Consider the following 55,213-nt stretch of genomic DNA (forward strand, 5'->3'; position numbering starts at 1 on the left):
CGCCGCGAGGCCCGGGGCCCGGAAGACTGACGCCGAGCGGCCTGCTGGAGCGGGTATCGGTGGCCGCGAACCCCACTTTTCGACTGCGGGACCGGCCTCCTCGCGCCGCCCGCGCCACGCTGTTGGTTACCAACGGCCGGCGAATCGGTTACCAACCGGCCGCCCGACCGCTCGGCATGGAGCGCTGTCCCAATTGCGGCGAGGCGTTCGTGTTCCCGGTCGGGCTGAACGAGCACCGCGAGCGCTGCACGGGCTCGGCCGGCGACGTGGCCGACGGGCCGTATGACGACGACACCTGTCCGATGTGCGGAACCGACTACGGAGAGCGAGGCTATCCTCAGCATCTCGCCGCCTGCGACGGGCCGGGGACGAACAGGGCTTGACAACAGCGACGGAGGCCGCCCGGCACGACACCGACCGGCCGAACCTGGGACTGATTCGGTCGTCGTAACGGGGGCGGCGATTAATACTGTACTCAGAGTTGTACCACTCGTCTGGCGGGCCCCGCTGTGTAACCCTGTTCCGGGGTCTCCAGACCTCCCGGCATCCGTCCCCTTTCAGGTACAGTAGGATAGGAGCGCCATGCTCGCCGTCCACAGACTCAGCGACGCAACCGAGACGACTTAGAGCAGGGGCCGAACCCCAGCCTCCTCAGAAGTCATCGGCCCCATGCTGACTCAGATACACCTCTCTATCCTCGACGAGTGAGGGGACCGTCCGCCGAGGCACCCCAGTGTACCGAGCTGCCTTTCGGTGACTCCACCCCAGGTCTTCGACGGCGCGGATGGCCTCGACCGCGTCACCGAACTCCTCGGTTGGCTGCAGGTAGCCGTCGGCGTCCGTGGTGAACCCGCAGGGCGGCCGACCCACCCACTTCCCGGCGGCCTCGGCGGCCCGAAGTCCCTCCTTGGTGTTCTCCCGGATTTTCTTCGCCTCGATTTCGGCCGCCCAGGCGAGCACGTTGAGAATCATCTCGTCGTTCATCGAGAGCTCCCCGCCGGGTTCCACCTCCAGACCATCGTTCTGGACGTTCAGTCCGGTGTCGTGGTCTTCGACGATTTCATGAACGTTCTCGGACATGGCCCGCATGGTCCGGCCGAGGCGTGTCACCTTGCGAACGACGACGCGGTCGACCTCGCCGTCGCGAACGCGCTTCAGCATCTGGCGGTAGCCGGAGCGGTCGGTGTTGGTGCCGGTCGCTTCGTCGGCGAGAATCTCTATCTCGGACTCGGCGATGCCGAGGTCGCACTCAGGTTGATGGGCGACTGCAGGCTCCGGGTCGCGGAGGTCCCGGACGTGACCGCTGAGGACATCTCCCAGGGGTGACGCCCGTCTGCGAGTGGTGCGGCGCCGAGATCGAGGACATCGACCGGGGTCCCCCGGGACGGGACGGCGGGAGGCATTCGCCACGAGCGCCGAACGGCAGCGGCGCTCCGACGTCGACGACGGCATAGCGCCCGGCTGCCACGCTATCGGTGGCAACCGGACGCGCGAATCCGCCACCGGCGGTCTGCCCGCCCTCCGCGGCCCGCGTGGCTACGCCGACTGCTGGCCGGACGGCGAGCTGGCGGAGGGTGACACCGTCGTCCGGGACCGAAGCATCACCGGGAGCGGCTCCACCAGCCGTCTCCGAGGCCGACCAGACGAGGTCTCGCGACCTCGTCGAGTGACTCGGCGCCGACGTGGTCCGTCCCACACAGTACCCGCAGGTCCCGACTGAGGCCATCGAGCAGCTCCGTAGGCTACGTTGGATAGTCGGTTGACTGTGCTGAGTACGGGCGCACGTCGTGCACGGTACTCACTGCAGGTGACGGGGGTCGGTCGATGGAGGTTCAGCCTCGCTCGTTCGGTCCGACGGCGGCGACCACGTCGAGGTTGTGTGCGATATAGGTCAGTTCCGCGGCGTCGAGTTGCGCCCGGCGCGTCCTCAACCACCCTCGGACCCGGTCGGTCGAGAGCGCCGGGTCGTCGACCAGCGACCCCTCGACGAGCCCCAACACGTGTCGGAGGAAGTACGCCTCCTCGGCCGGGTACCCGGACTCCGTGGGCCGCACGACCCAGTCGGACCCACCGACTGCGGCGACGGACCCCCCGGCGGCCCGGACCCACTCGGGGGCCCGTGACCCGGCCCGCGGCTCGTTCGGGTCGTCACCCTCTCGCATCCCGGCGTGCCACCGCCGCTCCAGTCGCCGTTCGAACGCCCGGTCATCCGTCGGGAGGAACCGCGTTGCACCGTCGAAGGTGATCGGGAAGTAGGCCGTGCCGCCGGGCACGAGCCGGAACAGCGATTCGACTGCGTCCGGTCCGGGTGCGACGTCGAGGAACGCCCCGGCTACGAGGGTGTCCCATGTCCGTCCGCCCGACACCCTGGAGACGAACTCGAAGACATCGGCGGTTCCGGCTTGGACCCGGACCGTCCTGCCGTCCTTCCGGAGCGTCAGTGTGAACGCTGCTGTCGCGTCCGGGAACAGTGCCGCCGAGGTCTCCCGGCTCGACACGGTATACCCCAGCGAGCGGGCGACCGACGGCAGGTACTCGGCGGCAGCTGCCACGTTCGCCGGGTCGATGTCGACCATCGTGTAGTCGGCCTCAGCGGGGAGTGCCTCCCACCGCAAGAGGCGCTCCAGCATCGTCCCGACACCAGCAGCGACGTCGATCAGGCGCGTCGGCCCGTCCAGCGCCGCCGCGAACGTATCGAACACCTCCCGGCTCAGCGCCCGGTCGTCGACAGTTCGCTTTGCCCGCAGGTACCGCTGTGTCGACGCGACCCCGTCCGGTTCGTCCATCGCTCCGCCCCTGCCGTCGCCCGTGTCGCCGCCGTCTGGACGGAATCGGTCGGTCACGGCTACCGTTGGGGGCGTTGCCTCTTACCGGTGACGACCGTCGACCCCGCGAGCGCGAGCCACACCCGTCTCTATCTCGCACACCGCCCCGCTGCACACGGCGGAGAACGGGGAGGTGCCCGGGGTCGGCTGGATGGAGCGGATCCCGACGAGTTCCGGGAGAGGAGCGACGCACGAGAGATGACGCTACGTGTTTAGACGTTTCGTATAAATACCCGGGCGGTTTTGCTTCAGATGCGCCGTGTTCATGGCGCACCCCCCACCCCCCCACTGCGGTTCTCACGACTGGTAGCCGCGCGGCCGTGCGGCACCGAACGCGAGCCGTGGTGAGTGATGCGGGTCGTCATCCCGGAGTGGGCCGTCCGGGCCGTCGCCGATGGTGAGGGTACCGGCGCGACGTTCCGGAACGGCGCACAGTCGCGCGGCTCCCACGCGGTGTCTCGAGTCGTCGGCCGGTCGGGAGGAGCTCCACGACGGCCGTCGACGTGACCACCCGACGGCATCGACCGTCAGATGGTGAGGAAGTTTATGTACCATGCGCACAATACCGTTCCTAGGCCCGGGGGTTCCGGGCCATCTCTCCCCCACCCCCTCTTTCCGCTCCGGCCCGTGAGCGACAGCGCCACACCGCGGTGCTCGCCGCCCACCGGGAGGCCCGAACTGACCGTCACGGCGGTCCGGGAGGCCACGGCATCGTGTACCGACCGACGTGGAACGGGAGACACCGATGTCGAACCCGGCTGTTTATACGCTGGGGGCCGAATCAGAGGTCGATTCCAGTGTCAGAGAGCGACCGAGACCACGATATCGTCGTGTGGGGCGCGACCGGCGTCGCCGGACGACTCCTCGCGGAGTATCTGGCCGGACAGTACACGCCGGACGAACTGGCGCTGGCGCTGGGGGGCCGGGACGAGGAGCGCCTCGGCTCCGTCGGGGCCGATATCCGCGAGACGACGGACGCGTGGGCCGAGGTCCCAATCGTCCTCGGCGACGCGACCGATCCGGAGAGCCTCCGTGCGCTGGCCGCGGAGACGGACGTGGTCGCCACGACGGTCGGGCCGTACACGAACTACGGCTCGCCGCTGGTCGAGGCGTGCATCGAAACCGGGACGGACTACTGCGACCTGACCGGGGAGATCAACTGGATCCGGGAGGTCGTCGACGAGTACCACAACGACGCGGTCGCGGCGGAGGCGCGTATCATCAACAGCTGCGGTTTCGACTCCGTGCCGGCGGACATGGGAACCCTGCTCGTCCAGTCGTACGCGGCGGCAGAGCACGGTGCCCCCTGCGAGGAGGTCCGCATCTACGTCGACGACGCGAGCGGCGGCGTCAGCGGCGGGACGCTGGCGAGCTTCGCCGAGCTGTTCGAGGCCGCGTCGGAGGACCCCGTCGCCCGCGAGACGCTCCGGAACCCGTACTCGCTGGCGCCGCCCGGCGAGCGCGAGGGCGTCGACCGGGGTGCGCGCCGCCTCGCGAGGAAGGACCGCTGGCGGTCCGAGTGGACCGCCCCGTCGCCGATGGCGGCGGTGAACGAGCGGGTGGTCCGACGGAGCAACGCGCTGCTTGACTACCGCTACGGCCGCGAGTTCCGCTGTTCGGAGGTCATTCCGACCGGCCGGTCGCTCGGCGGGGCGGCCAGCGCGAGTCTCGTCGCCGGCGGTATCGGCCTGTTCACCGGCGCGATGTCCGTCTCCCCGCTCCGGTCGCTGCTCAGTGACGTCGTGTTCCCGGACCCCGGCGAGGGCCCCTCCGAGCAGCAGATGGAGAACGGCTACTTCCTCGTCAGCGTCCTCGGGCGGGGGACGGGTGACGACGGCGAGTTCACGGTGCAGGCCGAGTTCGGCGTCGACCTGGACCCGGGCTACGGCGCGACCGCGCGGATGCTCGGTGAATCCGCGATGTGCCTCCTCCGCGACGAGATCGACTCCCCGCTGGAGGGGGGCGTCCTGACCCCGGCGTCGGGTATCGGGATGCCCCTCGCCGAGCGCCTGCGGGACATCGGCTTCACCGCGACCGTCGGCGAGGCAGACGGGTAGCGGAGACGGAGATGTCGTAGGCGGGTGTCCGCCCGGCGAGCCCCCGGCCGCCGGGACCCCACATTGAATATCCGGTCACCCGACGCTGGGCGCATGGCCGACGAGCCACACCCACAGGCACAGGAGGTCCTGGCGATGCTCGACGCGCAGAACTCGCCGCCGACGTACGGCGTGACCCCTACCGTCGCCCGGGAGCAGTTCAGGCGACTGACGGCGGAGATGCCGGCGACAGCGGTCGGTGACGTCGCCGACTTCGCCATCGAGGGGCCGGACGGCGATCTGCCGATCCGGGCGTACGTCCCCGAGGGCGAGGGCCCGTTCCCGGTGCTGGTCTACTACCACGGCGGCGGCTGGGTCATCGGCGGGCTGGACGAGTACGAGAACGTCACCTCCGCCATCTGCGACCGCGCGGAGGTGGTGGTGCTGTCGGTGGACTACCGGCTCGCCCCGGAGCACCCGTTCCCGGCGCAGCTGGAGGACGCCTACGCGGCGGCGGACTGGGCCAGCGAGTTCGCCGAGCACGTCTCGGGCGACCCCGACAGGGTCGCGGTCGGCGGGGACAGCGCGGGCGGGAACCTCGCGGCCGCGGTGTCGCTGCTGGCCCGGGACCGCGACGGGCCGGAGCTCGCCCACCAGTCCCTGGTCTACCCGGCGGTCGCGTCGCCGGTTCTCCACGACTTCGACTCCTACGAGGAGAACGCGGAGGGCTACTTCCTCGAGCGAGCGAGCATCGACTGGTTCTACGAGCGGTGGCTCCCGAGCGAGCTCCACGCGCGCAACGAGTACGCGGCGCCGCTCTTGGCGCGTGACCTCTCCGGGCTCCCCTCGGCGACCGTGGTGACGGCCGGCTTCGACCCGCTCCGGGACGAGGGCATCGCCTACGCCGAACGGCTGGCCGAGGCCGACGTCGCCGTCGGGCACGAGCACTACGCGGACATGATCCACGGCTTCGTCAGCATGACCGAACTCGTGGACACCGCCCACGCCGCCGTGGACGTCGTCTCCGAGGAGCTCGCGGCCACGCTCCACGCCTGACCCCGGCTCGAACCGCCCGGCCACGACCACCGTCACTCCGCCGTCAGGTCGAAAACGAGCGGGTCCGCGTAGCGCCGGTCGTGGTCGACACCCTCGCTCGGTCGTTCACCCCCCGTCCACGCCGCCGACGTGTGCGTCCGCCGGGTCGAACCCGACGGTGACCCCGCCGGTGGGCTCACGAACCCGGACGAGGAGTTCCCGGCCCGCCCGGTCGAGATGGACGCGGGTCGTCCGGCTCGCGGTCGACCCGGACGAGGTCATCGGTGTTCAGGCCCGGATGGCAGTCGGCCTCGACGTCCACGCCGGCCTGCTGGTGTGGACGTAGTGGTTCAGCTCGTTGCTCGGCGTCTGCCGGACCAGTCCGTGTCGAACGCCGACTCGAGCCACCCCCCCGGCGAGGGGGACGGGGAGTCGATGGAACCACTGCACGTTCCGATGACCAGTCGGTCACTGCCGGACCCGCCGCCACCGCTGCCGGGGAGACAGCCGCTCAGACCCGTCGCCGTCGCACCCGCCGTCGAGAGGAACCTCCGTCGGTCCACTACCGCGTGGTATCCGGTCGGCCGGTTCTCCCGCGCCGGCTCGTGCGGCCGCTCCAGGCCGCGTGAGCGGCCCTCATGGCCGATTACGGCAGCGCCGTCGCCAGCACCAGCCCGGTCGCGACAACCGCCGAGAGCGTCAGGCCCAGCACGGTTACGAGCTGGACGTCGACCTCCTCCAGCACCCGCTCCACGAGGCGGACGTTCGTCCGGTGGACGGCCCAGAGCAGGGAGAGCGAGAGGAAGTGGGCCTGCAGGAGGGCCCCCGCGACGCCGTCGCCGCGCGGCGGAGTCGGGGTCCAGGCGATGGTGCTCGCACTGTGCTCGTCCGCGCCCGGGGCGACCGACGTGCGCCCGCCCTCCCGGTCCGTCTCGGCGGGCGGTTCCGGAGGACGGCCGGCGTCAGGGTTCGGGGTCGCCGCGACGTCCACCCCATCGAACAGTGAATCGGCACAGAACGCACAGACGGTCACCCGTCCGGCCTCACCCACCTCGACCGCGAGGGCCTCGCGCGACGGGACGCGCTGCTCACAGAACGCACACTCGATGGCCGCTGCCTCGTCGGCGACCGACGACGCCTCCGGCGCTGTTCCCCCGGTCTCGGCGCCCGGGTCCGCGGGGTCGGCCCCGTTCGCCCCCACCTCGGCTTCCGTCGCCGCTCCGTCGCTACTCATCAGGTGGATAGTGGTCCCGTTCGGACATAGGTCCACACCCGCAGAGTTGGGGCGCGAGGGACGCGGTATCGTCGTCCCCCGGGCCGATTCATGAACGCGCGTCGGCGACGAGCAGCGGGCGGATGAGGCCGCTACGACATCGTTCCCTGTTTCGATGCCGGATTCACCCGGTTCTCGGGCGGCGGCTGTGGTGCCGTGGATGGTGGCCGCACTCGTCGACGGCCCGCCAGGCGGCCACTACCGGACGACGGAGCCGGAGCGGTCGGAGCGACGGCGCCCCGCGTGACACGCCGTCCGGGACGGGCCCGCCACGCTTGCTGCCAGCAGTCGTGCCGACCCCGCCGAGCACTGTCGTCGGTTCGTTCGGACGCAGGAGGGTGTCCGGGGAGGCGCCACGGTGACCATCAGTTCGACGTCGACGCGATACCCGTCGCGGTTCGACAGGGGCCGAATCCCGGCTCTGTCGGTGCCATCGACCAGGCGCACGCAGTCGTCTTCGGGTGTTTCCATAACACCTTTTTATTCAACTTCCTTCAGCTAAACCACTCAATGGTCACCTCGTATGTACGTCGGATGGATCGGCTATCACGTGTGCAGTACCTCCTGATGCTCATATTCGGCACAGCGACGGTACTGCTCGCGGTTGGGCTCCCGCCGTCAAAACTTCGGGCTGCAGGAGTGGCACTGTGTTTCGGACTGACGGCTGGCCTCTGGGGTTCGCACCTCCTCCAAGTGGTCATCGATGCGGTTGCAGCCAGCGGTGCGGTACCTACCAATGGCGACTGATTCAGACTCGGAAACGATTCGGCCACCGGAGAACCTCGCGTCGTTCTTCCTGACTGTTGGCGCGGTGAGCATCGCGTTCTGGGCCGTGTTCGTGTTCGCGTTCTCCGGAGTCGTCCGGTTCCTGCTCGTCAGCGCCGTGCTCGTGATTGCCGTGTTCAGTATGGTCGTTGGGTGGATACTGAACATGGCCGGCGAGTTCGATGATACCACGACCACGGAGGCAACCGACAGCGACTCGACGGGGACAGAGCAGCTACCGGAGCAGGCCGAGTTAGCACCGCCCGGAGACAGGGTCCCACTGCCGAAGTTGCTGAACTTCGACCAGGAGTTGAACGAGTTGGCGGAGTATATCGACGCGGACTCACAGCAGTTTCGAACGATATGGCGTGAGTACGCGAAACTGAAGACGGAAAGCCGGAACCGGCAGACGATCGCGAGTAGCATGCGGTCCGGGGTAAACGGGCTCCGAGCACTGGCGAGTCAGGCCCAGGAACCGGAAGCCGAGGCGATCGTCGAGGACATCGGGGACCGGCTGTTCGAGTATATCAACGCGGAGCCGGCGGAGAAGTCGAGTGTGACGTCGTGCGCGTTCTTCGATGAGAGTGGGACCGAGCGGCCGGTGACGGAGCTACAGGAGACCAAAGCACGAGTCCGGGCGTCAGTGCGGAATCGGTCCGACGAGGTGAAGTTGGACGTCGTGTTCCGGTTTACCGACGGGAACGGTGTCCAGGTCCGGAAGTCCGAGTGCCCGCTCGGGGTCGTGCCACCGGACGCGGAGAAGACACTCGACACGAAGGTGTACGTGCCCTCGGTGACCGGCGATGTGGAGGCGTTCGCGGCTGAGGCACAGGACAGTCGGGACGTGCTGGACATGTAACCGGTGGCGTTCCACACCGGACGCCGGTCGCGTGACGGTCGCGCCGGCGGGATGGCGGTTCGGAGCGTTCCCACGTTGAGGCTTCTGTTGTCGTCTCCTCGCAGAGGTCAGGCCGACTGTCGTTTCCCCGCGCCAATCTATACAGGGGTCCCCTCAAACGGCCGTACACGCCGTTTCTGGACCCGCATCTTCCCGCTCGCGGGTAGCAGAAAGTGGGTCGGGGCGGATTCGAACCGCCGGCCTGCTCCGTGTGAAGGAGCCGTCATAACCGGACTAGACCACCGACCCGCACAGGGAGGATGCGCTGGCGCGGAACTTAAGAGTTGCCGATCGGGGCTCGGGACCGGCGGTTCGGATGGGGCCGGTTCGACCCCGTTGGCGGGAGGTTAGCCGCCGGAGGGTCGTTTTCCAGTTACGGGCGCCTGACAGCGATAATCGTCTATTCCCCCGACTTGTTATGGCGCTAGTAGTAGAAACCGAAGGCGAGTGGGGATACGGGTGGCGTTCAGCTGTCGGACCCACGCCGGCGGGTCGGGGTCAGTCGTCAGTGGACGGGCGGCCGTATCCCGAGTCGGACGGTCGGACGCGGCGACCTCGCGGCCGCACGCTCCGCCCGTAACCGGGCGGCTGAACGCCCGTTCCGCGCACGAACGGCCCCGTAGAGTTAAGTTCGGTGAGCGGTACCGACCCGCATGGATTGGCGACAGGCCGAACTGGAGTACACGGACGAGGTGATCGGGGAGACGACCATCCCCCGTGCGTTCTTCGACGCCGTCGAGCGGCACGGCGACATCGACTGTCAGCTCTACAAGGGCGGTATCTACGACCGGTCGCTGGTCTCGGCGGGCATCGTCCCGGCGGCTCCGGACGGAGAGTACGCCCCGCTGTCGTACGAACGGGTCGGGGAGATCGTCGCGCGGCTGGCCGCCGGCTTCCGCGACCTGGGCGTGGAGGCCGACGACCGCGTCAGTATCTACGCCGACACCCGGATGGAATGGGCTCACGCCGACATGGCCATCCAGACGGCCGAGGCGGTGGCGACCACCGTCTACACGGAGTCGAGCCCGGAGCAGGTGCAGTACCTCCTCGAGGACCCCGGCTCGATGGGTGTGGTGGTCGAGAACGCCGACCTGCTGGGCACCCTCGCGGAGGTCGAGGACCGGCTCGGGCTCGGCTTCGTGGTCACGCTCGACGACGTCCCGGACGAGGTGGCCGAGTCGATCACCGCAGACGTCTGCACGCTCGCGGAGGTGTACCAGCGCGGCGCCGAGGAGTTCGACCGCGAGCAGGTCGAGCGGTGGCTCGACCGTCGGGACTGGACCGACCTCTCCTCGCTCGTCTACACCTCCGGGACGACGGGCGACCCGAAGGGGGTGATGCTCCAACATAAGCACTGGCGAACGCTACTGAACGCCGTCCGCAAGCGCCTCGGTCCCCGGCCGGACAAGCCCGACGACATGCCCACCTTCGAGGCCGGCAAGACCTCGCTGGCGTTCCTGCCGCTCGCCCACGCCTTCGAGCGGTCGGGCCACTTCCAGTCGCTCGCTTCGGGCATCACCATCGGCTACGCCGAGTCGCCGGACACCGTCGGGGACGACATCGCGAAGGTCAAGCCACAGATCGCCAACTCCGTCCCCCGGGTGTACGAGCGCATCTACAACGGGATGCGCGAGGAGGCCAGCGACTCGGCGGTCTCCAAGCGCATCTTCGAGTGGGCGGTCGAGACCGGCCAGGCGTACGACGACGCCGAGTCGCCGGGCGTCGGCCTGCGGGCGAAGATGCAGCTCGCCGACAAGCTGGTCTTCTCGAAGGTGCGCGAGGCGCTCGGGGGGAACATCGAGCTGTTCGTCAGCGGCGGCGGCTCCCTCTCAACGGACCTCGCCAAACTCTACCGCGCGATGGGGATCACCATCATCGAGGGGTACGGCCTCACCGAAACCGCCCCGGGGCTCGTCTTCAACCCGCCCGAGGAGATCAAGATCGGGACGATGGGGCCGCCGCTGCACGGCGTCCAGCTCAAGCTCGACCGGGGCGTCGTCTCCCCCGAGCAGGAGGAGGCCGCCGACGGCGAGGTCGGCGAGCTGCTGGCGAAGGGCCCCAACGTGTTCGAGGGCTACTGGAACAAGCCGGAGAAGACGGAGGCGGCGTTCACCGCGACGGGCTGGTTCCGGACGGGCGACATCGTCGCCCGCGACGAGGACGACTACTACTCCTTCGTCGACCGCCGGAAGAACCTCATCGTCCTCGACACGGGCAAGAACGTCGCCCCCGAGCCCATCGAGGACGAGTTCGCCACCTCCGCGCGCATCGACCAGATCATGCTCGTCGGCGACGACGAGAAGTTCATCGCCGCGGTCATCGTCCCGAACTTCGAGCAGCTGCGCGACTGGGCGGACGAGGCGGGCATCGACCTGCCCGACGACCCCGCGGCGGTCGCGAACGACGAGCGGGTCCGCGAGTGGGTGAGCGAGGAGGTCGAGGCCGTCAACGAGCGGCTCGGCCGCCACGAGAGGATCAAGGAGTTCCGGCTCGCGCCGGAGGAGTGGACGGCGGACAACGACGCGCTCACGCCGTCGCTGAAGAAGAAGCGCCGCGTCATCCGCAGCCGCCACCAGGGGCTCATCGACGAGATCTACGGTCGGGCCGAGCCGGCGGCAGAGACCGGGCCCGGGGCCGCCGCGGACGACGACTGAGGAGGTGTGGGCCCTCGTCGCCGCCGGGCGCCGCGTGCGCCGCCGAGCCGTTCGGGCTCAGTACGTCGGCGACTCCTCGGGGACGCCGTCGCGCTGGTTGACCACGCGAGCGAAGACGAACAGCGCGTCCGAGAGCCGGTTGAGGTAGGCGACGGCGGTCCCGTTGACGGGTTCGTCCGTCGCCAGCTCCACGGAGCGGCGCTCCGCCCGTCGGACGACCGATCGGGCGTGGTGCAGGTGCGCGCCGGGCTCGCTGCCGCCGGGCAGGATGAAACTCTCCAGAGGCTCCAGCTCCTCGTCGAACTCGTCCATCCACGCCTCTAGCTCGTCGACGTGCTCGGCCTCCAGGTGGGGGGCGTCCTCGTCGTCCGTGTCCGGGTTGGCGAAGTCCGCCTGGATGATGTGGAGGTGGTTCTGGATCGTCGAGAGCTTCTCGTCGATGTCGTCGTGGCCGGAGGGCCGGACCATCCCGACGACGGTGTTGGCCTCGTCGACGGTCCCGTACGCCTCGATGCGGGCGCTGGTCTTGGAGACCCGACTCATATCGCGCAGGTCGGTCATCCCCTCGTCGCCGCGGCCGGTATAGATCTTCATCGCTGCCCGAGGATAGGGGCGGCGGCTTCTTATAGACGGGTGACCGGAGCGCGGCGACACACCCGACCGGGGGGCGGTTGCGGGAGGACGGGGAGCGGACGCCGGGTCCGGCGGCGCTCACCCGGCGAACAGCACCAGCCCGGTCGCGACGCCCGCGCCAAGCGCCGTGGCGGTCGACCAGCCGGCCACGCGGAGGGTGAACCCGCGGTCGGGGGCGGGGGCCGTGAGCGCGATCTTCACCGCGAGGCTGGCCGCGGTCGCGACCAGGATGCCGACGGCGGCCTTCTCGGGCGGCATCGCGCCGCTGCGGTAGAGCACGACCGCGGAGGTCGTCACGCCGGCCGAGGAGACGAGGCCCGCCAGCGCGGCCGTGACGTAGAACCCGGCCGTGCCGAACAGCGAGTCCGCGAGGCTCCCGGCGATGACGACCAGCAGGAAGAGGAGCCCGAAGCCGAGGGCGTACCGGAGCGTGAACGGCCGGTCGAGCGACACCTCCAGCGAGCCCCCCCGGTCCGCGACCACCGCCGCGGCGCCGACGCTCCCGGCCGCGAGGACGGCCAGCGGCACTGCCACGTCGGTCAGAGGTGGCACCGTCGCGCCGAGCGTGAACACGAGCGCGATGCCGAGGTTGCGCAGCGCCATCGCCGCGTTCCCGAGGAGGACGGCCGCCACCGCGTACGGGGTCGCGGCGGCGTCCGACCGGACGTGGTCGACCGCGGAGCCGACGACCGCCGTCGAGGAGGCCAGTCCGCCGAGGAAGCCCGTGACGGCGACGCCTCGGCCGCCGTACAGCCGGACTGCCGCGTAGTTGACGATGCCGATGCCGGCCACCGTGACGACCATCGCCCAGACGACGCGTGGCTCGACCGTCACGGTCGCCTCGAGGAGCGTGACCGACCGCTCGCCGGCGGGCAACAGCGGGTAGACCACGAACCCGATGATGGCGAACTGGGCCGCCGCACGGACCTCCTCGCGGGAGAGCGTCTCGGCCAGCCCGTGGAGTTCGCGCTTGGAGACCAGCAGCAGGGCGGTGACGACGCCCACGGCGACCGCAATCACCAGTTCACCCGAGCCCGCCAGGGCCCCGACCCCGTAGGCCACGAGCATCGAACTGGAGGTCGTAAGTGCGAGCCCGTCGCGCTCGCCGAAGACGGCGCGCGCACCGAGGAGGCCCCCCAGTACCACGACCAGCAGCCCTCCCAGCGCCAGTAGCAGCGGCCGCTCCAACACAACGAAGACGGCGGCCGCGAGGCTGAGCAGGGCGAAGGTCCGCACCCCGGCGGCCTTCTCCGACCGCTCGCGCTCGAAGCCGACGAACATCCCGAGCGCCGCCGCCACCGCCAGACGCAACACCGCCCGGGAGAGTTCGTGGTACATGCCGTCCGGGCTTGACCGTCGGCGTATTTGTCCCTTCGGGCGCCAGGCCCCCCCGGCGACCGGGGGACCCGCAAACGGTTTCCCCGAGGTGAACGAGGAGCCGATATGCGACGCCCGCGCGGGCCGTACGGCCCACCGCTCGTCCTCGGGGCGATCGGGATCGGACTCCTGGGGCTGGGGGTGTGGAACCTCTGGCGGGAGCTGAGCGCGCTCGTCCTCAGGTGGGGGCCGCTGGTCGCGTTCGGACAGATCACCCTCCCAGCGCTGGTGGTGGTCTACGCGTCGTACCGCCTGCTCGACTCGTCGTTCAACGGCAGCGAGCGGTGGCGCGTCGTCCTGTTCGGGGTCGCCGGGCTGCTGCTCGTCGGCGGCGGGCTGTACACGACCATCATCGTGCGGTTGGCCGAGGCCCGCGCGGTCGGTGAGCCACAGTACGTCCTCGGCGTCATGAGTGGTCTCGGGGCGGCGGGCGGGGCGGCGCTGGGGTCGCTCAGCGTCAGGAGCGAGCGGGACGCGCGCCAGGCCGAGCGCGCCCGCGACAACTTCGAGCTACTGAACAGCATCATCCGGCACGACGTCCTCAACAGCATGATGATCGTCCAGTCCCGGGCGGAGTTCATCGAGGAGCAGGCCGAGGACGACCGGGTCCGGGAGTTCGCGGCCACCGTCCTCACCCAGACCTCCGGCGTGGTCGACCAGGTCGAGCGGACCCGGGCCATCCTGCAGGCGCTGCGGACGAACAGACCGCGGCTGGAGGCGACGGACCTGCGAGCGACGCTCGAACGCGAGGTGGAGGCGGCCCGGGAGACCTACGACAGGGTGGTCGTCGACCTGGACCTGCCCGAGGGCCCGCTCCACGTCCGCGCGGACGACCTGCTCGGCGACGTGGTCGGGAACGTCGTCTCGAACGCCGTCGAGCACAACGACGATGCCGAGCCCCACGTCGAGGTGTCCGCGACCGTCGAGGGACCCGGGGGCGACGAGGTGGTCGAACTGCGTATCGCCGACGACGGCCCCGGTATCGACGACGAACTGAAAGACGCCGTCTTCCGCCGGGACGGGACCGGCCTCCACGAGGACAGCACCGGCTCGGGCTTCGGGCTGTTCTTCGTCGACACGATGATGGGGAAGTACGGCGGCACCGTGCGCGTCGAGGACGACGAGCCGCGCGGGTCGGTGTTCGTGCTCCGGTTCGCGGCGGCGGACCCGGCGGCGGAGTCGGGGCAGAGCGTCGCCGACGCCGTCGAGGTTCCGGCCTGACGGTGGCGGCATGAGAGTTTATTCGAGTGGACCCTCATGACCCGGTCATGAGCCAACACGAGGGCGCATCCGACGGGGCCACCATCCTGGTCGTGGAGGACGAGGCGGAGCTCCGCCGGACGTACGAGCTGTGGCTGGCGGCGGACTACGAGGTCCGCACGGCCGCGGAGGGTGAGGAGGCCCTCGGGATGGCCGACGAGAGCGTCGACGTGGTACTGCTCGACCGGATGATGCCGGGGCTGTCGGGCAAGGAGACGCTGACGGAGCTGAAAGAGCGCGGGCTGGAGGCGAAGTTCGCCATGGTGACCGCCGTCGAACCGGACTTCGACATCATCGAGATGGGGTTCGACGCCTACCTCACCAAGCCGGTCGACGAGGAACGGCTCCGTGACACCATCCAGAGCCTCCGCTCGCAGGGGGCCTACTCCGACGCGCTCGACGAGTACACCTCGCTGCTCGCGAAGAGGGAGACGCTGAAGGCCCGCAAGCGCAACGAGGAGCTGGCCGAGAGCGACGCCTTCGCCGAGCTGGAGGCCCGGCTCGCGGAGCTCGAGGCGCGGCTCGAGGACACGGATTCGGGCGCCGGCGACGACGCCGGGTTCGTCGCGGCGCTCCGGGACATCGACGAGGAAGCAGAGCACACGGGGACCGAGGAGCCGTGATGTCCGGCGGCGTGGGTGAGCCATACGGGTCATGAGCAGGATCAGCGACGGGGCCGGTGCCCCGTACGACCTGGGTGCGTCGTTTCCCGTCGGCGAGGCGCGGCATCAGCGGCCGGGCCGGACGCTCCTGGTGACCGGACCCGCCGCGGTGGCCGAGCGCGCCGCCCTCCGCCTCCTGCTTGCGGGGCACGAGGACGACGAGGGTATCGTCCCCGTCAGCACGGACCGGCCGGCGGAGGAGTTACGAGCGGAGTACACCGGCCTGACGGGTGGGACCCCCGACGACCGGCTCGCCGTCATCGACGTCACCGGCCGGTCGGCCGACGCCACGAACCCGGTCGACCTGGCGGCGCTGGGCCGGGAGCTGAACGAGGCCATCGCCGGAGTGCGGGCCGACCGCGTCCGTGTCGGCCTGCTCTCGCTGAGCGGGATGCTGAGCCATCTCGACCGGACCGACGTGTTCAAGTTCTGTCACTTCGTCCGGGACCGCATCGGCGACGCCAGCTATCTCGGCATTGCGACGCTGGCGACCGACGAGGCCGACGCCGGGACGGTCTCGATGCTGCAGGAGGCGTTCGCCGGCACAATCGAGGTCCGCGAGGACGAGAAAGGGGGGCTGGTCCGCGTCGTCGGGCTCCCCGACACGCCGGTCACCTGGCACGCCTGGGGTTAGGCCCGCTCCCAGCCGTCCTCCGACCGCTCGTAGACGCCCTGGAACAGGCTCCGGATGGTCGAGACCGTCTGCCCGTCGTGGGCCTCGGGGTCCATGTGGAAGACGCTCATCGCGCCGGCGGAGTCGAGCTGCCTGGTCAGCACGTGGAGGAACTGGAACACGCGCCTGGTGTCCGCGTACTGGAGCATCGTCGTCACCGAGTCGAAGGTGACCACCGTCGGGCGGTGTTCCCAGGCCTTCAGGCACTCGCTGACACGGATACCCAACCCCGTCAGGTCTCCCGGGTCGGCGACCGACGTCGACCGGAAGTTCGTCTCGGGCGTCTTGTCGACGTGGCTGCCGGCCGTGTTCTTGCAGCCGACGGCCGCGATCTCCGACGGTGGGGTCAACCACGCCGTCTCCCACGCCGACAGCACCTCCGCCGGCGGTCGCAGCAGCGAGACCGCAAGCAGGGCCGGCGTTCCGGAGGTCGTCTCCAGCAGTCGCGACACTGCGTTCCCCTCGTTCTCGACGGCGGGACCGAGCAGCAGCAGGTTTGCGGGGGCCTGCTCGACGAAGGACGACGTGGTGGCCGGCTCGTCGTTACCAGCCCCGCTGTCCATGGGTCCCGCGCTGGTCACATCGTCTCATAACATGCCCAGATCTTTAAACGACTCACATCGGCTTCAGGCCCTGATAACGGTGTCACTCCGACGGCACCGCCGTGTGGGGTCGCCAGCACCGCCCACACGGTCGGATCCCCCGGCGGATTCGGCCCCACCGATGTTCGCGATGGTCCGTCAGGGGGAGACCGACGCCCCACGCTCGGAGGTCCGCGACGGCTACGAGCCGGTATTGGGGCGTGACGCCGGGAGGACGGGCGCGGACTGACCCGGCGGGCCCGCCCTCGCAGGCGCTCTCGACCCGAGTCGAGGGCGTGGTTCTCCCTACCGGACGAGTATTCACGTCGAGTCACAAACCCCGGGTGGATCCCGTCCGCTCCCGGATCGTTCGCCACACGGAACGGGAGCGGGCCGCGTTCGCCGGTTCAGAACAACTCGCGCCGTCTCGCGAGGTAGCCGGCGCCGGCCAGCGGCGCCCCGAACACCAGCGCGTACGGCAGCACGTAGGCGAGCGTGACGCTCAGTGCCCGGAGGGCGACGACCACCCCGCCGATAGAGTCCAGTAGTGCGGCACCGAGTCCGGTCTCGTGGTACGCGGGCCCGGGCGTGAGCGTCGGCGACGGCGTGGGCGTGATCCCCGGCTCCCCGAGTTCGACGGTGATAGTGGCGTAGGCAACGTCGTCCCGGAGGGCCCGGCGCTCGGCCTCGAGCCGCTCGATGCGCTCCTGGACGTCCGAGAGCCGCTCACCGACCCGGAGCACCGCCTCCGTGTCGTTGGCGCTACCGTACAGCCGCCGGAGCCGGTCGCGCTGGTCGCGGAGGTTCCGGAGGCGTGCGTCCAGATCGACCAGCTGGTCGCGCACGTCCTCGCTGTCCGAACTCGCGGCCCGGACCTCGCCGACGGTCTTCAGCGACTCGAAGGCGTCACCGAACTGGTCGCTCCGGACCCGGAGGACGAGCCGGCCCGTGGTGCGGGTCCGGTTGCCGACACGGTCGACGTTCGTGTCCGAGCCCGCGACGTAGCCGTCGTGGTTCCGCGCGATGCTCACCGCCCGGTCCCGGGCCGTGTCGAAGTCGTCCACCCGGAGCCGCACGCGTCCGGTGCGGACGATGGCCTGCGAGCGGTTCGTGTCACGGAACGACTGCGCGGCGCTTCCACTGTCCCCGCCATCGTCGCCCTCGTCGCCGCCGCCCCCGTCACCCGACCCGGCGTCGGCCGGGGCGGGGTCCCGTCGGTCGGCGTCGCCCGCATCGCCCGCCCCGCCCGCCTCCGAGCCGCCGAACCCGGAGCAGCCGGCCAACAGGAGCAGTGCGACCAGCGCCAGCGCCACTGCCGTCCGTCGGGGCCTCGCATCAGGCATACGCGGTCCGTGTGAACGCGTGCCAGTATAGCCGTCGGAAGATCAAACAGCGGTTTTGCCTTCCGGCGAAGCTGGGTGTTCGCCGTCAGCCGCATACGTCGCCGGGCCCAACGTCAGTGTATGTGCGCCGGAATCGCCGACATCGACCTGTTGTCGATGACCTGGGAGGACCTGCTGTTCGCACATTGGCGGGTCGACCCGGCGGTCGTCGAGGAGCACCTCCCGGGGGGGCTGACCGTGGCCACCTACGAGGGCGACGCCTACCTCGGGGTGGTCCCGTTCGTGATGAGCTCCATCGGTCCACGGCTCGCCCCGCTCGACATCTCCTTCGGGGAGCTGAACCTCCGCACCTACGTCCGGGAGACGGCGGACGGTTCGGGCGCGGGGCCCCGCGGGGTCTACTTCTTCAACCTGGACGCGGACGACCGTCTCGGGGTCGCCGTCGCGCGGTCGGTGTTCCAGCTACCCTACTATCGCGCGGCGATGACCGTCGACGCGGCCGGGGAGCGGGTGGCCTTCCGCTCGCAGCGGCCCGACGGGAGCGCGTCGTTCGCGGCCGCGTACGGGCCCGAGGGCGACGCGTTCGTCCCCGAGGCGGGCTCGCTGGAGGCGTTCCTCGTCGAGAACTACCGCTTCTACACCGCCGACGACCGCGGCGGTATCTGGTACGGCGACATCGACCACGAGCCGTGGGAACTGGCGCCCGCGACCGCCGACTTCGTCACCAACGAACTGTTCGCCGCCAACGGGTTCGACCATCCCGCGGGCGAGCCCCTCCTGCACTACTCCCCACGGATAGCGGTGACCGCTGGGGCACCCCGCCGGGTATGACTGGACCCCCTTCCACGGCGCGGGGTCGGGGGCTACTTTACCCGCGCGCCACTAGGTGGGCCCGATGAGTGACGGCGACGGCTCGCGGGCCGACGACACCGAGGCGGGTGAGGCCCCCGTACCCGACGGGACCACCCGTGGCCCTCCGGCCGACGACACAGCGACCGACCGGACCGGGCGAGCGACCGCCACCATATCGGAGGCGGCGACCGCGCCCGACGACACGTCCCCGGCGTCGGAGTCCCCGGCCACAGGGGACGACAGGACCCGCACGGAGCCGCTGCAGCCCTCCGACATCGATGTCGCGGAGCTCACGGGCCCCGAGCGGAGCCTGGAGCCGGCCGTCAGGCTGGTGTGGATCCTCCGCGCCGCGGTGAGCGCCCTCGTTCTCGGGACCGTCGTGGGTGCCGTCGCGGCTGTCTTCGACCTGCCGCTCTGGGCCGGACCGGCCGTCTTCGCGCTGCTGTTCGTCCTCGGTGCCGGGCGAGCACATCTGCGCTACGAGTCCTGGTCGTACCGGGTCCGGACCGACTCCCTGTTCCTCGACCGCGGCGTCCTGACGCAGGTCCGGACGGTGGTGCCGTACGTCCGCATCCAGCACGTCGACGCCTCGCGCGGCCCGGTCGAGCGCGCGTTCGGGCTGGCGACGGTCGTCGTCTACACCGCCGGCTCCCGGGGTGCGGACGTCACCATCCCGGGGCTGACGCCCGAGCGCGCCGACGACCTGCAGGAGCGGCTGAAACGACTCGCCATCGCCGCGGAGGGGGAGGACGCCGTCTGAGATGCGACTCTCCGCGCTCTCCATCCCGTACGGCGCGGTCATCACGGCGGCCCGGCTGGGCTGGCTGCTGGTCATCGTCAGCTTCGGCTCCGCGCGGGTCCCCGGCGCCGGTCCGCTCGTCGCGGTCGCGGTCGTCGCCGGGGCCCTGGCGCTGGCTGGCGCCTACCAGTTCGCCCGCTGGCGCCGGTTCGAGTACCGGCTGACCGAGGACACGCTGGATATCGACTCCGGCGTGTTCTCCCGCCGGAGCCGCGAGATACCGCTCCGACGGGTGCAGAACGTCGACACGAGCCGGAACGCCGTCCAGCGCGCGCTCGGTATCGCCGCGGTCACGGTCGAGACCGCCGGCGGGAGCGACGTGGAGGCCGACTTCCGCTACGTGAGCGAGGCCGAGGCCGAACGGCTCCGCGCCGAGATCGGCCGGCTGAAGCGCGACCGCGGCCGGGAGGACGGGTCGGCCGGGGCCGCCGAGGCCGGCGCGACGGCCGCCGACGAGCCGGTCGAGGAGCCGCTGTTCGCCATGTCGACGCGGGAGCTGCTGTTGTTGGGGCTCGTCTCCGTCGACCTCCGGCTGCTCTCGCTGTTCTCGGCCATCGTCCCCATCGCGGCCCCGTCACTGGCCCGGGAAGCCGTCGACCCGCTGTTCTCGCTGGCCATCGCCGCCCCGCTGCTGGCCGGCATCGTGGTGACCGTCTCGGTGCTCGCGAGCGCGGCGTTCTCGGTCACCAACTACTACGGCTTCCGGCTGTCGCGTGCGAGCGACGAACTCCGGTACGAGCGGGGGCTGCTCAACCGCTACACCGGGACGGTCCCGCTGTCGAAGGTGCAGTCGGTCGTCCTCTCGGAGAACGTCCTGGCCCGGCGGCTGGGCTACGCTGCGCTCACCGTCGAGACCGCGGGCTACGCGCCCGGCGACAGCGGCGCCGAGTCGGCGGTTCCACTGACCCGCCGCGACCGGGCGGTCGAACTGGCACGGGAGGTGGAGCCGTTCGGCGAGGTCGAGTTCGAGCGCCCCCCATCGCGCGCACGGACCCGGTATCTCATCCGCTACGCCATCGTCGGGCTGCTGCTCACGGCCATCGCCTACGGCATCGACCGGTTCACCGGACTCTCGTTCGCCTGGTACGGGGTCGCGGCGCTGGTGGCGCTGGCGCCGGTTGCGGCCCACCTGAAGTGGCGCAACCTCGGCTTCGCCGTCCTGGAGAACCACGTCGTCCTCCGGTCTGGCTTCTGGTCCCGAGAGACGACGGTCGTCCCGTACTACCGGGTCCAGACCGTCATCGAGGGGCAGACGCTGTTCCAGCGCCGGCGCGACCTCGCGACCGTCGTCGTCGACACCGCGGGTTCGCGCGGGCTGACCGGCGGCGACCCGAAGGCGCTGGACATCGAGGCCGACCGCGCGACCGAACTCCGGGAGACCATCGCCGACCGCCTCCAGGCCTCCCTCGGCGGCCACCAGGCTGAACGCCGCCGAACGCGCCGGTCAGAGCTGCTGGCCGGGGGCGACGACTGACCGACCGGCCGTCGACCCGCCCCCGAGCGTCAGGCCCAAGCCTCGGGGGCACGGGCATCAGGCGTGAACAGGCGCACACGGCTTGCCGGCGTCGGGAGCAGCCTCGCGCTCGCGGCTGGCGTGCTGGTCGCAGTCGCGCTGGACTCGACCGTCAGCGCGCTCCCGGTCCGCGCGCGGCTCTCGGACCTCGGCCGGCCGGGCGCGCCGGGAGCGCTCGTCTTCGGCCTCGGACTGTGCCTGGCCGGCGCGCTCGGGTTGGGGTTCGCCCGGGGCTGCTGGCGCGCCGCGAACGACCCGCTCGACCGTGCGGTCGCGGCGGTCTCGGGTGCGGCCTTCCTGGGACTGGGCGTCGCGGGCGCCGTTCCCGAGCCGGGCATCGCGCACGTTCCCGCGCTGTCGACGGCGTATCTCGCCGGCGTCTCGGCGCTCCTGCTGGACGGGGTCCGCCGCAGGCACGGCCCAGGCGACCACGTCGACAGTGCCGGGTCACGGGCCGGGACCGTGCTCGTCGGCACCGTCGGCATCGTGGCGGCGCTCTGGGCTCTCCGCGCGCTCGTGGCGACGACGTTCGTCCTCTCTGGGGCGACGAGCGCACTCCTGCTGGCCGAACTCGGCACGCTGAGTGCGTTCGGCGGCTGGGTGGTCTTCCGGGCACGTGCCGGAGCGTCGGCCGAGTCCGCGGCGTCCGGGGTCACTGCCGCCGAGCGGTGACCCCGGTTGGGTCGCTCGGCTGGAGGGTGATGCTGAGCGACGGCGTCGCCAGCGAGAGCCGCGTCCACAGCATGGCGAGCCGGGCGCCAATACAGTGGCGCGGGCCACCCTCAGAGCGGCAGGAGGCCGGCGCTGTTGGCCGCCAGGAGCCCCGCGTCCACGAGCAGCAGGATGGCGACGACGCCGGCACCACGGTAGAACCGGCCGGCCTCGCGGGCGGGCGAGCGGACCTTCTTTAGCTCCAGGCCGTCGCTCATCCGGGCGTTACCGACCTCGACCAGTCCGGCCATCACGAGCCACAGCAGCGTCATCGCGAGGACGAGATGGCCGCGCGTGCTGCCGGCCAGGGTCTCGAACGTGTAGAGCTGGGCGGCCATGTGGCCGCCGGTCAGGAGCATCACGACCGCACTGACACGGGAGAGGGTCATCAGCCGGCCGAAGACGGCCGCGAGCGGCTCCGGGCGGACATCGCCGTCGCGGGCGGTCGGCAGCACCGCGGCCACGGCGAACAGCACGCTCCCGGTCCAGAGCGCCCCCACTAGGAGGTGCGCCGCGTAGATGACGGCGTTGTGAACGGACATACCCGAAGCGGGGGCTGACGGTTCTTGAAACCAGGCGGGACGGACCCGACGCCGTGCCAGCAGCTCGCGGGAGGCGGCCCGCTTGACAAGGCTTAAACACGGTCCACGACCAAACGGAGGTATGAGTCAGTCCGATAGCAGCGAGACGCGCCAGTGCGTCTCCTGTGGCATCAACATCGCCGGGACGAACGCCGCCCGCTTCAACTGCCCCGACTGCGGGCAGTTGATCTTCCGGTGTGCGACCTGTCGGAAGCAGAGCAACCTCTACGAGTGTTCCAGCTGCGGCTTCATGGGGCCATAACGATGGGGAAGGTCGCCGCCAAACTCAAAGTCATGCCGAAGAGCCCGGACGTGGACCTCGATGCCCTGCAGGAGCGCCTGGAGGCCTCGCTGCCGGAGGGGGCCCACATCAAGGGGACCCAGCGCGACGACGTCGCGTTCGGACTCGTGGCGCTGTTCCCGACGGTCACCGTCCCCGACGACGCCGGCGGCACGGAGGCCGTCGAGGAGGCCTTCGCCGGCGTCGAGGACGTCGAGTCGGTGCAGGTAGAGGAAGTCGGCCGCATATAGCGACCCCGCTCTCGTCGGACCGCTGTGCCGCTGTCCGTCCCCGGGGGTCCGGAGACCGCCGAGAGGACGCTCTCTCAGTTGTTTCGCGCCACGATAACGCCCATGCTGATTATATGTACTGGTGCGTTACGGGGTAACAGAGCATGAGGGACAGCAGTCACCGCTCGACCCGGGCAACGACGGGGTGGTCGGCGTGAGCGCCGGCGCTCGCGAGGACGGCACGGAGTCGGCCGAGGGTGGGACCGACCCGCTCGCGCCATGGGCGTTCCGTGCGGCGATATCCGGGCTCCCCGAGGACCAGGCGCGCGAGCTCTTGGAGGGCGACCGGTGCCCGCAACCGGGTCACGAGGAGCGATGGGAGGCGGAGATGGACGCACTGGAACTCCGCGAGGAGGGCAACGAGGTCGTCGTCTACCGGATGGACGAGGAGCACGCGTGGCTGCAGTCCGACACGGCCCTCCGGCCGGACGAGGTCCGCTGACCGGGGGCACCGCGTCGACCGCTACATAACACACCATTCAAGTACTCCTCGGGTCAACGATTCTGCACGATTATGCCGAGCTCGAACGGACCACTCCACGGGACACGTAACAAACTCCGGAACAAGCCACGCGACCGCGGGACCTCGCCGCCGCAACAGTCCGTCGAGTCGTTCGAGGCGGGTGAGAAGGTCCACCTCGATATCGATCCCAGCGTCCCCGACGGGCGCTTCCACCCCCGGTTCAACGGTCACACCGGGACCGTCGAGGGCGAGCAGGGTCGAGCCTACAAGGTGACCATCGTCGACGGCAGCAAGGAGAAAACCGTCATCGCCAAACCCGCACATCTCAGCCTCCAGACGGAATGACGATCTTCAAGGAGACCCTCGACGCCGAGTACATCACCACCGCCGAGGCCAAGGAGATCCTCGCGGGCGTCGAGCAGGAGCGGGCGCTCGACGAGGACCGCGAGATGCGGTACGAGCTCGCGCGAGCCATCGACCACGTCAACCGCTTCGCCGAGATGGATGGCGAGGACGGACAGGCGCTGGTCGAGGACCTACTGGAACTGGAGAAGCTCGACGCCAAGACCGCCACGAAGATCGCCGACACCCTCCCGCAGGACCGCGACGAGGTCCGGTCCGTCTTCGCCCAGGAGCGCTACGCGCTCGACGGCGAGGAACTCGACGAGGTCCTGAACGTCGTCTCGAAGTACGCGTAGTCCTCCCGTTTCCGCTCGGTCAGGGCGAGAGCGTTCCTTCGTCGGTGACAACCGAGTCGACGAGATGCGTCGGCGTCGCGTCGTACGCCGGGTTCTCGATGTCGAACCCCTCTGCCGGCTCGAGCATCACCTCGCTCGCCGGCCGGTACTCGTTCTCGAACTGGAACCCGCCCTCGTCGATGACCTTCGCCGAGGAGCCGACCACGGTGAACGGCACCGCGAGCTCGGCCGCGGCCGCCGCGATGGGGAACGTGCCGACCCGGTTGTAGTATGTGTCGTCGACGATGCAGGACATGCCGGCGGCGACGCGGTCGCATTCGGGGAGCACCTCCCCGCTGGCCGAGTCGACCAGCAGGTGAGCCTCCACGCGGTCGATACGCGCGAGCGTCCGTGCCGTCCGGCGCCCGAGGTAGCGCGGTCGGGCCTCGGTCACGTACACCTCCAGATGGCGCCCCTCACTGGCCGCCAGCTCGACCGCCTCCAGCACCGTCGAGGAGTAGTCGTGGGTGAGGAGCGTGTCGCCATCGTGGAGGGTATCGGCGGCGTTGATAGCGGCCTCGCGTTTACCCGTCTCGACATTCGCCACCACCCTGTCGATGGCGTCCGCCGTCACCGCCTTGGCGGCCGCCACGTCCGCCGGGTCGGCGTCCTCGACGGCCGCGCGGATCTCCGCCTGCGTCGTATGCAGCGTCGCGTGGGAGGGCTGTGCCCGCTTGAGCGCCCGGCTGTTGCGTTCTATATCCCGGCGGTACTCCTCGATCGAGGGGTACTCACGGTCGAGCAGCGCCCGCAGCGCCTCGGCGGCTTTGATAGCCACGATCGAGGAACTGTGGGTCTGCATGTCCCGTATCTCGGCGACGGTCTCGTCGATCATGTCCGATGGGACTCCCGCGTCGCTCAAAGGCGTATCGGCAAGGGCGGTCCGATGCCCCGTTCCCGGCCGCGCCGGTCGACGTCGGTCCACGTCCCGCCACGCTGCCGCCGCCGTGGCGGTTTAGCCACTGGCCCGCGTATCGGACGCATGGTTACGGTCACCTACACCTGCCCACGCTGTGACGCGGTGGTCGAACTGGAACGGGACGCCTACATGGCGGACAAGTCGGTCACGCCGGACCCACTCGAGGGCTGGACGTACGTCCCCGTCTACGAGGCGGTCTCGGCGTCCGGTGAATCGCTGGTCGACGAGGCGACCGTCGACGCTGACGGGGTCGAGATCGTCTGCGGCGCAAGCGAAACCCGTAGCGAGGGCTGTGGCCGTCCGTTCTACCTCTCGTTCGTCAGATACGAGGACGGCGAACCCGTCGACCCCGGGCGTTCGCTCGAGGAGGTCTCCTTCGACTTCCTCCGGGGCTGAGGCGCTGTCGCAAGCGACGGTCCTGTGGGTTTGGAGCGGCCCGAGGCGCATAATTGCAGTTATATACGTTTTGATGACGGGGCGACGCGGCGAACCAAAGTTATAAATCCGAGAATAAGTAGATGGTAGTTGTGCCCCACTGCAACAACTGCGATTCGTACGTCAGCGAGGCGTACGTACGGGTGTTCGCCCCCGAGGGCATGGATACCGTTCGCGTCTGTCCCCACTGCGAGGACAAGCTCCGGGACGGCGCCGATGTCCGTGAGGCGCGGGCCCCGCGTCAGCAGTAACGAAACGGGGGTACAGCTCGCCGGTCCCCGCGACCGGCTCCTTCATCACACGAACCAGGGAGCGACAGCATCGTCCGCTGACCAATCCCGACGCCGCTCCCGGGTCAACCCTTACCGTTGCAGACGAGAAACCCCGACCCACAGTTGCATCCACAACCCAGCGTTGTCCACAACGATTGCCGGTAACGAGGGTGCGAGTAGGAACTGAGAGACTACCGGGAGACAACCCGGGAAGACGACCACAGGTAGCGACCACCCGGGACCCCGAGGAGAGTTCACCCGCTAAACTGGCGTGACTGGCTATACCAGTGTGACCGGCTCTACTGAAATCAGCGGTCTCTGGCAGTATCGACGTGCTGGATGTAGAGCTTGTAGCCAGCAGTCCAACCGGTGTATTCCTCCGTCTCAGTATCGAACTGACCGACGACTGAACGTACGTATCGAGTCGATCGGTGTGCAGGATCATATTGGAGATCAGGTTCGTACTCAGAACTCACTTTTCGTATAGTGAGTTAAATGATCGTATAATTTGGTTGTTTCGGTGATAGCTGTGTTCTCTGGGTGCGCCAGCAACGGATCTAATGATACCGACGGGAGGGTTCACCAACAGTAATCCCGACGGCACCTGAGCCCCCGACGCCGACAGCAACTGGAACACCGACCGGGGCCCCGGCGCCGACGGCAACTCCTGTTCCTCCAGGCAGTGAAAGCGCACGTCTCGATCTTGACCGATCCGAACTGGTTGGACTGCGCGTGGATGAACCGTCTGTGTTGGGGCCAACGACCAGTATCACGCCCGGTGAATCGGTTGATCGTGAGACCAGAGACGGTTCGCTCTCCGTATCAACAGGGACAACCATCGCTGAAGACGGGCGAGTTGAGTGGGAGTTCGACTTCTCCCGCCGGTCAGAAGCTACAGAGGTTGGGATGACTGTACGCCTCCGGGGAGGCAGGTTAGCGGAGTGGCGGTCTGAGGTGATTCCGCACACGCCGATAGCCGATGCAAGTGTGTGTGATCACTATTTTTGCTGCACTAACCTACCGGAACGACAGGTCTCTGCGAAGCTTCTATGCAGGACTCACGCCCTGTATGCAGCGAACAGCGACAGACGTTGCTGGTCGCTGTCAGTTCGGCCGTGATTGATACAGAGAGTGTCTTCAACGGAGGAGTGTGACAAACGTACTCGGACGGAGAGGAAACGGTACGGCTTCCACTGGAGGTAGCACGCGAGTTCCGTGCCGTATTCGCGCCCCGTGTTCACGCCTGCGCGTTCTGACACTCCTCACGGACAAACGGTTCACCGATCGCAACACCCGGGCGATGCGTTCAGCAGTCGGCTACATACGAGGGGCGGCTCCGGTGAGAAGTCGGGTTGAGACCGGTCGCTCGCTATTCGGGCTACGCACGACGACAACTCGTAACTTGGCAATCAACCAGTCAGACGATCGGCCGACAGTCGGGACTCTGTCGGTGTTGCAACCAGACTGCGACCCACCGGGTCGAGTGATCCGAGCTATCAGTGGGATGGTGTGTCAGTCACCAGTCGTGGTCGATGTACGCCTCATCGCGCCGGTCACTGATGAGGTTGACAGCTGCCTTTGCGCCATCGCCGATGGCTACCGAGGTCTGATACTCCCACGTGTTGGCCAGTCCAGCAACGAACACGTTGTCAGTTGCCTGATTCGCTTCGTCTGTCTCGATGTGCCGCTCCATCGTGAATTCCCCGTCCCGACCACTCACAAATTCGAGTTCGTCACGCAGCGGCTCCAGAAAATCGAATTCGTCGGCCGTCGCAACGATGACACTCTCCGCGATATGTGTCTCAGCGTTGGCGGTCGTGGCAGTGAATGGTCCCGGTGTGTCCTCTCGGGTGAGATCAGTTACCGTCGTGTCCCTGATATCGCCGCCCAACGACTGGACCCGCTCTCTACCGGTATCGATGATCTCGTCACCGGCGATCCGCTCCCTGGTAACCAGATTCTGGATCTTGTCGGTGCTACAGACCAACGGCTCATCGCCACTCAGGACAAGCGTGTCTAACCCCGCCTTTGCCGTGAACACGGCTGCCTGGAGTCCGGCTACTCCACCGCCAATCACGAGCACCTCGCGCATACCATCAGATATGATACCAACAATCATTACGTTTCGGCCAGTGCCGTATTCGCGCTCCCTGTTCAGCAGACGAGTCGAAACGGTACCGATTGCCGTCAGATTGCGGCTGCTGAATACAGAGGGTAGGTCGGCCAGGCGGACCGAGGGCGTGGATGTCCGGACATCGTGGGGATGACTGAGTTACTGGACCCCCGTGTCCTCACACTGGACCGACTCGCTGCCCTTCGTGGATGATGAACTCGGTGTCGGCTGCGAATCGCATCAGGGCACGGTCGCTCAGGTCCAACTCCTTCAGACGCTCTGCACGCGGATGCTCGCCCAGTGAATAGGAGATGTTGCTACTGTACGGCCAGAGGCCGATCTCGCCGTGGAGTTCCAAGTCCTCGCGGAGAACACTCCCATCTTTCGTCGTATAGCCCACGCTCGTGTCGCTCTGGCTGAACATCGGCGGACGCTCTACCGTCACGTCGATGAGATGCTGCCCGTCGATGTGGACGGACGTGCGTCGAGTCGAGCCATCGTCATCGTGAGTGATGTCAGCGACCTCCTTCGGGTACCCCCAGATGTCGACCCCGAGTGCTTTGGCAGGTTCGGAGGTCACGGGCAGGTGCCAGACGTAGCCCGAGACACCTCGGGTAAACACCGACGCGTACGGTAGGGTCCGTGTGTCGCCGTCAACCGCCGGTATCAGGACGCCGAACTCGTTGTACGGCGTGATGCCCGAATCGTACCCGATCCGATCATAGTCGACGCACAACAGCGTTACTGCAGCTCGATCTCGAGTCGCCCGGATGGGACGTAGTCCCCCGGGCAGAAGCTCGTGGACCGCCTCGGGCGATGCCGATAGGACCGCACCAGTCATCGTGGCGTGTGTGGATAACGGAAGCTCTACCTGATGGCCAGTCGAGAGTTCTTCCGATTCTCCGTTCGTCCCCCCAACCGCTGTGATGTCCGCAGACATCGTGGAGATACGTAACTGCTGCTGACATCATATATGTTTCGTGGTACCATGCCGCTCGGGCTGCGGGAGGGGTGCGTTCTCCCACCGTCCTGCGTGGAATGGAGTCGACGACTCGCGCCCTCTCTTCGGTAGAGCCCGATTTTGTACCGGCGTGGTGGGGGGAATCCCCTCGATGGTCGGCTGTCGGTCGGGGATGGATGGATCGTAACCGGTAATCCAGCCACCCGGTCTTCGGGTTCGAGTGACGACTCCAGATCTGGTTCTCAAGCTGTTCGAGACGACCAGTGAACACACGTGTCGGTGTACTCGATTCGGAAAATCCAGTCCGACAGTGAGGAGCCCGTCCGGTTCACCGTCGCATTCGCGTTCTGTATCCGTTAGACGGAGGAAAGCGTGACTACTCGCCGTCAAGTCGAGTTCATCGAATGCGGAGCGTATCCCCGGCAGACTACCCGAGCACGGCCAGACAGTTAGCGACGCATTGAGACCTGACGATACGAAGCGACGCCGGTGCCCCGGTGCTGTCGGTGGAGCAAGCCTCACCATGGGAACTGGTTGTCCCGGCCGTATCCACTCGGGGAGAGCCTGAGCGGTCGGTATCACTCGGGAACCGACTGATATCGATGCTGATGTCGAAGCTGGGATCCGGGGACCACGACTCGCCGCGGAGCAGACGGCACTCCTTCACTCTCAGTGGAGAACGCGGGCACGGGAGAGGTAGTCATCGGCTTCACCGACCGGAACCCGAGTCCGCTGTTCACCGTGACCGAACAGTTCAGGCGAACACCCGGACGCTTTGACGGTCCCGTCTCCGCGCGCATCCGTTGCTGGCAGGACGGTGAGCACGAGCTGGGAACCTGTCACGGGAGCGGGCCGTGGCGCCCGGACAGTGACCGGCTCCGTGAGGTGCTCCGCATTCACAGCGAGTAGCCGCCGGTGACCGCGGGTACCCCCAGTGCCGAGGGCGAGTCGGACAGGAGAACTTGGTATTCGAGACTGATATAGCCGAAATGTCATCAACGGGAGGTGGCGTCTGGATAGGCGTCGGATGCGCGGATTCCGTGAGGAGCATACGACTGCTGTACCAGTCACTGGCCATCCAGCCTCGTGTAGCTCTCTGGCGCATATCGAACGACCCGCGCCTGATCGTATGAAAATGCCGTCTGAGCGGACCGACACCCGACTATATGTCGGCCGTCTCGAGTTCCTCGATCAGTTGATCGTGGAGCAGGCCGTTGCTCGCGAGCAGTGGCGTTCGCGTCGTCCCGTCGGCCTCGAGCAGAAGCTCGTACTCCGTACCGTGCTGGTCGGTTGCTCGGCCGCCGACCTCGCGGAGAAGACAGAGCCCGGCTGCGACGTCCCACGGCAGAGTGTCGTACTCCCATACTGCGTCGGCGCTCCCGGCAGCGACGTACGCGAGATGAAGGGCCGCGCTCCCGAGCCGTCGAACCCCCTGCGTCTCCTGATAGAACGCTTGGAGGAACCCACCGTCGGGATCGTATCCCGATAGGAGCATGCTCTCGTCGAGCCTGTCCCGGGTTGTCGTCTCGATCTGATTACCGTTCAGGTATGCGCCGCCCCCGGCCACGGCGTGGAACATCTCGTCCGTCTCCGGCGCGTATACGACGCCGACAATCGGGACGCCGTCCTCGAGCAGGGCAATCGAGACCGAGTAGTTCGGGTTGCCGTGAGCGAAGTTGCCGGTGCCGTCGAGTGGGTCGATCAGCCATACGTAGCCGTCGGCCGGTTTGACGTCATCGTTCTCCTCGGACTGGACCATATGGTTAGGGAACTCGCTGTTGATCGCCGTCCGGATGATGTCGTTGGCTTGATAATCGGCTTCCGTGACGATATCCGACTTATCGGTCTTGTACTCGATGTTCTCGACTTGGCCGTGAAGTTCGCGAAGCGGCTCACCGGCCGACTCGGCAGCCTCCTTTGCGACCTGTGCCGCTCTGACCCGGAAATCGGTCGGCTTGTCGGCGCCTATATCGGTCAGCGAGGACCGGGGTCCATCCTCATCGACCGTTCGGAGCCCCCAGTCGAGTTTGTCGACCAGTGCAGTGATGAACGGGTCGTCGTACGATGTCCTGACAGCCTGTGCCGGTTGGTCTGCCCCGGTCACCTTGACAACGGTTCCCGCCTCGAGCCGCTGGAACTGCCGTCCCCCGTCGATATCGATGTCGAAGTCGTCGTCAAGGACGACCCGAATATCAGAGTCACAGCTCACGACGATAGGGTCGACGGCGGCGCTGATCGTCTCGTGTGGAACGATTTGCAGGGTCCGGTTGTCCTGTGGGTAGTGCACCGGCCCGTGGTTCGAGTACGCTCGCCCGGTGCTGCCGGTTGGCGTGCTAATGATGAGACCACTCCCGAAGTACTGCCCGACGTACTCGTCATCGACGAACACGTGGAGCGACCCTACCTTTGTACCGTACCGCTCCTCTGGCGGATGTTTGCGGAGGAACACCTCGTTGATACCTGTCGTATTGATATCGTCGGAGACAACCTCGTACTGCTGTCTGGCGTTGACCGATGCCCGCCCTCGGAAGACCTCGGACAGAGCATCCTCGACGTCCGTCTGGTTTACGCGGGCGAGAAACGCCAGCGTACCGGAGTTGATCCCTAACAGGGGAATCTGGTGGGGCGCAAACGCGCGGGCTCCTTCGAGAAACGTGCCGTCGCCCCCGACCGTAACCCCCATCGTCGTCTTCGTGCGGTCGACGTGTTCGTCAGTAACGGACGTTCCAACATCGAGTGTAGTGACACTGATGTCGTGCGTGTTCGTCCACGAGGTGACCCTGTCGACCATACTGTCACTGTCGGGGGCTGCCAGCACGATCACTTCCTCCAGTGTCGAGAGCCGTCGTCCGTGCATTAGTTATCAAGTCGCAATACGCTACCATGCGATATAAACGCAAGGGGGCTTCGCCGTGCAGTGTTCAGGTGAGACTTGACCATTGATCTGATGCGTTTTCAACGCCCTCCGTGCCCGAAAACGACCGTCCCAGCGGCCTGCTAAACGGGAATCGACGTGTGGTCTCTACAGCGGGAAGCAGTACCGGGGTCGGTGGATCGTAGTTCCAGGCGGCGGCGTCGTTGTGTTGGACTGCTTCGGCGTGGGTCGAACCGATGGAGTACGTGGAGTCAAACGGGCTGCGGGCGGTTGGCTTCCGGCGAACTGCCATAGTTATCTGACCGTCGACAGCCGTTGCTCGGGTACCGCTGGATCGCACCGGCCGTGTTCAGCCGTACTGTGGGCATTCGGCCGCAGTCCGGCGGTTCGCTGCGTCAGGAGTACCGGGATACGTCTCCGCATCGCTCACTCTGCAGACCTCGCGACCGCGGCGGTTTCGGTCGATGAGGCCTTACCGAAACCACGGCCGATGAGTAGCGCGAGATCGGATAGATTCCCTTCCGGAGTCACGCCCCCTCCAGTTCGTTGGACCTGCTATCGTATTGGTCCGCCGTGCTGTCTCTCGGTGTTGTACCGGAACCCGGCGGTGGTGAGCAGCCCCATCAGGTTCACCGAGCCGTTTCTGGTTCCGAGACGAACTCGCTCGGTATCCTCCCGTGACGTCGCATCGAACCGCCCGGTGCCGTTCGTATCGATACCCATCTCGTCGGGAGCCGTTGCAGCCTCCCGTATGAGCTGCTCGCCGGCGTCGGCAGCCGATTCGTGCCGATTCTGTGATACCGTCGGGCAGTAGCGGCTCGTCTCCTGCTGTGCACTCGGGGGATTCGTTGCACCGAAGAACGTCGATAGAGAGTGCACGCTGCCAGTTCGACAGCCGCGACAGCGAAGCGGGTCGTGCTCGGTCCCTCCGGAACACCGAGACGGATCAGTAACTGTTTGGACCCTCTCGACCCCGATTCGAGGCGTACTCCGTGTGTTCGAACGCCGTTCCATCGATTCCGTGTTTCCTGCCGCGTTCGTACACTCCTGAACCCCACCGACCGGGAAGCCGTAAGTCGGTGCCCGTCGAGCATCCAGAGGGCGTACGTCCGGATGCCGGGGAGGTGGGTCGTGTTCCGGAGCCATCGGAGCGTCCGTCCTGTATCCCCGTCAGCAGCGCCCGGCTGGCGAGCCCCCGGGTGTGGACCCGCATCCGCTCGTGTTCGTCGGGTCGATCCCCCAGGCGAACTCGTGGCGCCGGTGGAGGGTCACATCGCCGGCGTCAAACGTCTCGGGGTCGGTTGCGTCGCTCGTAGGCGGAGCGGGGACACACTGGCCGAGTCGGTTACGCAGGGGGCCTGTGCTCGTCGCCAACACCCCATATTCCTTTGAGCGACCCGCCCGAGAAGACGTCTATGAGAGCCGTTCGGTACCACGATCACGGCGGGCCGGAACAGCTGCTGGTGGAGGACATCGACCGCCCGGAACCGGGCGACGGTGAGGTCCTGGTGAAGGTACACGCCGCGTCGGTCAACCCCGTGGACACCTACTTCCTCGAGGGGTCGTACGAGCCGGGAGCCCTGCCGTGGATTCCGGGGAGCGACGTCGCGGGCGTGGTGACGGCGGTCGGGGACGACGTGACCGCGTTCGACCCGGGCGACCGCGTGTTCGCGACCGCGCTCGGCAACGACCACCCCGGGACGTGTGCGGAGTACGTCGTGGCCCCGACCGACCGGGTGGCGGGGCTCCCGGACCGCGTGGGATTCGCGGCCGGCGCGGCCGTCGCCCTGGTCGGCGTGACGGCCTGGCAGTCGCTGGTGGCCCGCTGTGGGATGGAGCCCGGGGAGCGCGCACTGATTCACGGCGGCTCCGGTGGCGTGGGCCACGTCGCGGTCCAGATCGCCCGGGCGGCCGGCGCGCAGGTCACGACCACCGCGAGCCCGGAGTACCACGATACCCTCCGCGAGTTGGGTGCCGACGACGTGATCGATTACGCCGGCGAGGACCTCACCGCGACCATCGCGGCGGCCGGCGCGCCGGACGTGGTGCTCGACCACCGGCTGGACGAGTATCTGGGGCTGGACTGCGAGGTGGCGGCCTTCGGCGGTCGCATCGCCGCCATCGGGAACACCGACCCGGCGGCGACGTTCCCCAACGTGCCGGGCCACCGCGGCAAGGCGCTCACCGTCCACCACACCTCCGTGTTCAACACACCCGACGTGGCGCGGGTGCTCCGGCGACTGGCCGGTCTGATGGAGCGTGGCGCCCTCGAGCCGCACGTCGCGGAGACGTACGACCTGAGGTCGGTCCGCGAGGCCCAGGAGGCGGTGCTGGACGAGTCGTTCCTCGGGAAGCTGGTCGTCGAGCCCTGAGACGGTCAGACGGCGTCCGGTCCCCGCTTGCCGGTCCGTATCCCCAACGCCGTTTCGGCCGGCAGCACAACACCGTCCCGTCGCCCACCTGCCCGGTGTGGACCGCGTCCGCGATGGCCTCGACCACGTCGTCGACGACGTTCGTGACGACGCACTCGACCGGCGCCGTTCGCGGCCGCGGTCCGGCGACCACCACCAGCACTGCGGCGCTCGCGTCGAGGGCGGCGACGCCGGGTGGCTCCGTGCCGGCAGGTCCACCGGTGAGCCGGTTCGGCGTTCCGCCCCTCAGGCCGGGAGGACCCGTTTCACGTCGTCAACGCCGGCCCGCCGGACGACGGCCCGGACGGGGTCGCGGTAGCCGGCGAGGCTGTCCGAGTCACCGTCGAGGACGAGCAGTCGCGCGATGCGGTCGGGCTCGATGCACCCGCAGTCCAGACCCGCGAGGTCGGCACCGGCGACGGTGGCCATCCGGAGGACGTCCGGCGCGGTGACGCGGCCGTCCGAGAGCTTCGCGGCGAACTCCATCTCGCGGAACATCGACGGCGCGTTCAGCATCACGTTGTCCGTCCCGAGGGCGACGGACGTCCGCTCGAGGAGGTCGCCGATGGGCGGCGCGCCGACGCCAGTGACGAGGTTCGACCGCGGGCAGATCGCGATGGGCGTCCCCCGCTCCTCCACCCGGTCGAGGTGGAGCTCCTCGGCGTGGACCATGTGGACGAGGAAGTCCGGGTCCAGATCCAGGGCCGCGTTGATGTCGGCGGGGTCGCGCTCGCCGGCGTGGATGCCGAACAGCTTCCCCGCTTCCCTGGTCGCGTTGCGCTCGCGGTCGAAGTGGCCGTCACGGGCCCCCGAGGCCCCGAACCCGTCGGCGGCCGCCATCGCGTCGACCGTCTCCCGGCCGAGGACGACCGATTCGATGTCGATGCCCGCCAGCGCGTCGCGGATGGCCTCGACCCCCTCGACGCCGCCCTCGCGGAACCCCACGAACGCGCCGGTCCCCCCGGCGCGCATGAACCGCAGCGAACGGACCATCGCCTCGACCAGTTCCTCCCGGTCGGCATCGCGAAGGAGCCGGTGTTTCAGCCCGTCGGGTGGCGCCACCAGTTCGTCCAGCGAGAGCCCGGCGCCGGCCTCCTTCGCGATGGAGTCCCCGATGTGGGTGTGGGCGTTGACGAAGGCCGGCAGGACGATGTCATTGCTGCTCACCGTGTCCCGCTCGACCCGCTGGATGACGCCGTTCTCGACCACCACACGCCCCTCGACCGGTTCGAACTCGCGACCGGCGAGGACGGTTCCCTCGAGCACCATGCCCCGGCGTCCGCGCGCACCGGATAAAAACCGGGCGGCCCGACCGCGTCGGGAGGGCGCCGCAGGCGGTGTCGCCCGCCCGCTGCGCCCCGTGGGGTGGAGGACAGGGTTTAGTGTGGCGCTGCGGAACTACCGTGTATGACCACCGACGACGGCGAGCGCGTCCGCGCGCACGTCCTCGTCAGCGGCCGCGTCCAGGGGGTCACCTACCGGGCGACGACCCGGCGGACGGCCCGCGACCGCGGCGTCGACGGCTGGGTCCGGAACCGTCCCGACGGCCGCGTCGAGGCCGTCTTCGAGGGGCCCCCGGACGCGGTCGAGGGGATGCTCGACTACTGCCACGAGGGGCCGTCCCGGGCACGGGTCGAGGACGTACAGGTCGAGTACGAACCGCCCGAGGGCGCCACGGGGTTCGAGATACGCCGATGAGCGACCGGGGGGCCGTGCCGGGACGCGATGTGCCGTCGCGGCCACGACGCCGCGCGACCGCTTGGCGACCCGTTCGCCCTCGTCGCCGACGGTGGGGTGCTCGTCTTCAGCTACCCCTCGCCGGCGCCGGGCGTGGCACGAGACCCACCTGACGACCCCCGACGACTACCGGCTCGGCGAGCATGACGAGCGGTGGCTCCGCCGCCGGCTCCGGCCGGTCGACGCCGGCGGGAACGTGCTGACACGGTCCCGGGTCGCCGAGGTGCTCGGCCGGGAGCCACGGCCCGCGGGCGCGCTCCTCGACGGCGTGACGCCCACCCCCGACCCCGTGGCGCCCGTCCTCGCCGCGGAGACACAGCGTGGAGTCCGAGCGTTTCGAATCAATCATGTAGATTCGCGGATTGTATCCGGTACTGCTACCGAAAGCCGCGGGTAACGTACGTATTTGCACGCCCAGGGGGAATACGCGAGGAGTCGGCCTGGCTCGTGAGGAGCCGCTCACTCCAGATACGTCGAGACGTACGGGCCGTCCTGGAAGTAGCCCAGTTTCTCGCGGTAGTACTCCCGGACGCCGATGCCGGAGATGACCGAGAGCTTCCGGTAGCCGGCCTCGCGGGCGCGGCGCTCGGCCTCCCGCAGCAGCGTCCGCCCGTAGCCCTGGTGCTGGTGGGAGCCGTCCTCGCCCTCGGCCCCCCCGACGCCCACCTCGTTGCCGTAGACGTGGAGCTCCCGGACCAGGGCGGCGTCCTGTAGTTCCCGGCGCGTTGGCTGGCTCGGGAACCGGAGTCGGCAGAACCCGACCAGCAGGTCCTGCTCGAAGTCCTCGTAGCTGATGAACTGCTCGGTGCCGCCGGCGGCCTCGTACTCGATGGTATCGAGCTCGACGGTGTCGGGTTCGGCGTCGTTCATCCCGACCTCGCGACAGCGGATGCATGAACAGTCCCAGCCGCGCTCGTCCATGACCTGCCAGGCCAGCTGGCGGAGGTTCGACTTCTGCACGCCGGCCTCGATGTGGTCGGCCGGGATGTCGCGCTGGACGCGCTGGAGGCGGACGTAGCGCGGGAGGGCCCGCATCACCTCGGCGACGACCTCCGCGGCCCGCTCGCTGGAGAGCGGCTCGAACTCCCCGCGCCGGTACATGTCGTAGGTGACGGTGTCGTCGACGACCAGTGTGGGGTAGATCTTCAGGTAGTCCGGGCGCCACGCCGGGTCGTCGAACAGCTGCCGGAAGTCCTCGACCACCATCCGCTCGCTCATGCCGGGCTGGCCGGGCATCGTGTGGAAGCCCACTTTGAACGCGGCGTCGCGCAGCCGGCGGTTGGCGTCGATCGAGGCCTGCACGCCGTGGCCGCGGTGCATCTCCCGGTTGACGCGCTCGAAGGTGGTCTGGACCCCGACCTCGACCTTGGTCCCGCCCAGCGACAGCATCCGGTCGACCTGCTCGGGGTCGCACCAGTCGGGTTTCGTCTCGAAGGTGACGCCGATACAGCGCACGTCGTTCGTCTCGTTCCCCGCGATGACGTCCTCCAGATACCGGAACGGCGGCGGCTCGTCGGGCGCGAAGCTCTCCGTCTCGGAGGGCGTCGCCTCGGCGCCGGGGTCGAACTCGTTCATCGCCTCTATGGCGCGCTTGACGAACCACTCCTGGTAGTCATGCGACCGGGCAGTCATCGTCCCGCCCATGACGATGAGTTCGACCTTGTCGACGGGGTGGCCGATCTTCCGGAGCTGGTTCAGCCGGAGCGTCACCTGCCCGTACGGGTCGTGGTCGTTCTGCTGGCCGCGTGCGGCCGCGGGCTCGTCGCCGGTGTAGGACTGCGCGCTGGAGAACTCGCTGTCGGGCCCGCCCGGGCAGTAGAGGCATTTCCCGTGGGGGCAGTTGTGCGGTGCGGTCATCACGGCGACCGGGGAGACCCCCGAGGCCGTCCGGACCGGCTTCCGCCGGAGCACCCCCTCCAGTTCGTCGCGGCGCTCCGGGATGGCGTCCATGATGTCGCTGTTCCGGGGCACCTTCGGCGCGCCGTGGCGCGAGCAGGCGTCGAGCTTGGCGCTCTCGACGTCGTCGCGTTCGAGGTCGCCGGCCAGCACCCGCTCGGCCAGCTCCTCGACGACGCGCTGGAAGGCCTCGGTCTCCTCGGGCGGCGTCTCGCTGTCGGTGCTCATCGTCCGCTATCGGGCGTACTGGGTCCGGCGCGGGCAAACCGCTTCCGGTCTCGGCGACGCGAGGGAGTGCGGGAGTCCAACCCCGACCACACCGGCAGGGCCCTCACTGCCCACTCCGTACCACGTCGGCCGGGTACGCGACGGGGAGCGCCTCGGGGACGACCTCGCAGTGGAGGTCGGTCAGATCCGGGAGCGGCGTCCCGTCCATCTCGGCCGGGAGGGTCCCGTCGGGGGCGCCGGTCCCCGCGCCGGCGCGGACGTCGAACGCGTCGCCGGTGAAGTAGTGGACCGCCCGGTGGCCAACGTGGTCGCCGGAGCGGGCGGCACGAGCGATGTCTAACGCCTCGCGGCCGCCGACCGGTTCGATGACGAGCGCGTGGAGCCGGCCATCGCCGGGTCGCGAGTCGGGGAGCAGCTGTGCCGTGCCGCCACGATATCGGCCGCCGCCGGCGGCGACCAGTCGGGCCTCGCCGGCGAACAGCCGCTCGTCGGCGCGCCCGACCCGGACGGCGACGGGGTCGGCGAACAGCGTCGCGGTCGCCGTACCGAGCAGGTATGCCAGCGGTCCCGGTAGCGCCCGGAACCGCTCGGCCCCGTCCAGCGCGTGCCGGAACAGGCCGACCGTCACGCCCAACACGGAGTAGCGCGCCTCCGCCGGCGGCTCGGTCCCCACCCGCGTCAGCTCCAGCGGCCGCGCGACGATGCCGTCGCCGAGCCGTTCGGCCAGCGCCCGCCAGTCCGTCTCGCCGTAGAGGTATCGGTGGACGCTGTTCCCGCGTCCCGCCGGGACGACGAACAGCGCCGGCGGCTCGCGACCCCCCTCCCCGCGCCAGCGGTAGAGCGCGCTCGCGACCTCGCGGAGGGTCCCGTCGCCGCCGACGCTGACGAGCAGGTCGACCTCGCCCGCCAGTTCGCGGGTCGCACGCCCCACGTCGTCCGGGCCGCGCGTGACCGCCCGGGTCACCGGCCCGCCGTAGCGGTCCGTGAACGTCCGCGCGAGCGACCGCCCGCCGCCGTCGCCCGAGACCGGGTTGACGACCAGGCCGACGTCGTCGGGGACGAACGCCTCCCCCGTGGCCCGGGCAGTGGCGTCGCGCCCGGTCATGGGGAAAGCACCGCGTCGATGGCGGCGAGCGTGGCGTCCGTCTCGTGGACGTCGCGAAGTTCGCGGGCGGTTCGCCGGGCGTCGTCGCTCGCGGCGCCGCGGGCCGCCAGCGCGTCCGAGAGCTTCCGGCGGGCGATGGCGCGGGTCTCGTCGAGCGCGCGGCCCGCGAACCCGGGCGGGTGCTCGACGGTCTCGGCGAACTCGCGGCCGTCGGCCAGCCGCACCGTCACGCGGGCCCCCATCGCCTTGTCGGCGCCCGAGAGGTCGTCCGGGAGCGGCCGCTTCTGGACGAACCGCAGCAGCGTGGGCAGGTTCCGCAGTGCCGTCACGGCCCCGACGCTCCTCGCGGAGTACGGCACCACCCTCCAGCCGACGCGCCGGAGCATCGCCCCGAGCGGCACCTCCGACTCCAGCGCGCGCAGCGTGAACGTCGGGTCGTGGGCGACGGTCACGCGGTCGGCCAGTTCCCAGACCGCCTCGTCGCCCACGCGGTCGGGGTGCAGCTGGCGGGGCGTGTGCTCGCCGTCCCGGAGCGCCACGGCCACGTTGTACGGGATAGAGAAGTTCAGCGAGGCGAGCGGGCTCTCCGTCCGGTCCGTGTACCGACCCGCCAGGGAGTCGACCTCGTGGCTGAACAGCGAGCCGTCGACCCGAACCCCGGTGATGGACGCTCGGCCGTCGCCGGTCCCCGCGACCGCGTCGCGGACCCGCTTCCGGACCGCGAGCGCCGCGTGGACGGGCGCCGTCACGTAGGCACAGCCGGGGTACGGCTTGACCGTCACCGCGCGGGTGTGCCACCGGTCGCCCAGCCCGCCGAGGAACTCCGGGAGCGGGAGGTCGGCGAACTCGTCGAGGAAGCCGTCCTCGGCCTCGACCGCGTCCGGGTTGCCTCTCAGGCCGTTCCGCGCGGCTGCGACCGCCGAGAGCCCGGAGCAGGTCGGTTCGGCGGCCGACAGCACCTTCGCGTCGGAGCCGAGGAAATCGGGGACGAGCGGCCACGGTGGCTGGCCGAGCGCGATGGCGATGGCGTCGGCCAGGGTGTCGGCGTCGTCGCGCTCGACCACGCCGCGGGCGACGGCGGCTCCGACGCTGTGGACGTAGGCGGTCTGCTGGCCCCGGAACGGCCCGACGGCGGCCGCGCTCGCGACCCGCGCGGCGATCTCGTTGGCCGCGACGTGGGCCGTCAGCGCCCGTCGGCCCGGGTGATCGAGCGCGGCGCCACGCGCCTCGGCGTAGAGGTATGGCACGAGCGCGGCGCTGTGACCGGTGTGTCCGCCGAGGACGGTGTCGTCGAAGTCCATCGCCATCGCCAGCGCGGCCCCGCCGTAGCAGGCCCCCCGGACCGGCATCGGCCCCGCGCCGGGGAGCGTCGCCGCCGGCCCCTCGCCGGCGGGGAACTCGTCGCGGACGGTGTCGAGCACCCGGTCGCCGATGGGGTGGTCGAGCGTCCAGACCGCGGCCCCGAGGGTGCTGGCGAACTGCGCGGCTGCCGCCCGCCGGACCGCCGCCGGAATCCGACCGTACCGGAGGCCGGCCGCCCACGTCGCCGCCGTGTCGATGAACGTCTCGGCGTCCGGATCGGTCGGCGCTGACGGCTCCCCCTCCGTCGCGGTCCCGCTGCCGGCCCCGCTCGCGTTGGTCGCCATCAGTCCCCCCTCCGTCCGCGCCGTCGGTTCGTGATACGGCGTCGCATACCGGTCGGTGCAGGGAGACGGACTAATCGGTGTCGGTCAGACGGTCCCCGGTCGATGACGACCGCCCTGTCGGCCCCCTCGGTCCCCTGCTCCCCGCCCGCTGGACGGGCACGTCGGCGACGGAGCGGCCGTTCTCGCTCCCGACGCCGCCGGGCATCCCGATAGCCGACCCGGCGACGCTCCACTCCGACACCCGTGTCGCGGTGTGCTCGCCCGGTCCGTCGCCCACCACCTACGGCCCGGTGACGCCGAGCGGCATCGGCACCGCGGCACTACCCGGCTCCGGCACCCCGCATCGTGGCGTCGAGGAAGGGCCCTCCTGAGAGGACGGCTGGACGCTCTCGGAGAACCGGCCGCCCGGTTACAACCGCTCCCCGCGCTCGGCCGCACGCACCACGACCGTATCGGCCGCCAGGTCGCCGAGCCGCTGCCGGTCGTCGGTCAGGTAGATGGCAATGAGCCCCACAACGTAGAGCGCCCCGGGAAGACCGTCGATGATGCGCAGGACCGAGCGGATGGCAGCCTCACGGTACTCGCAGGGCTCCCCGCGCCGGGTGACGACGACGAGTCCGAGGAGGTGTTTCCCCGGCGTCTTGCCGTACGTCCCCTCGAAGACGATGAAGTACAGCAGTAGCAGGAGGCCGATCACACCGCTTCCGGCCTCCGGTGACAACGAGAGGGCCCCCGTCACCAGACCCCCGAACACGGCGACGATGATGAGGTTGACGACGAACGCGCCGATGCGCCGGGGCACGACATCACCCTGTGTTCCCATCTGTGGCTTCGGTCGCTCGAACAGCGGCATGGGACGGCCTCCGTAACCGGCCTGTATAAACCCCGTCGCCGCCGTCTGACGGCCGTATGCTCGTCGCGGCCGCGGAGGGCCGGCGAGCCCCCCGCGACCGCCGCCGCCCGTCCGTGACGCCCACACCACCACGGAACCGCTATACGGGATACCGTGCTGTGTTTGACCATGCAGCGACGACGGTTCCTCGGAGCCCTGGGCGCGGCGGGGGGCGGCCGTGCTCGCGGGCTGCACGGGCGACGCCGGGGGCGGTGTGAGCGGCGGGGATGGCGAGCCGTGGGCGCTCCCCGGCCATCCGGCGCTGGCCGGGCTCGACGGACAGCCGGTGATCAGCCCCGAGCCCGGCGAGGCGCCGGCGCTCGTCGTCGGGTTCGAGGACCCCTCCTGCATCAGCTGCCAGCGGTCCGAGCAGGGGCCCCTGCAGAAGCTGCAGTCGGACCACGTCGCGGCCGGTGAACTGACCTTCGTCTACCGGGGCCTGCCCATCACCTACCCCTGGGGGCGGCCGGCGACGCAGGCGCTCGAATCCACCGACGCTGCGGTGCGGGAGGCCGGAGCCGGCCGTGATGCCCCCGCCTTCTGGGGGCTGAAGGACCACTACTACGCCGAGCGCGAGGCGTTCTCCGTCGACAACGTCCACGAACGGACGGAGGCGTACCTCGCGAGCGAGACGGACCGCGACGCCGCGGCCGTCGTCGAGGCGGCCCGCGAGAAGCGCCACGACGACCAGGTGTCGGTCGACACGGACGCCGCCGAACGGGCCGACGCCGTCGCGACGCCGACCTTCTTCCTGTTCCGCGAGGGCGAGTTCCGGACCACCATCACGGGCGCACAGAGCTACGACGTCTTCGCGTCGGCGCTGGAGCTATGAGCGGGGCGCTGGGGCGCTCGCTGCCCGGGCTCCCGACCGGCCGCGCGGACTGGCGGCTGATGGCCCGGACCGCGCGACTCGTCCTCGGCGGTCCGGGCTACGCCGCGCTCGCGCTGGTCGCGTCGGTGGCCGCGCTGTCGCTGTTCGTCCTCTCGCTCAACCTCCCGCTCGTGGAGTTCGCGCTCGTCTCGGACCTCGCGCTCGGCAGCCGGCTGACCATCCTCGTCGGGCTCTACCCGTTCCTCGGGCCGGGGTTCGGCGTCGTCCAGGGCGTCCTGCTGCTGGTCGTGGCGGCCCTGACCGGCGTGGACGTCGCCATGGCGGTCTATCACGTCCGCGAGCACGACCTCTCGGCGGGACCGGGAGCGGGCTCGTCGGCGTCGTCCTCGGGACGCTCGGCGCCGGCTGCGCCGCCTGCGGGTCGGCGGTGCTGGCGGGCGTGTTCGCGCTGTTCGGGCTCGGGACGCTGACCGTCCTGCCGCTGGACGGCCTCAAGTTCGCCCTGCTGGGGCTGGTCGCCGTGCTCCTCTCCATCCACTGGTTGGCCGACGGGATGCGCGGCGGGGAGATCCGTGGCTGCCCGGTCGGCGTGTAACCGTCGGGCGCCGACTTTTTGCCGATGCCGGTTAGCGTAGCGGTATGGACCGACGGGCGCGGGCCTTCGAGGCGTTCGCCGGCATCGTCCGGGACCGGGACCGACCGTTCGTCGAGCGGACGCGGGCGGGTCTCGAACTCGTCCGTGAAGCGCTGGAGACGGAGTCCGGGCGTCTCGCACGGGTCGCCGACGGCGAGCACACGCTACTTGCGCTCGCGACGGCGGCCGACTTCGACGGCGACGCGACGGTGGGCACGCACCGCCCCCTGTCGGGGACGTTCTGTGGGCTGTCCGTGCGCCGGGGGGAGCTGTTCGCGTTCGGCCGTATCGAGGCCGCCCCACCGGAGGTCGCGGGTCGTGCGGCACACGTCGAGGACGGACTCTCGAGCTACATCGGGGTGCCCGTGCGCGTGGACGACGACGTCTACGGGACCTGCTGTTTCACCGGTCACGAGGAGCGCGGACCGTTCGCGGACTGGGAGCGGGCGCTGGTGCGCTCGCTCGCGGCGTGGGTCGGCGACGGGCTGACGACCAGGGGGCGCGAGCGGGCGCTCGCCGCCGAGCGCGACCGGCTGGACGGGTTCGCCGCCATGGTCGACCACGACGTCCGCGAGCCACTGTCGGCCGCGCGGGGGGCCGCCCAACTCGCCAGCGAGACCGCCGCCGACGGCGACGCCGACGCCGCGGCACGGCATGCCGCGGACGCCGTCGAGGCGCTCTCGCGGACGGACCGGCTGGTCGACGACCTGCTCCGGCTGTCCAACGACTCCGAGCGGGCCGCCGGCGTCGTCCCGGTCGACGTGCGCTCAGTCGCCGAGCACGCGTGGGGCGAGGTCGCCGGGGCGGGCACCGACGCGACCCTGGAGACGACGGCCGGCGTCCGCGTCCCGGCCGACCAGTCGCTGCTGAAGCGGCTGCTCGCCGAGGGGCTCCGGTTCTGCCTGATGACGGGTCCGGGCGACCTCCGGGTACGCGTCGGCCCCCTGGACGACCGGCCCGGGTTCTTCCTCGCCGACGACGGCCCCGGCGTCCCGGGCGACGGTCCGGACCGCCCGGCGGACACGGGCGACGGGCTGGAGGGCATCGAGCGCATCGCGGCCGCACACGACTGGCGGGTGACGGTCGGGCTCAGCGCCGAAGGGGGCGTCCGGATGGAGGTCGAGACCGACGAGGGGCTCTGGCCCGCAGCCCGGTCGACCGACGACGTCGGTGCGACACTCCTCGACCGGAACGCGGCCGATATCATCGGGGCCGACCCCGACACGGGGAACGGTTCCGCCGAGCGGTAGCGGCTCGATGCGACCGCTCGAAGACGGTTACGCGGTCGCGTCGGGGCGGGCCGTGGTTCGGTCGGCGAGCTCCCCGCGAAGCACCTCCAGGAACTCCGTCGGGAACTCGCCGTGGGGGAGCAGGTCCGCGTCCTCCAGGACGACGAGCTTCACGTCGGCGTCCGACGCCAGCTCGCGCCCCTGTTCGAGTGGTGTCACCTCGGCGACGCCGCCCCAGCAGACCGTCACCGGGCGGTCGGCGGCGAGCTCCGAGAGGAGCGCCGCGAGGTCGACGTCCAGGTTGAGGAACCCGCTCAGGAACGACGCCGGCGCGTAGCGCGCGCCGGGCACGTGGGTCGTGGCGTAGTCGTAGGCAACCCACTCCTCGGGGACGGCCGCCGGGGAGGAGAACCCGTGGTCGCCGAGGAAGTACCGGATGGACGCCTCCGAGCTGATGACGTTGTGGAGCGCCTCCCCGACCAGCGGGGCGCGGATGAGCGACCGGATGGCCGGCGAGCGCCCGGGGAACGCGGTCGCCGTCGGGCAGATGAAGAACAGCTGCCCGGCCGGCGCCCCCTTCTCCGCCACCGCCGACGCGGTGTAGGCGGCGGTGAGCGACGAGGCGACGACGGCCGGCGGCTCGGCGTCGTCGGCCACCTCGGCGTCGCCCTCTGTTCCGAGCGTCCCCTGTGCGACATCCCGGAGGAGGTCGGCGACGAAGGTGACGTAGAGGGTGCCCGAGTAGAGCAGCGGCGGCCGGTCGGAGTGGCCGAACCCGGGCAGGTCGGGCGCGATGACGTGATGGTCCGCCGCGAGGTCGTCAAGGACGTAGCGGAACTCGTGGCTGGATCCCGCGGCGTTGACACCGTGCAGCAGGACCAGCGTCGGGTCGGTCGGGTCGCCGGCCTCCGTGTAGGCGACATCGAAGCCGCGCCACCGGTAGGTCGACACCGGCCGCCCGAGTGGCGTCTCCATCCCGTCGGCGTCCCCACGGAGGCGGCTGTTCCCGGCTGCGACTGCGCCGACCGCACCGGCAGCACCTGCGAGTACGTTCCGGAGCTTCATACACGAGCGAAGGGCCGCCGGGCGGTTAAATCGTACCGACGGGGACCGGCGACGCTCGGATGAGGGGTCGCCGCCGGTCGGGCGCGACCGTCCCCGTGTCTACTCCTGCTCCGGGTGGTCCCGGAGCGGGCCGACCACTTCGTCGGCGACGGTGTAGGGGTCGGTCTCGCGGGCGACGACGTCGTCGACGAACGAGTCGATACCGCCCCGGGCCTCGAGCTCGCGCTCCAGCAGTTCACGGGTGTCCTCCCGGAGGAGGCGGCGGATCTCGGCGGCGTAGCGGGCGCGGGCCTTCGCCTGCAGTTCGCCGGTCCGCTCGAGATAGGAGCGGTGCTCGCCCAGCGTCTCGAGGAACTCGTCGAGCCCCTCGCCGCTCTTGGCCACGGTCTGGACGACGGGTGGCACCCAGGCCTCACCCCCCTCGACCTCGACGGTGCCGCCGTGGCGCGCCGAACGCCCCGGCGTCCCGGCGCTGCCCGGACCGGTGATCTCACTGGTCGGGTCCGGCGTGTCGTCATCGTCGTCCATCCCGCCGGCGTCCGGGCCGTGGTGGCCAGTGGCGTCGGTCCCGGCGCCGCTGTAGCCACCGGTCCCGGCGGCGGGCGAGGCGTCGCGCATCATTATCATCTCCTTCAGCTCGGAGACGGTGCGGTCGGCGCCGTCCAGGTCGGCCTTGTTGACGACGAACACGTCGCCGATCTCGAGGATGCCGGCCTTCAGCATCTGCACGTCGTCGCCCGAAGAGGGCGGGACCAGCACGGCCACGGTGTCGGCCGTCCGGACGATGTCGATCTCGTTCTGGCCGGCGCCGACCGTCTCGACGATGACACGGTCCTTGCCGAACGCGTCCAGGGCCTTCACCGCGTCCGTGGTGGCCGTGGAGACGCCGCCGAGCTGGCCGCGGGCGGACATCGACCGGAAGAAGACGTCCATGTCGCCCACGTTGCTCGCCATCCGGATGCGGTCGCCGAGGACGGCGCCACCAGTGAACGGCGAGGACGGGTCGATGGCGATGACCCCCACCGTGAGCCCGCGGTCGCGGTACTCGGCGGCCATCTTATCGACCAACGTCGACTTGCCCGCGCCGGGCGAGCCCGTGATGCCGATGACCTCGGCGTTGCCGGTGTGCGCGTGGAGCTCCCGGACGAGGTCGCGATAGCCGGGCGAGCGGTTCTCGATCTTGGTGATGACCCGCGCGAGGGCCCGATGCTTGCCGTCGAGCAGGTCCTGGATGAGTTCGCCCATTATCGGCGGGGCGCGTTCTCGCGGATGAAGTCGATGGTCTCCTGCATCGACGCCCCGGGACCGAATATCTCGGCGACGCCGGACTCCCGCAGTTCCGGCCGGTCCTCCTCCGGGACGATGCCGCCCACGATGACCAGCGTGTCATCGAGCGCGCCGTACTCCTCCAGCCCCTCCATGATCTTCGGGACGAGCGTGTTGTGTGCGCCCGAGAGGATGGAGATACCCAGGACGTCCACGTCCTCCTGGACCGCGGCCTGGACGATCTCGTCGGGGGCCTTATGCAGGCCGGAGTAGATGACCTCGAAGCCGGCGTCCCGGAACGCCCGTGCGATGACGTGTGCACCGCGGTCGTGGCCATCGAGTCCGACCTTGGCGACGAGACAGCGGATGGTGCGCTGCTCGGGGTCCTGTTCCGTGCTCATACACCCCACTGCGTCCGGGGAGTGTTTGACTCTGACGGAGCCTCCGGGCGGGGCCGCTCCGCTTGCACTGGCACAAGCACGCTTGTGATGTGGGCAGGCGCCTCGCCCGCGGTGGCCGAGGCTCGCGGGACGTTATTCGACAATACGGGACATTGCTGTAGAAAATCACACGTTCGGCATTTATGACGGGATTATCGCCCCTGAGCGAGCCGGTCGGCGGTTCGGCTCGGGAGCCCCGCCTCCCGGCAGGCAGCCTGGACGGCCCCGATATCGTACTCGACACGGTGGCAGTGGGCGACCATCGGGTCCGGGTCGGTGTCGACGACGGCGTACGCCGCACGGGGGTCCTCGTCCCGGGGCTGGCCGACGCTCCCCGGGTTCAGGACGAGCCGGCCGTCGACGGTCGCCTCGTGCTGGATATGCGTGTGGCCGAGGATGCAGGCGTCGTAGTCGTCGAGATAGGGCCGCATCTGCGGAAAGGAGTGGGGGCGGACGTACTCGTCGACGTGCTCGGGGTGGTCGTGGACCAGCAGGACGCGGTCGTCTGCGAGTTCGGCCGTCCGGGGGAGCGAGCGGAGCCACTCGCGCTGGGGCGCCGGGAGCCGCTCGGAGGCGAGCTTCAGTCCCTCGTGGGCCATCGTGTTCATCGAGTAGCGGTTCGGCGTGTCCACGTTCCGGTCGTGGTTCCCCTCGACGGTCGCGGCGCAGTGCTCGCGGACCAGCTCGACGCACTCGGCCGGCCACGGGCCGTAGCCGACCACGTCGCCCGCACAGACCAGCCGGTCGACCGGCGGCATGTCGTCGAGAACCGCCGCCAGCGCGACGCGGTTCGCGTGGACGTCCGAGATGACCCCGAGTCGCATGGGCGGACTTACCGCCGGCCGCGGTAACGGTCTTCCGGTGGTCCGGGCGGGGCGAACAGTTTGCCGTGCGTCAAGCCGCCCGGGCCGGCCGCGCGCTCCACCGGACACATATGCCCTCGCCCCGCTCTATCGCGCATGGAGGAGATCGAGGGGACCGTCCTCGCCGGGCGCTCGTTCGAGCCGGTCCACGGCCGTGTCGTCGTGGATGCGGGTCGCATCACGGCCGTCGAGGAGACGCGAGGGTCGGACGAGGACCCCGAGCGCATCGTCCTGCCCGCGTTCGTCAACGCCCACACCCACATCGGCGACTCCGTCGCGAAGGAGGCGGCCAACGGACTCGGCCTGGAGGCGGCCGTGGCCCCACCGGACAGCCTGAAGCACCGGCGGCTGTCGGCGGCCGACAACGGGACGCTGGTCGAGGCGATGCGTCGGACAGGGCGGTTCATGCAGCGGACCGGCACCGCGGCGTTCCTCGACTTCCGCGAGTTCGGCGTCGAGGGCGCCCGGGCACTCCGCGAGGCCGCCGAGGGGCTCGACATCGAGGCGTTCGTCTTCGGGAGCGGGGACCCCGAGGTCCTGGACGTGGCCGACGGATACGGTGCCAGCGGCGCGAACGACAACGACTTCGCCGCGGAGCGGGCGGCCGCCAGGGAGCGGGGCGTGCCGTTCGCCATCCACGCCGGCGAGCCGGACGCGACCGACATCCACCCGGCACTGGACCTGGCGCCCGACCTGCTGGTCCACATGGTCCACGCCGAGGCCGAGCACCTGGAGCGGGTGGCCGACCAGGGGACCCCCATCGCGGTCTGTCCCCGCGCGAACCGCGTCCTCGGGGTCGGCCGGCCGCCCATCGGGACGCTGCTGGAGTACACCGATGTCGCGCTCGGCACGGACAACGTGATGCTGAACGCGCCGTCGATGTTCCGCGAGATGGAGTACACCGCCAAGACGTTCGGCCTCGACTCGGGGACGATCCTGCGGATGGCCACGACGGCGGGCGCCGAGGCGGTCGGCCTCGACTGCGGCGTCATCGAACCCGGGCGGCGGGCCGCGCTGCTGGTGCTCGATGCCGGTTCGGACAACCTCGCGGGCGTCGCGGACCCAGTCGACGCGGTGGTCCGGCGGGCGTCGGCGCTCGACGTCGAGCGCGTGGTCCGCTGAGCGGGTGGCCGGAGCCACGGGGACGCCGCCGGCGGTCGGCCGCCTCCGTTCGTCGGTGGCAGCCGTCGGGGCGGGGCCGGGGCTTCGTTCAGACGGTCGATGCCGGTAAATTCTTGGCCGGGTCGGCCGCACCAGCGCGTGTATGATTGATATCGACGATAGTCCGCTCTGTCGGGACGGGAAGGTGCTCATCCTCGCGTACGACCACGGCTTGGAGCACGGCCCGGTCGACTTCGAGGGGGTCCCAGGGAGCGCCGACCCCGGGCGCACGTTCGAGGCCGCGACCCACGACGCGGTCACGTCCGTCGCCGTCCAGAAGGGCGTCGCGGAGGCGTTCTACCCGTCCTACGAGGAGGACGTGGACCTGCTGCTGAAGCTCAACGGCACGTCGAACCTCTGGATGGGCGAGCCCGACTCCGCGGTGAACTGCACGGTCGACTACGCGTACGACATCGGCGCGTCCTCCGTCGGCTTCACGCTCTACGGCGGCTCCAACCACGAGATCGAGATGGCCGAGGAGTTCCGCGACGCACAGGAGGCCGCCCGCGAGCGCGACCTCCCGGTCGTGATGTGGTCGTACCCGCGCGGCCAGGGGCTGAAGAACGACACCGAGCCCGACACTATCGCCTACGCGGCCCGGCAGGCGCTGGAACTCGGCGCCGACGTGGCGAAGGTGAAGTACCCCGGCTCGAAGTCGGCCATGGAGCAGACCGTGCGGATGGCCGGCCCGACGAAGGTGGTCATGTCCGGCGGCTCAAAGACCACGGACCGGGAGTTCTTAGAGAGCGTGAAGGCCGTCATCGACGCCGGCGGGAAGGGCCTCGCCGTGGGCCGGAACGTCTGGCAGCGCGAGAACCCCCACCGCATCCTCGACGCGCTGGAGCAGGTCATCTTCGCCGAGTCGACCGTCGACGAGGCGCTCGCCGCCGCCGAGTAGATGTCCGGACCCGACGCCGACCACGCCCTCGCCCGGGCCGACGGGGCCATCGCGCGGGTCGTCCGGGCGGTCGCGCGGACGGCACCCGACGTCCGCGGGGGGCTCGCCGACCGGCGGATGTACGGGACGGGCGAGAACCCCAGCGGCGAGCAGCAGCTCGCGGCCGATGTCTACGCCGACGAACTGCTGGAGGAGCGGCTGCTGGCCATCGACGGCGTCGCGGGCTACGCCAGCGAGGAGCGCCCCGAGGTCGTCACGGCCGCCGACACGGACGGCGGCTACCACGTCGCTTGCGACCCGCTCGACGGCTCCTCGAACCTGAAGTCGAACAACGCCATGGGGACCATCTTCGGGGTCTACGACACCCCCCTCCCGGCCTCGGGGGCCCACATCGTCGCTGCGGGCTACGTGCTGTACGGGCCCATCACGACGCTCGCGCTCGCTGTCGGCGACCGCGCGAGCGAGTACGTCGTCCGCGACGGCGAGCCCGAACTCGACACCGCCGACGTGACCCTGCCCGCGGACCCGGTCGTCTACGGGTTCGGGGGCCGCGTCCCGGACTGGCCCGACGATTTCGCCGACTACGTCGCCTCCGTCGAACAGGAGCTGAAGCTCCGATACGGCGGCGCGATGATCGCCGACGTGAACCAGGTACTCACCTACGGCGGCGTGTTCGCCTACCCCGCGCTCGAGTCGGCGCCGGAGGGGAAGCTCCGCCTCGTCTTCGAGGGCGCACCCATCGGCTACCTCATGGCGGCCGCCGGCGGCGCCTCCTCGGACGGGGCCCGGTCACTGCTCGAGGTCGAACCGACGGACCTCCACCAGCGGGCCCCCCTGCATCTCGGCAGTACCGAGCTCATCGAGCGACTGGAGCGGACGCTCGACTGAACCGGTACCCGGGGTCTCGGGGGACCGCCCGCCGTCGATAAACCCTCAACGGACGGGGAGTTCCCGCGGATGGAAAGCCCTTTCTCCGGGCCGGGGGAGAGTCGCGGTATGAAGATACGCATCTCCGGGGGCGCCTCTGCCGAGGAGGCGGCGGCCATCGCGGACGCCTTCGCCCGGCACGAGGGGGGCGACACGGTGGAGGTGTACGTCGGCGACGCCGACGACCCCGCTGCGACCCACGAGGTGACCGAGTCCATCGACGACGGCAAGGAGCCGACCGAGCGCGAGCGGGAGCTGCTCGAACAGATCGAGACGATCCACAGCGGCGGGAAGGAGACGTACAAGGAGCGGCTCTCCGAGCAGGGCAAGCTGTTCGTTCGGGACCGCCTCGACCTCTGGTTCGGTGACGAGGCCGGGGCGGACTCCCGGCTCGGCTTCGAGGACGGCACCTTCGCCGAGTACGACGCCGACGACACCCTCCCCGCCGACGGGTTGCTCACGGGCGCGGCCCGGTTCGAGGGCCGGGACCTGCATTTCATGGCCAACGACTACACCGTCAAGGCGGGGTCGATGGCCGAGAAGGGCGTCGAGAAGTTCCTCCGGATGCAGCAGCGCGCGCTCAAAACTGGCCGGCCGGTACTCTACCTGATGGACTCCTCGGGCGGCCGCATCGACCAGCAGTCCGGCTTCTTCGCCAACCGCGAGGGAATCGGGAAGTTCTACTACAACCACTCGATGCTCTCCGGGCGCGTCCCGCAGATCTGCGTCCTCTACGGCCCCTGCATCGCCGGTGCCGCGTACACGCCCGTCTTCGCCGACTTCACCGTCATGGTCCGCGGGATGAGCGCGATGGCCATCGCCTCCCCGCGGATGGTGAAGATGGTGACCGGCGAGGACATCGATCTGCAGGACCTGGGCGGGGCCGATATCCACGCCAAGCACTCCTCCTCGGCGGACCTCGTCGCCGAGAACGAGGAGCACGCCCGCGAACTGGTCGCCCAACTCGTCACCTACCTCCCCGACAACAGCGACGAGCAGCCCCCCCGGAGCGATCCGAAACCGCCGCAGTACGCGCCGAAGGGCATCGACGAGGTCGTCCCGCAGGACCCCAACCGTGCGTACGACATCCGCGACGTGACCGACCGCGTCGTCGACCGGAACTCGCTGTTCGAGCTGCAGCCGGAGTACGGCAGCGAGATCGTCACCGCCTTCGCGCGCATCGATGGCCGCCCAGTCGGTATCGTCGCCAACCAGCCCGACCAGCGCGCCGGCGCCATCTTCCCCGACGCCGCCGAGAAGGCTGCACAGTTCATCTGGAAGTGTGACGCCTACAACGTCCCGCTGCTGTATCTCTGCGACACGCCGGGGTTCATGGCCGGCTCGCAGGTTGAGAAGGAGGGGATCCTCGAACAGGGGAAGAAGATGATCTACGCCACCTCCTCGGCGACGGTGCCCAAACAGTGTGTCGTCGTCCGGAAGGCGTATGGCGCCGGCATCTACGCCATGTCGGGACCGGCGTACGACCCCGAATCGACGATCGCGCTCCCGTCGGGCGAGATCGCCATCATGGGGCCCGAAGCGGCCATCAACGCCGTCTACGCGAACAAGCTCGACGCCATCGACGACCCGGAGGAGCGGGCCGAGCGCGAGGCCGAGCTCCGCGAGGAGTTCCGCGAGGAGATCGACGTCCGGAAGATGGCCAGCGACGTGGTCATCGACGAGGTCATCCCGCCGAGCCGGCTGCGCGAACAGCTCGAACGACGCTTCGAGTTCTACGAGGGCATCGAGAAAAACCTGCCCGACAAGAAACACGGCACGATCCTGTAGCGCTGCCGCTCCTCGCCTCGGCGGACGACGCCCTCACCCGTCGAGTACCTCTACCGCGCCCGATTCCGGGAAGCGGTACCGGCGGCCGCCCCACTCGAACGTATCGGCGACCATCGCGGTGACCGTCAGCAGCGGGAGCAGGAGCACCCCGGCGGGGCTGAACAGGAAGTTCGCCCGCCCCAGACCCAGCCAGGCGTAGACGACCCCGAATCCGACAACCAGCGAGACGACCGTGCCGAGCGGGGACAGGAACCCCCCCACGAGCAGGAGGCTGCTGAGCTTCAGCCACGGCCACCAGCCCGAGTTCACGCCGACGATACGACCGAACCGGACCAGCCGGTGGTAGACCGCACGGTGGGTGCCGGGTACCGCCACCCGCATCACCAGCCCCCGGACGGCGTGGACCTCCGGCAGGCGCTCGGTGAGCAGGTAGTCGTCGCTCAGGACGGTTCGTAGCTCCGCGACGAACGCCGGGACCGGCACGGTCAGCTCCGACCGCGTGAACGTCACCCCGCCGCCCCACGCGGTGTCGGCGACGCCCCCGAACTGCAGGTAGCAGAGGACCGCGAACAGGGCCCCACACCAGGGTTCGAACGGCCGCCACCAGCCACCGCCGCCGAAGAAAGGGATCGCCGTCGCCGGGCCGTGGCGCTCCCCGGCGGCGACCAGCCGGTCCAGCCAATCCGGGTCCCGTTCGAAGTCGTCGTCGGTCCAGACGAACCGGTCGTGCCGTGCGCGGCGCATCCCGTGGGCGAGCGCATTGGCTTTCCCCGAGCAACCCTCCGGCTCGCCGGCGACCAGGATACGAACCCCCTCCGGCGGGTCGTGCCCGGCTACCGGGTCCCGTTCGCTGTCACAGACGACAAGCAGTTCATCGTCCGGCTTCAGCTGGGCCGCCAGCTGCTCGCAAGCCGTGTTCCACTCCATGGTCGGCAGCAGGACGCTCACCGGGTCGCGTTCCGTCATCTGGGTTCGACTAGGTGGTCGTGCCGTCACCGGTTAAACTACTCTCACGCGAGTCGTGGTGATTCCGGCGGGCGCGCGGTCGTGGCGTCCGACCAGGAGCCCAACGAACGCCCCGCCCGAGGCCGAATTCAGTATCGTTTTGCGCCCGGAGGACGTATCCGAATCCGGATGGATGACCACGAGCGGCCCTCGGTCAGCGTCATCCTGCCGACCCGGGAGTGGGGCGTCGCCTGCGAGCAACTATCGGCCCAATTGGCACCCGGTGATGAACTGCTTGTCGTCTGCGACACCGACACCGACCCGGTGGCTGCGCACGACCCGCCTGACCGGGTGCGTATCCTCGTCGCCGGCGAACCCGCCGGGTGTGCGGCCAAGGCCAACGCCGTCGCCCACGGGATGGAGCGCGCGAGGAACGACCGGTTCGTCTGGGCCGACGATGACTACGAGCGTCGCTCCGACTGGCTGGACCAGCTGGTCCGGATGGGCGAGGCTCATGGCCCGGCGGCCTTCGAGCCACTGCTGGTCAGCGAGGGTCCATGGTTCAAATTGCTTGAGCCGATGCTCGCCACCAGCTACGCCCTGTACGATTGCTACCGGGACGGGGGAGCGGGCGGCTACCCGTGGGGTGGCGGCGTGACGTTCGCTCGCGAGGACCTACAGGGGTCGGTCGACCGGCTCTGTGGCGAACTCAGGCAGTGCATCAGCGACGACAACGCACTGGAGAACCACCTGCTGGACACGCACGCGCCACGCGACTGGTCAGTCCGGGTGCCGGTCCCGGGGACGCTCGGGGACACGGTCAACCGGGTGACCCGCTGGATGCGTGCCCACCACGCAAGGTTCGACAACACCCGCAACCTGGCGACGGCGCTCCTGCTGACCGGCCTTGGCCTCCTCTTCGCCCCCGTGGTTGCGCCGCTGGTGACCGTCACGGCGGCGCTTAGCTATCGCCGGCTCGGCTACGACCGCTGGACGTTCCTGCTCGCATACCCGGGACTGCTCGTGCTGCCCGTCGTCCCGGCCCTCGGCCTCCTGTTCAGCGAGTTCACCTGGGGGAGTCGACGGTACCGGCTCGACGGCCTGTACGACATCGAGGTGCGAGACGCGGAGGGCGACGGGTAAGCCGAGACACCGCAACCGGGCCTATGGTCGTCGCTCCGGCCGACGGCCGCTTCGCGACAGCGACGGCCGTGGCTAACACGAGGGCGAGACGCAGGGGTCGGGCACTCACTCCCGTGGCCACTCGTCGGCCGCCAGCGGCTCCCCGTCGAGGAACGCGGCGATGCCCTCGCGGGCGTCATCGGTTGCACAGAGGGCCGCGAAATGCTGGTTCGACCGGTCCAGCGCCTCCCCGTACGCCATCCCGGCGAGTTCGCCGATGGCCGCCTTCCCCCGTCGCAGGGCCTCCGGGCT

Annotated in this window: 54 protein-coding genes, 1 tRNA gene and 2 pseudogenes (1 of these 57 cut by a window edge); 31 read left to right on the forward strand and 26 right to left on the reverse strand. The window is 69.6% G+C overall.

Annotation, left to right across the window (positions count from 1 at the left end):
- Positions 1–176 precede the first annotated feature (176 nt).
- Positions 177–383, forward strand: coding sequence for a hypothetical protein (locus DP107_RS14580; protein WP_144262878.1), 207 nt, complete (start codon positions 177–179; stop codon positions 381–383).
- A gap of 268 nt (positions 384–651) precedes the next feature.
- On the opposite strand, the gene DP107_RS20535 is transcribed toward DP107_RS14580, so the two are convergent.
- Positions 652–1,452, reverse strand: coding sequence for a recombinase family protein (locus DP107_RS20535; protein ID WP_238330892.1), 801 nt, complete (start codon positions 1,450–1,452; stop codon positions 652–654).
- A gap of 380 nt (positions 1,453–1,832) precedes the next feature.
- Positions 1,833–2,843 (reverse strand): methyltransferase domain-containing protein, encoded by a 1,011-nt coding sequence (locus DP107_RS14590; protein WP_144262880.1) that lies wholly within the window; start codon positions 2,841–2,843, stop codon positions 1,833–1,835.
- A gap of 779 nt (positions 2,844–3,622) precedes the next feature.
- On the opposite strand from DP107_RS14590, the gene DP107_RS14595 reads away from it, so the two are divergent.
- On the forward strand, positions 3,623–4,882 hold the full coding sequence (locus DP107_RS14595) for a saccharopine dehydrogenase family protein (protein WP_144262881.1): 1,260 nt from the start codon (positions 3,623–3,625) through the stop codon (positions 4,880–4,882).
- A 93-nt stretch (positions 4,883–4,975) separates the two neighbouring features.
- On the forward strand, positions 4,976–5,917 hold the full coding sequence (locus tag DP107_RS14600; RefSeq protein WP_144262882.1) for an alpha/beta hydrolase: 942 nt from the start codon (positions 4,976–4,978) through the stop codon (positions 5,915–5,917).
- A 105-nt stretch (positions 5,918–6,022) separates the two neighbouring features.
- Here DP107_RS14600 and DP107_RS14605 read toward each other — a convergent pair.
- Both DP107_RS14605 and DP107_RS14610 read right to left on the reverse strand, forming a co-directional pair.
- Positions 6,023–6,151: pseudogene (locus DP107_RS14605) on the reverse strand (ABC transporter ATP-binding protein); the annotation flags it as partial.
- 391 nt (positions 6,152–6,542) lie between these two features.
- Entirely contained in the window at positions 6,543–7,130 is a 588-nt protein-coding gene (locus tag DP107_RS14610; protein WP_144262883.1) for a hypothetical protein, read from the reverse strand.
- 591 nt (positions 7,131–7,721) lie between these two features.
- Between DP107_RS14610 and DP107_RS14615 the strand changes: the two genes are divergently transcribed.
- Positions 7,722–7,916 carry a hypothetical protein gene (locus DP107_RS14615; RefSeq protein WP_144262884.1) on the forward strand — a complete coding sequence of 65 codons (195 nt, stop codon included), beginning with the start codon at positions 7,722–7,724 and terminating at the stop codon, positions 7,914–7,916.
- Positions 7,906–8,793, forward strand: a complete 888-nt coding sequence (locus DP107_RS14620) for a hypothetical protein (protein WP_144262885.1) — start codon at positions 7,906–7,908, stop codon at positions 8,791–8,793. Before DP107_RS14615 ends, DP107_RS14620 begins: the two co-directional genes overlap by 11 nt.
- A 213-nt stretch (positions 8,794–9,006) precedes the next feature.
- Here DP107_RS14620 and DP107_RS14625 read toward each other — a convergent pair.
- Positions 9,007–9,081 (reverse strand) — tRNA-Val (locus DP107_RS14625).
- 404 nt (positions 9,082–9,485) lie between these two features.
- Between DP107_RS14625 and DP107_RS14630 the strand changes: the two genes are divergently transcribed.
- Positions 9,486–11,486, forward strand: a complete 2,001-nt coding sequence (locus DP107_RS14630; RefSeq protein WP_144262886.1) for an AMP-dependent synthetase/ligase — start codon at positions 9,486–9,488, stop codon at positions 11,484–11,486.
- Between the two features lie 57 nt (positions 11,487–11,543).
- Here DP107_RS14630 and DP107_RS14635 read toward each other — a convergent pair whose 3' ends face one another.
- Together DP107_RS14635 and DP107_RS14640 are read right to left on the reverse strand one after the other, a co-directional pair.
- Positions 11,544–12,080 (reverse strand): cob(I)yrinic acid a,c-diamide adenosyltransferase, encoded by a 537-nt coding sequence (locus DP107_RS14635; RefSeq protein WP_144262887.1) that lies wholly within the window; start codon positions 12,078–12,080, stop codon positions 11,544–11,546.
- Between the two features lie 117 nt (positions 12,081–12,197).
- The gene (locus DP107_RS14640; RefSeq protein WP_144262888.1) at positions 12,198–13,457 is read right to left on the reverse strand and encodes an MgtC/SapB family protein; all 1,260 of its coding nucleotides are present in this window, start codon (positions 13,455–13,457) and stop codon (positions 12,198–12,200) included.
- 105 nt (positions 13,458–13,562) lie between these two features.
- Between DP107_RS14640 and DP107_RS14645 the strand changes: the two genes are divergently transcribed.
- From DP107_RS14645 to DP107_RS14655, 3 genes are read left to right on the forward strand one after another with little or no spacing between them, the layout of a single operon-like run.
- Positions 13,563–14,717 (forward strand): sensor histidine kinase, encoded by a 1,155-nt coding sequence (locus DP107_RS14645; protein WP_144262889.1) that lies wholly within the window; start codon positions 13,563–13,565, stop codon positions 14,715–14,717.
- 47 nt (positions 14,718–14,764) lie between these two features.
- Complete coding sequence (locus DP107_RS14650) at positions 14,765–15,379, forward strand: response regulator (RefSeq protein WP_144262890.1); 615 nt, start codon at positions 14,765–14,767, stop codon at positions 15,377–15,379.
- 31 nt (positions 15,380–15,410) lie between these two features.
- Positions 15,411–16,052, forward strand: a complete 642-nt coding sequence (locus tag DP107_RS14655) for a DUF7504 family protein (RefSeq protein ID WP_144262891.1) — start codon at positions 15,411–15,413, stop codon at positions 16,050–16,052.
- On the opposite strand, the gene DP107_RS14660 is transcribed toward DP107_RS14655, so the two are convergent.
- Together DP107_RS14660 and DP107_RS14665 are read right to left on the reverse strand one after the other, a co-directional pair.
- Positions 16,049–16,654, reverse strand: a complete 606-nt coding sequence (locus DP107_RS14660; protein ID WP_144262892.1) for a DUF7504 family protein — start codon at positions 16,652–16,654, stop codon at positions 16,049–16,051. The genes DP107_RS14655 and DP107_RS14660 overlap by 4 nt on opposite strands.
- 425 nt (positions 16,655–17,079) lie before the next feature.
- Entirely contained in the window at positions 17,080–18,015 is a 936-nt protein-coding gene (locus DP107_RS14665; RefSeq protein ID WP_144262893.1) for a DUF4349 domain-containing protein, read from the reverse strand.
- A 120-nt stretch (positions 18,016–18,135) separates the two neighbouring features.
- Between DP107_RS14665 and DP107_RS14670 the strand changes: the two genes are divergently transcribed.
- The 4 genes from DP107_RS14670 to DP107_RS14685 all read left to right on the forward strand — a co-directional run bounded on the left by DP107_RS14670 (position 18,136) and on the right by DP107_RS14685 (position 21,851).
- On the forward strand, positions 18,136–18,846 hold the full coding sequence (locus DP107_RS14670; RefSeq protein WP_144262894.1) for a YqjF family protein: 711 nt from the start codon (positions 18,136–18,138) through the stop codon (positions 18,844–18,846).
- Between the two features lie 280 nt (positions 18,847–19,126).
- Positions 19,127–19,627, forward strand: coding sequence for a PH domain-containing protein (locus DP107_RS14675; protein WP_394348548.1), 501 nt, complete (start codon positions 19,127–19,129; stop codon positions 19,625–19,627).
- Between the two features lies 1 nt (position 19,628).
- Positions 19,629–21,140, forward strand: a complete 1,512-nt coding sequence (locus DP107_RS14680) for a PH domain-containing protein (RefSeq protein WP_144262896.1) — start codon at positions 19,629–19,631, stop codon at positions 21,138–21,140.
- 63 nt (positions 21,141–21,203) lie between these two features.
- Positions 21,204–21,851 (forward strand): hypothetical protein, encoded by a 648-nt coding sequence (locus tag DP107_RS14685; RefSeq protein WP_144262897.1) that lies wholly within the window; start codon positions 21,204–21,206, stop codon positions 21,849–21,851.
- A gap of 110 nt (positions 21,852–21,961) precedes the next feature.
- Here DP107_RS14685 and DP107_RS14690 read toward each other — a convergent pair whose 3' ends face one another.
- The gene (locus tag DP107_RS14690; protein WP_144262898.1) at positions 21,962–22,432 is read right to left on the reverse strand and encodes a CopD family protein; all 471 of its coding nucleotides are present in this window, start codon (positions 22,430–22,432) and stop codon (positions 21,962–21,964) included.
- A 121-nt stretch (positions 22,433–22,553) separates the two neighbouring features.
- On the opposite strand from DP107_RS14690, the gene DP107_RS14695 reads away from it, so the two are divergent.
- The 5 genes from DP107_RS14695 to DP107_RS14715 all read left to right on the forward strand — a co-directional run bounded on the left by DP107_RS14695 (position 22,554) and on the right by DP107_RS14715 (position 24,202).
- A complete protein-coding gene (locus DP107_RS14695; RefSeq protein ID WP_144262899.1) occupies positions 22,554–22,733 on the forward strand; it encodes an HVO_2753 family zinc finger protein in 180 nt (59 codons plus the stop codon).
- Positions 22,734–22,735: 2 nt separating this feature from the next.
- Positions 22,736–23,002 carry an elongation factor 1-beta gene (locus tag DP107_RS14700; protein ID WP_144262900.1) on the forward strand — a complete coding sequence of 89 codons (267 nt, stop codon included), beginning with the start codon at positions 22,736–22,738 and terminating at the stop codon, positions 23,000–23,002.
- Positions 23,003–23,123: 121 nt separating this feature from the next.
- Positions 23,124–23,483, forward strand: a complete 360-nt coding sequence (locus DP107_RS14705; protein ID WP_144262901.1) for a hypothetical protein — start codon at positions 23,124–23,126, stop codon at positions 23,481–23,483.
- A 72-nt stretch (positions 23,484–23,555) separates the two neighbouring features.
- On the forward strand, positions 23,556–23,849 hold the full coding sequence (locus DP107_RS14710) for a 50S ribosomal protein L21e (RefSeq protein WP_144262902.1): 294 nt from the start codon (positions 23,556–23,558) through the stop codon (positions 23,847–23,849).
- Positions 23,846–24,202: an RNA polymerase Rpb4 family protein gene (locus tag DP107_RS14715; protein ID WP_144262903.1), complete on the forward strand. Its 357-nt coding sequence runs from the start codon at positions 23,846–23,848 to the stop codon at positions 24,200–24,202. Before DP107_RS14710 ends, DP107_RS14715 begins: the two co-directional genes overlap by 4 nt.
- Positions 24,203–24,221: 19 nt before the next feature.
- On the opposite strand, the gene DP107_RS14720 is transcribed toward DP107_RS14715, so the two are convergent.
- Positions 24,222–25,076 (reverse strand): translation initiation factor eIF-2B, encoded by an 855-nt coding sequence (locus DP107_RS14720; RefSeq protein ID WP_144262904.1) that lies wholly within the window; start codon positions 25,074–25,076, stop codon positions 24,222–24,224.
- A gap of 147 nt (positions 25,077–25,223) precedes the next feature.
- Here DP107_RS14720 and DP107_RS14725 point away from each other — a divergent pair, with 147 nt between their 5' ends.
- Positions 25,224–25,556, forward strand: coding sequence for a hypothetical protein (locus DP107_RS14725; RefSeq protein WP_144262905.1), 333 nt, complete (start codon positions 25,224–25,226; stop codon positions 25,554–25,556).
- A 131-nt stretch (positions 25,557–25,687) separates the two neighbouring features.
- Positions 25,688–25,846 (forward strand): DUF7563 family protein, encoded by a 159-nt coding sequence (locus tag DP107_RS20190; protein WP_185977335.1) that lies wholly within the window; start codon positions 25,688–25,690, stop codon positions 25,844–25,846.
- Positions 25,847–27,383: 1,537 nt separating this feature from the next.
- Here DP107_RS20190 and DP107_RS14730 read toward each other — a convergent pair.
- The 3 genes from DP107_RS14730 to DP107_RS14740 form a co-directional block, all read right to left on the reverse strand.
- Positions 27,384–27,959 carry an FAD-binding protein gene (locus DP107_RS14730; protein ID WP_202877421.1) on the reverse strand — a complete coding sequence of 192 codons (576 nt, stop codon included), beginning with the start codon at positions 27,957–27,959 and terminating at the stop codon, positions 27,384–27,386.
- A gap of 199 nt (positions 27,960–28,158) precedes the next feature.
- Positions 28,159–28,920, reverse strand: a complete 762-nt coding sequence (locus tag DP107_RS14735; RefSeq protein WP_144262906.1) for an acetoacetate decarboxylase family protein — start codon at positions 28,918–28,920, stop codon at positions 28,159–28,161.
- Between the two features lie 1,183 nt (positions 28,921–30,103).
- Positions 30,104–31,798, reverse strand: coding sequence for an NAD(+)/NADH kinase (locus tag DP107_RS14740; protein WP_144262907.1), 1,695 nt, complete (start codon positions 31,796–31,798; stop codon positions 30,104–30,106).
- 1,433 nt (positions 31,799–33,231) lie between these two features.
- Here DP107_RS14740 and DP107_RS14750 point away from each other — a divergent pair.
- Positions 33,232–34,188 carry an NADPH:quinone reductase gene (locus tag DP107_RS14750; RefSeq protein WP_144262909.1) on the forward strand — a complete coding sequence of 319 codons (957 nt, stop codon included), beginning with the start codon at positions 33,232–33,234 and terminating at the stop codon, positions 34,186–34,188.
- Between the two features lie 285 nt (positions 34,189–34,473).
- Here DP107_RS14750 and DP107_RS14755 read toward each other — a convergent pair whose 3' ends face one another.
- Entirely contained in the window at positions 34,474–35,496 is a 1,023-nt protein-coding gene (locus DP107_RS14755) for an amidohydrolase family protein (protein ID WP_144262910.1), read from the reverse strand.
- Positions 35,497–35,634: 138 nt separating this feature from the next.
- Between DP107_RS14755 and DP107_RS14760 the strand changes: the two genes are divergently transcribed.
- Positions 35,635–35,925: an acylphosphatase gene (locus DP107_RS14760; RefSeq protein WP_144262911.1), complete on the forward strand. Its 291-nt coding sequence runs from the start codon at positions 35,635–35,637 to the stop codon at positions 35,923–35,925.
- Positions 35,926–36,031: 106 nt separating this feature from the next.
- Here DP107_RS14760 and DP107_RS14765 read toward each other — a convergent pair whose 3' ends face one another.
- From DP107_RS14765 to DP107_RS14780, 4 genes are all read right to left on the reverse strand, one after another.
- Entirely contained in the window at positions 36,032–36,313 is a 282-nt protein-coding gene (locus tag DP107_RS14765) for a hypothetical protein (protein WP_144262912.1), read from the reverse strand.
- 110 nt (positions 36,314–36,423) lie between these two features.
- Positions 36,424–38,088 (reverse strand): tRNA uridine(34) 5-carboxymethylaminomethyl modification radical SAM/GNAT enzyme Elp3, encoded by a 1,665-nt coding sequence (locus DP107_RS14770; protein ID WP_144262913.1) that lies wholly within the window; start codon positions 38,086–38,088, stop codon positions 36,424–36,426.
- 103 nt (positions 38,089–38,191) lie between these two features.
- A complete protein-coding gene (locus DP107_RS14775; protein WP_144262914.1) occupies positions 38,192–39,193 on the reverse strand; it encodes a diacylglycerol/lipid kinase family protein in 1,002 nt (333 codons plus the stop codon).
- Positions 39,190–40,839, reverse strand: coding sequence for an MmgE/PrpD family protein (locus DP107_RS14780; protein ID WP_144262915.1), 1,650 nt, complete (start codon positions 40,837–40,839; stop codon positions 39,190–39,192). The genes DP107_RS14775 and DP107_RS14780 overlap by 4 nt, the downstream gene beginning before the upstream one ends.
- Positions 40,840–40,916: 77 nt before the next feature.
- On the opposite strand from DP107_RS14780, the gene DP107_RS14785 reads away from it, so the two are divergent.
- The gene (locus DP107_RS14785) at positions 40,917–41,210 is read left to right on the forward strand and encodes a hypothetical protein (RefSeq protein ID WP_144262916.1); all 294 of its coding nucleotides are present in this window, start codon (positions 40,917–40,919) and stop codon (positions 41,208–41,210) included.
- Between the two features lie 38 nt (positions 41,211–41,248).
- Here the strand turns inward: DP107_RS14785 and DP107_RS14790 are convergent, their stop codons facing one another.
- Complete coding sequence (locus tag DP107_RS14790; protein ID WP_144262917.1) at positions 41,249–41,692, reverse strand: RDD family protein; 444 nt, start codon at positions 41,690–41,692, stop codon at positions 41,249–41,251.
- Positions 41,693–41,945: 253 nt separating this feature from the next.
- Here DP107_RS14790 and DP107_RS14795 point away from each other — a divergent pair, with 253 nt between their 5' ends.
- From DP107_RS14795 to DP107_RS14805, 3 genes and pseudogenes are all read left to right on the forward strand, one after another.
- The gene (locus DP107_RS14795; RefSeq protein ID WP_185977336.1) at positions 41,946–42,563 is read left to right on the forward strand and encodes a DsbA family protein; all 618 of its coding nucleotides are present in this window, start codon (positions 41,946–41,948) and stop codon (positions 42,561–42,563) included.
- Positions 42,560–43,158 (forward strand): annotated as a pseudogene (locus tag DP107_RS14800) (hypothetical protein). Before DP107_RS14795 ends, DP107_RS14800 begins: the two are co-directional and overlap by 4 nt.
- Positions 43,159–43,202: 44 nt before the next feature.
- A complete protein-coding gene (locus DP107_RS14805) occupies positions 43,203–44,447 on the forward strand; it encodes a histidine kinase dimerization/phospho-acceptor domain-containing protein (RefSeq protein WP_144262919.1) in 1,245 nt (414 codons plus the stop codon).
- A gap of 27 nt (positions 44,448–44,474) precedes the next feature.
- On the opposite strand, the gene DP107_RS14810 is transcribed toward DP107_RS14805, so the two are convergent.
- The 4 genes from DP107_RS14810 to DP107_RS14825 all read right to left on the reverse strand — a co-directional run bounded on the left by DP107_RS14810 (position 44,475) and on the right by DP107_RS14825 (position 48,021).
- Positions 44,475–45,491, reverse strand: a complete 1,017-nt coding sequence (locus DP107_RS14810; RefSeq protein WP_144262920.1) for an alpha/beta fold hydrolase — start codon at positions 45,489–45,491, stop codon at positions 44,475–44,477.
- A 99-nt stretch (positions 45,492–45,590) separates the two neighbouring features.
- Entirely contained in the window at positions 45,591–46,736 is a 1,146-nt protein-coding gene (gene meaB, locus DP107_RS14815) for a methylmalonyl Co-A mutase-associated GTPase MeaB (protein ID WP_144262921.1), read from the reverse strand.
- The gene (locus DP107_RS14820) at positions 46,736–47,158 is read right to left on the reverse strand and encodes a cobalamin B12-binding domain-containing protein (protein WP_144262922.1); all 423 of its coding nucleotides are present in this window, start codon (positions 47,156–47,158) and stop codon (positions 46,736–46,738) included. Before DP107_RS14820 ends, meaB begins: the two co-directional genes overlap by 1 nt.
- 191 nt (positions 47,159–47,349) lie before the next feature.
- The gene (locus tag DP107_RS14825) at positions 47,350–48,021 is read right to left on the reverse strand and encodes a metallophosphoesterase family protein (RefSeq protein ID WP_144262923.1); all 672 of its coding nucleotides are present in this window, start codon (positions 48,019–48,021) and stop codon (positions 47,350–47,352) included.
- A 135-nt stretch (positions 48,022–48,156) separates the two neighbouring features.
- Here DP107_RS14825 and DP107_RS14830 point away from each other — a divergent pair, with 135 nt between their 5' ends.
- The 4 genes from DP107_RS14830 to DP107_RS14845 all read left to right on the forward strand — a co-directional run bounded on the left by DP107_RS14830 (position 48,157) and on the right by DP107_RS14845 (position 52,834).
- Positions 48,157–49,182 carry an amidohydrolase family protein gene (locus DP107_RS14830; RefSeq protein ID WP_144262924.1) on the forward strand — a complete coding sequence of 342 codons (1,026 nt, stop codon included), beginning with the start codon at positions 48,157–48,159 and terminating at the stop codon, positions 49,180–49,182.
- 142 nt (positions 49,183–49,324) lie between these two features.
- On the forward strand, positions 49,325–50,119 hold the full coding sequence (locus DP107_RS14835; RefSeq protein WP_144262925.1) for a class I fructose-bisphosphate aldolase: 795 nt from the start codon (positions 49,325–49,327) through the stop codon (positions 50,117–50,119).
- Complete coding sequence (locus DP107_RS14840; RefSeq protein ID WP_144262926.1) at positions 50,120–51,007, forward strand: class 1 fructose-bisphosphatase; 888 nt, start codon at positions 50,120–50,122, stop codon at positions 51,005–51,007. It abuts the gene before it with no gap.
- Between the two features lie 108 nt (positions 51,008–51,115).
- Positions 51,116–52,834 (forward strand): acyl-CoA carboxylase subunit beta, encoded by a 1,719-nt coding sequence (locus DP107_RS14845; RefSeq protein ID WP_144262927.1) that lies wholly within the window; start codon positions 51,116–51,118, stop codon positions 52,832–52,834.
- Between the two features lie 33 nt (positions 52,835–52,867).
- On the opposite strand, the gene DP107_RS14850 is transcribed toward DP107_RS14845, so the two are convergent.
- Complete coding sequence (locus DP107_RS14850; protein WP_144262928.1) at positions 52,868–53,800, reverse strand: glycosyltransferase; 933 nt, start codon at positions 53,798–53,800, stop codon at positions 52,868–52,870.
- A gap of 168 nt (positions 53,801–53,968) precedes the next feature.
- On the opposite strand from DP107_RS14850, the gene DP107_RS14855 reads away from it, so the two are divergent.
- On the forward strand, positions 53,969–54,922 hold the full coding sequence (locus DP107_RS14855; RefSeq protein WP_144262929.1) for a glycosyltransferase family 2 protein: 954 nt from the start codon (positions 53,969–53,971) through the stop codon (positions 54,920–54,922).
- Positions 54,923–55,027: 105 nt separating this feature from the next.
- Here the strand turns inward: DP107_RS14855 and DP107_RS14860 are convergent, their stop codons facing one another.
- Positions 55,028–55,213: the final stretch of an enoyl-CoA hydratase/isomerase family protein gene (locus tag DP107_RS14860; RefSeq protein ID WP_144262930.1), read on the reverse strand. The gene runs 621 nt beyond the window's last position; 186 of the gene's 807 nt are visible here — the last part of the coding sequence; its start codon lies off the right edge, out of view — the gene reads right to left on this strand; its stop codon occupies positions 55,028–55,030.

Origin of the sequence: Haloglomus irregulare (assembly GCF_007421925.1) — an archaeon.
Classification (GTDB): domain Archaea; phylum Halobacteriota; class Halobacteria; order Halobacteriales; family Haloarculaceae; genus Haloglomus; species Haloglomus irregulare.

What these genes read in the sequence shown, in the direction of transcription:
- DP107_RS14825 (WP_144262923.1), bottom strand. Translation starts at nt 48,021, where the DNA reads ATGCGACTCGGGGTCATCTCGGACGTCCACGCGAACCGCGTCGCGCTG.
- DP107_RS14755 (WP_144262910.1), bottom strand. Translation starts at nt 35,496, where the DNA reads ATGGTGCTCGAGGGAACCGTCCTCGCCGGTCGCGAGTTCGAACCGGTC.
- DP107_RS14630 (WP_144262886.1), top strand. Translation starts at nt 9,486, where the DNA reads ATGGATTGGCGACAGGCCGAACTGGAGTACACGGACGAGGTGATCGGG.
- DP107_RS14580 (WP_144262878.1), top strand. Translation starts at nt 177, where the DNA reads ATGGAGCGCTGTCCCAATTGCGGCGAGGCGTTCGTGTTCCCGGTCGGG.
- DP107_RS14700 (WP_144262900.1), top strand. Translation starts at nt 22,736, where the DNA reads ATGGGGAAGGTCGCCGCCAAACTCAAAGTCATGCCGAAGAGCCCGGAC.
- DP107_RS14645 (WP_144262889.1), top strand. Translation starts at nt 13,563, where the DNA reads ATGCGACGCCCGCGCGGGCCGTACGGCCCACCGCTCGTCCTCGGGGCG.
- DP107_RS14805 (WP_144262919.1), top strand. Translation starts at nt 43,203, where the DNA reads ATGGACCGACGGGCGCGGGCCTTCGAGGCGTTCGCCGGCATCGTCCGG.
- DP107_RS14600 (WP_144262882.1), top strand. Translation starts at nt 4,976, where the DNA reads ATGGCCGACGAGCCACACCCACAGGCACAGGAGGTCCTGGCGATGCTC.
- DP107_RS14690 (WP_144262898.1), bottom strand. Translation starts at nt 22,432, where the DNA reads ATGTCCGTTCACAACGCCGTCATCTACGCGGCGCACCTCCTAGTGGGG.
- DP107_RS14850 (WP_144262928.1), bottom strand. Translation starts at nt 53,800, where the DNA reads ATGACGGAACGCGACCCGGTGAGCGTCCTGCTGCCGACCATGGAGTGG.
- DP107_RS14770 (WP_144262913.1), bottom strand. Translation starts at nt 38,088, where the DNA reads ATGAGCACCGACAGCGAGACGCCGCCCGAGGAGACCGAGGCCTTCCAG.
- DP107_RS14855 (WP_144262929.1), top strand. Translation starts at nt 53,969, where the DNA reads ATGGATGACCACGAGCGGCCCTCGGTCAGCGTCATCCTGCCGACCCGG.
- DP107_RS14735 (WP_144262906.1), bottom strand. Translation starts at nt 28,920, where the DNA reads ATGTCTGCGGACATCACAGCGGTTGGGGGGACGAACGGAGAATCGGAA.
- DP107_RS14680 (WP_144262896.1), top strand. Translation starts at nt 19,629, where the DNA reads ATGCGACTCTCCGCGCTCTCCATCCCGTACGGCGCGGTCATCACGGCG.
- DP107_RS14810 (WP_144262920.1), bottom strand. Translation starts at nt 45,491, where the DNA reads ATGAAGCTCCGGAACGTACTCGCAGGTGCTGCCGGTGCGGTCGGCGCA.
- DP107_RS14720 (WP_144262904.1), bottom strand. Translation starts at nt 25,076, where the DNA reads ATGATCGACGAGACCGTCGCCGAGATACGGGACATGCAGACCCACAGT.
- DP107_RS14750 (WP_144262909.1), top strand. Translation starts at nt 33,232, where the DNA reads ATGAGAGCCGTTCGGTACCACGATCACGGCGGGCCGGAACAGCTGCTG.
- DP107_RS20535 (WP_238330892.1), bottom strand. Translation starts at nt 1,452, where the DNA reads ATGCCGTCGTCGACGTCGGAGCGCCGCTGCCGTTCGGCGCTCGTGGCG.
- DP107_RS14730 (WP_202877421.1), bottom strand. Translation starts at nt 27,959, where the DNA reads ATGCGCGAGGTGCTCGTGATTGGCGGTGGAGTAGCCGGACTCCAGGCA.
- DP107_RS14640 (WP_144262888.1), bottom strand. Translation starts at nt 13,457, where the DNA reads ATGTACCACGAACTCTCCCGGGCGGTGTTGCGTCTGGCGGTGGCGGCG.
- DP107_RS14740 (WP_144262907.1), bottom strand. Translation starts at nt 31,798, where the DNA reads ATGCACGGACGACGGCTCTCGACACTGGAGGAAGTGATCGTGCTGGCA.
- DP107_RS14620 (WP_144262885.1), top strand. Translation starts at nt 7,906, where the DNA reads ATGGCGACTGATTCAGACTCGGAAACGATTCGGCCACCGGAGAACCTC.
- DP107_RS14695 (WP_144262899.1), top strand. Translation starts at nt 22,554, where the DNA reads ATGAGTCAGTCCGATAGCAGCGAGACGCGCCAGTGCGTCTCCTGTGGC.
- DP107_RS14835 (WP_144262925.1), top strand. Translation starts at nt 49,325, where the DNA reads ATGATTGATATCGACGATAGTCCGCTCTGTCGGGACGGGAAGGTGCTC.
- DP107_RS14790 (WP_144262917.1), bottom strand. Translation starts at nt 41,692, where the DNA reads ATGCCGCTGTTCGAGCGACCGAAGCCACAGATGGGAACACAGGGTGAT.
- DP107_RS14655 (WP_144262891.1), top strand. Translation starts at nt 15,411, where the DNA reads ATGAGCAGGATCAGCGACGGGGCCGGTGCCCCGTACGACCTGGGTGCG.
- DP107_RS14830 (WP_144262924.1), top strand. Translation starts at nt 48,157, where the DNA reads ATGGAGGAGATCGAGGGGACCGTCCTCGCCGGGCGCTCGTTCGAGCCG.
- DP107_RS14660 (WP_144262892.1), bottom strand. Translation starts at nt 16,654, where the DNA reads ATGGACAGCGGGGCTGGTAACGACGAGCCGGCCACCACGTCGTCCTTC.
- DP107_RS14670 (WP_144262894.1), top strand. Translation starts at nt 18,136, where the DNA reads ATGTGCGCCGGAATCGCCGACATCGACCTGTTGTCGATGACCTGGGAG.
- meaB (WP_144262921.1), bottom strand. Translation starts at nt 46,736, where the DNA reads ATGGGCGAACTCATCCAGGACCTGCTCGACGGCAAGCATCGGGCCCTC.
- DP107_RS14845 (WP_144262927.1), top strand. Translation starts at nt 51,116, where the DNA reads ATGAAGATACGCATCTCCGGGGGCGCCTCTGCCGAGGAGGCGGCGGCC.
- DP107_RS14725 (WP_144262905.1), top strand. Translation starts at nt 25,224, where the DNA reads ATGGTTACGGTCACCTACACCTGCCCACGCTGTGACGCGGTGGTCGAA.
- DP107_RS14840 (WP_144262926.1), top strand. Translation starts at nt 50,120, where the DNA reads ATGTCCGGACCCGACGCCGACCACGCCCTCGCCCGGGCCGACGGGGCC.
- DP107_RS14715 (WP_144262903.1), top strand. Translation starts at nt 23,846, where the DNA reads ATGACGATCTTCAAGGAGACCCTCGACGCCGAGTACATCACCACCGCC.
- DP107_RS14780 (WP_144262915.1), bottom strand. Translation starts at nt 40,839, where the DNA reads ATGGCGACCAACGCGAGCGGGGCCGGCAGCGGGACCGCGACGGAGGGG.
- DP107_RS14635 (WP_144262887.1), bottom strand. Translation starts at nt 12,080, where the DNA reads ATGAAGATCTATACCGGCCGCGGCGACGAGGGGATGACCGACCTGCGC.
- DP107_RS14710 (WP_144262902.1), top strand. Translation starts at nt 23,556, where the DNA reads ATGCCGAGCTCGAACGGACCACTCCACGGGACACGTAACAAACTCCGG.
- DP107_RS14775 (WP_144262914.1), bottom strand. Translation starts at nt 39,193, where the DNA reads ATGACCGGGCGCGACGCCACTGCCCGGGCCACGGGGGAGGCGTTCGTC.
- DP107_RS14650 (WP_144262890.1), top strand. Translation starts at nt 14,765, where the DNA reads ATGAGCCAACACGAGGGCGCATCCGACGGGGCCACCATCCTGGTCGTG.
- DP107_RS14610 (WP_144262883.1), bottom strand. Translation starts at nt 7,130, where the DNA reads ATGAGTAGCGACGGAGCGGCGACGGAAGCCGAGGTGGGGGCGAACGGG.
- DP107_RS14665 (WP_144262893.1), bottom strand. Translation starts at nt 18,015, where the DNA reads ATGCCTGATGCGAGGCCCCGACGGACGGCAGTGGCGCTGGCGCTGGTC.
- DP107_RS14765 (WP_144262912.1), bottom strand. Translation starts at nt 36,313, where the DNA reads ATGATTGATTCGAAACGCTCGGACTCCACGCTGTGTCTCCGCGGCGAG.
- DP107_RS14820 (WP_144262922.1), bottom strand. Translation starts at nt 47,158, where the DNA reads ATGAGCACGGAACAGGACCCCGAGCAGCGCACCATCCGCTGTCTCGTC.
- DP107_RS14760 (WP_144262911.1), top strand. Translation starts at nt 35,635, where the DNA reads ATGACCACCGACGACGGCGAGCGCGTCCGCGCGCACGTCCTCGTCAGC.